The sequence below is a fragment of the Candidatus Anaplasma sp. TIGMIC genome (assembly GCF_028204095.1).
Lineage (GTDB): Bacteria > Pseudomonadota > Alphaproteobacteria > Rickettsiales > Anaplasmataceae > Anaplasma.
On the sequence record NZ_JAQLOH010000002.1, the window covers coordinates 1 to 57,671 of the forward strand.

Below are 57,671 nucleotides of genomic sequence, written 5' to 3' on the forward strand. Positions count from 1 at the left end.
AACAAGGTAGCTGTAGGTGAACCTGCGGCTGGATTACCTCCTTTAGGCTTTTTTATCATGTGTTTCATCTTATGGTGATGTATGTGGTAAATGTGCCGCCGTCTTTATTTCTATTTATGAATAACTCGGGGGCTGCGCAGTGTCGAGGTCTAGGCCTTTGTCTCCGCATCTTGGGGTCTACAGGCTACCTGTTACTGCGTTGCTTTCAATATCGCACAGGGCGGCTGGGGTTCTCCTGTATTTGGGGTTGACCTTTTTCTCATGGCTGTTGGTTTTCCTTACATTTTATCCGGGGGTGGTGCGTGCACTACTTGCGTACCGGGTCGTAGAGTATGTTGTTGAGGCAGGCCTTTTTGTGTGGTTTGGTTCTCTTTGCTATCACTATTGCAATGGAATAAGGCATCTCTTTTGGGACTGTGGGATAGGTCTTGGTAAAAAAGCTGCAACAATAAGTGGTTATGTGACGCTGGCTGTGGCGGTTTCGCTTGCGTTGGGACTGTTTTTCATTTGGTATTAGCGATCATTGATTATGTATGGCAAGAGTGTATTATCTTGGTGGCTGCAGCGTATAACTGCGCTAATCATGTTGCCATTCCCTATTCTTTTCGTGATGGCCCTTTTTGCTCCAAACCTGGAAGAGGGGCTTTTGGAGTTGACTCGGGGGTATAAGGGGTTGTTTAGCGTTCTTTTTATCTTGCCTGCACTATACCACGGATTTCTGGGGATCCAGGTTGTGCTAGAAGATTATGTAAGTTCCGATGTGCTAAGGGCATTTCTAATCACCTTTTTGAAGATTTTCACATCTATTACTGCGGGTGCAGTACTTGTAGTAGTTCTGATGCAGATGCTGGGTGTAAAGTAGAGGGTACGCACGTATTTGTGTAGTCCTTGATTTCGGCTCTACCTCTAGAGAAACTTTTCGGTACGCTTCCATTGCTAACAAGATTTTCTAAGCTTGTCTCGCGGATGTTTTAAGGCATATCATGTGCTTAATTTATTAAAAATTTAAAAACTTGCTTATAAAATAGGACATGCATAGGAGAAGATATAGTTATGGCTAAAGTCGGGATAGGTGGTGCAATGAGCAGGGGTATGGGCGCTCTGTCAGAAAGAGTGCAAGGTTCTGGTATCATGAAATGGGGAAAGAAGCTTACTACAGGCTTTGGATACCTGAGCAACCACGTAAAAAATATAGCGCTTTTTGATCCCGAGGGATTTGGTGTAGTCAAGACTGTTAGGGTACCTATGGTCATGAGCCAGGTGGTTGACCACCGCCAGCCCTGCGAGTTTTTGCCAAGCGAGTGCTTCAAGAAAGGACGACAGATGAGAGTTGAAAGGGGGCAACTCTTCTCTAATGGTATGGGTTTTCCCATAGAGCCTATTGCGGATGCTGGGCTTGAGCGTGCCGTGACTTACGATAACAAGCAGCTTTACGCTATAAACACGAGTAATACTAAAGAGGTTTTCAAGGCCTTAGGGCTTAACGAAAAAAAATTCAAAAACAAGCGCCTGGTTATTGCTTGTGATGGTGTTACGGTAGTGCCGACACCTATTGGCAAGGATCGAAGGCTCATGAGAGCCGTTTATAATGCAGAGGTTTCTCCAGAAACACGGAGAATCAAGAACGAAGTTACCGGAAGCACGATGTGGATTCCCACAATTCTCGTTGCTATGCCAATCAACCTTATTACGGGTATGAGTAATGTTGTCATGATGGTGCCTCATGCACTATTTAATGGCGCGGCTAAGCTTGTAGATAGGGGTGCGTCTGCACTTGAAGAAAAGTATAAGCATGTATCTGTGGCAAAAAGCAGAGGCACTATTGTGGGAGGTTACTCCTTTGTGGCTCATTATGCGGTCATGGGCTTTATTTTAAGAAGTGTTGAACGGATTTTATCATCTGCGTCATGCTGTATTGGTGGTTTGAGATCCGTAAGTGTAGCAGTGCTGAGATCGGTGCCCCTGTTTGTAAATGCGGGTTGTAACACGAGTCGGGCACAGTTCGCTGTAGGACAGCGTTATCTGAGTGAGACCTTCAGTGGTATTTGGGATGTGGCCAAGAGGTTTGTAAGCGACACCAAGGATTCTCTACAGGTATATAGTGGCGTTGATACAGGTGTAAATAGGGAAACAGACATTGATGTAAATGCGTACGATGCCGTTGTGGACAATACGCGTGAATCTGCTAGGGAACGACAAAAAACAACATCTCCGGGTGTGGAGAATGTAGTTGATCGAAATCTTGGAGTAAACCGAGAGCATAAAGGGTTACCGGCAACTCTATCATTGTGTGAGGCAGATATGCTTTGCGTCAAGAAGGTAGGCCATGATCTGTCGGAGTTGGGGGTTACCGTGGGTTATGGTACTGCTGACCAAGTTCGTGATAATTTTGTAGGTTCAGCAAGCGTGAAAGTAGGACAGCTTGGGTCATCAAGGTAGTAGGATAATTTGAAAAGATTCTGGCTGCCACAATTGTGGCGTATTTTGAAAGGTTACGTAATTTGCCAGATACGTTTAATTCGTAGGCCGTTTGATACCAGTAAGCTAGGTGCTGATGCGTCTATGACTGGTGGTTACTGCATTGAAATAGTTGGACTGGTGCTGTGAGGGTCCGAAGCAGCGGACTTGGACCGTTGTCACGATATCATTGATTTAGGTAGCTGTTGTTTTTCTCAGGTATACCGTACAGAAGAGTGGTTGGAAGAGAGCCAGTGGTCCGATGGAGGGTATTTCCAGAAAATTTCATTTATGCATTATGATAGTAGCGCGTCGGCCCTGTGATGGCAGAGATCGTCGCAGCATTTGTGTGTCGGATGGATATTGTATGCTTATGCGCCGACGATATATGTCCCATAGTGGTGAAATACTTTGATTGGGTCTGAGTTCTACGAAAGAGAAATATCGTGAATGGCGTTTGTGCGTTGCGTGTTTATTATTTCAAGTATCCTGAACTGCTTCCTAATAAATAAACTGAAAATTCTCTGATTAACCATTTATCCTTACATTATATTACAAGGTGATATACTCCTAGGGCTGGGAAAAAAGCTTCGTTAATCAATAAAACAGGATCCTGGAACTGTGTGCAGTACTAGATGATAAATGCTGCTCCAATAGATAAGGGGACGTATGTTTTCCGAAATTTGCTGTCGCACTCTTGGGTACCCCAAGTAGTATAGTATTTTTTAGTCCTCAGAAGTGTGATTGTGTGCAATGACGTAGATTTCTGTCCGAATGTCTGTGGACCACCAGGCTATACTGCACATGTGTTAACCACCGGCTTACAGATCTTGGCTTATAGCAGGTCACATGCATGCGACTTTTCTTTCTAGATAAGATGCCGCAAATTGTGCTTTGGTGTAAGCGCGACAAGCAACTTATATAGGTTTTCCGGCATCTTTTTCGCTATGTGGCTCGGTATTTATTTACTTTTTATCAACATTTTTCCTAACGTGAGATAATGCGTGTCACAGAAGCCATGTTTTGAATACCCGACTCTTGGGTGTGTATCATTAGCCTGGTCACTGTGCTACAGGGCTGATACTGAGAGCCGCGTCAAGTGTATGCAGTTTCGTAACAGAGATACTAATTCTTGGATGATTTGGAACTGTTGCAGCAACCGTGTAGGCGTTGTTGGCGATGCTGTAAGATATTGTTAATGAAGCAAATAGCTGCTGGTCATAGCTGTTGTACCATTTTTGTGTGAATGCACACAGGGTGGTTCCGATAGCTTCACGATGTACCGTATTGGCTGTGTTGTACAGTTTGATCATGTGAATGACAATATAGTGATATCAACTTATGACGCTATACATCGAATTTCCATGATGTCCTGCAAGACATGGCGTTTAAATTTAAAGGACGTGTTATAAATCGTGTTGCAAAAGAACTTTGGGCTTCCTGATACCGTCCGTGACCCTACACGGTTTCACAGCATGCAATGCTATGATTGTGAAATACGGGGTTGAATCCGCAGCCGACTCTTGGAACGTTTTTAATTGTGCTAGCCACATAATCAAAGGCAAGTCCCACGCTTTTTTCTATACAAACATTTTGTGCAACAAAACTCGCTATGGCAGCCGTAAGCGTACATCCAGTACCGTGTAAAACTTCGGGAAATCTTAAGTTTTGAAACCAGAATACCCCGTTTTCAGTCAACAATACGCTTTTTATGTAGTCTTCCTTTTGGAGTATTTTGCCCTTAACCAAAACGCTTTTGATGCCGAACCTGGAGGATATACTCAATGCAGCGTCTACCATATCGTTTTCGGTATGTATACAATCTAGCCCAGAGAGTACCTTGGCTTCATCGAAGTTTGGCGTGATCAGCATTACCTTTTCTGCAATGCTAGGGATACAAGATGCAAAACTCACTGAATCTGTTAACTCATAGCCAGATGTAGAAACCATAACAGGGTCTAAGATTACCGGGATCCCGTGTGGTATACAGTTTGAAACAACCCCTATTAATTGTGCAGGCAACATGCCAATTTTTATTGCATCTATTTCGATGTCCTCTAATACGCAGACGATCTGCTTTTCCAAAACCTCAGCTGCAAGATCCCATGTTCCAAATACGCCTTGGGTATTTTGTGCGGTTACCGAAGTTATACAAGCAGCTGCATAACATCCCAACATAGTGATCGTCTTGATGTCCGCTTGCACGCCTGCGCCGCCACTCGAGTCAGAACCTGCGATGCTAAGCACCTTCCCTTTGTACAAAATCAGCCCTCCGGATTATGGATTTTACGAACGGAATTGTTACTCCTCCAGATGTGAATGCCAGCTCGTCATCTATTAGATTTACTATATCACTGAGCTTCTTAAATGAACGTTCCACGTTGTTGAGAATATAGTTTATTGTTTTGGCATCAGTATGCATTTGCCTGTCCGTAAATAACTTAACGAGCATTATACGTAGAAGCTCTTCATTAGGGTTGGCAAGCTCTGCAGACATGGTTGAGAGTATACGCGATTCCAAATCTTTTAGCTTAAAATTCAATTGTCGTGGTGATACGGAAGCCGTCATCAAGAGAGGTTTACCATTTTCCTTTGCGCAATTATAGCAGTGAAGTAACCAGGCTTCATCCGCAATGTGCTCTATATTTTCGACAACTACTGCGTTACTCCCCTTTATCGCTACCATAGTGGACTCTACGGTGTCATAAGTCAGAAAATGGGCTTTCCTAAGCTTTTGCCACATGTGAGCCAAGTGTGTTTTACCAGAGCCCGTGACACCATATAGCACAAAGCATCCCCAGAAATCGCAGTTCATAAGCAGATTATAGGTATTGCGGTTGCTATCAAGAACCACATAATCTGAGCATTGGTAAGAGTGTACCTCTTGCACGTCGAATAGTTTCAATTGTTTAAACATAGAACTATCTACCCAGGTAAAAGCGGCTTGTTGTGTATTTCTCCACAACGAACTGCGTAAACACGCTCAATATTGCGGTCACCGGCACCGCTAGTAATGCTCCCGCTATCCCTGCGTGGGAACTGAAAACTACCATGCCCAGCACTATCCAGACTTGGTTCAAGGATAGTTTCTTTCCCACGATCAACGGTGTTATAACGTTTGACTCGACAGTTTGACCGACAATAAACATTAGCACGACAGTTGCAGCCTTAGCCAGCCCTAACCCCTGCGACATGGAAATGCCCACTCCAAGCACGCAACACAGAATTGGCCCCACATATGGTACGAACGTCATCAGCCCGGAGACAAAGCCAAGAATCAGCGAGTAGTCAAGACCCATAACAACAAAACACACACAATAGTAACACGACAGCAGCAAACATACCAATGTCTGCCCCCGCAAATAAGCCGCAATTACCTCATCAACTCTACGTGCGCAGTGTAAAAAGCTAACCCTGTGCCGAGGAGGCACCAGATCGTTAATCCTGCCCAGCAAGGAATTCCAGCTCCCCAGTATGTAGAAAGACAACAACAGCGTAAGTAGCATCTTTATAATAGACGCTCCAACGCCTATGCTTGAATGTGCCACCCCAACTACTGCCTTACCAAAATACCCAGAAGCGCTGTTCAGGAGCTTCAGCAATTCTGCATTATCGCCGTGGACTAGACTTTTTGTTACGAAACTCAGGGGATCTCCTGTGTCGTTTATTATATCCCTATAGGATGGTAATCCACTGGCACTAAGAAGCCCTTTTAAATCCTTTAAGTCAATGAACGGAGCCCTATCAACTAGCAACTTTACTATGCCAAGGGCCTGAGAGTAGAGTATAGGAGTCAAGAACACTACAAGTGCTCCAAGAACACACGTACAGGAGAAGACTATTGCGAACGACGATACCATGCGGGGAAGCCCAACAGCTTCCATCCTATTAACAACAGGATTTAAAAGATATGCTATGACTACCGCAAAGCAGCACGAACAAAGCACTGGCCGAACAACCACAACCAGGGCGACAACAGCGATCGCAACCAAAAAAAGGTTTACGTACTTCACCTTACTTTCCCACCTAACTTCCCACTCAAGGAAGGCGCAAACACAGCGCAATTTTACAGCAATTTATTCGCCGTATTCAATTATTTTGAAAGCCAATGCGCTTCCGTACAATGTCTTCTAAACTTTCTTCACTAAATATTGGAAATTTGTTTTTTGGAGGGCACTTACTTCACAGAGCCACAGTTTTGTGTGGACGAAATCTGAAAATCCAAATGAGCCACAGACGTACCCGGACATCTGCAGTACTCTCAATGTACGAAATAACGTATCCGCAAAACTGAAGAGAAACGCGAAGCCACATACGTCCATGATATTAGCTGATTGGGAACGGTACACTGCAAACCCGCAGCATGCGTAATCAGATGGCAAAAACCAGCATGTCCTCTTTCACGGGGCTCGCAACTCAAAACCCGTATACAATAGGTAAAACGCCCAGAGTGCCAAGAACGAGTAACAGACATGGTGCCCATGGGGAGACTTGAACTCCCACGACCGCGAGGTCAGCGGATTTTAAGTCCGCTGCGTCTACCATTCCGCCACATGGACTGCACTACCACTAGCCGGAGTAGAATTCCACGACTAAGTTGACTTCCATGTTAGCCGGATAAGGCACGTCTGAATACTTGGGCACATTGAGACACTTCGCAGACAACGCCTCAGTGTTTACTTCCAAGTGGTCAGGCACACGTCTTTCTGTTGATTGAATAGCCGCCAACACCATAGGAAGCTGTGAAGCTCTTTTTCTAACTTCGACCAAATCCCCGGGTTTTACAGAGTAACTAGGTATATTTACAACTCTCCCGTTGACGGTAACATGTTTGTGTGAAACAAGCTGTCGCGCAGAAAACATAGTAGGAACAAACCCGGCGCTGTAAACAACTGCGGCAAGCCGCAATTCCAACGCTCCAACGAGATTATCCCCAGTATCACCCTTCTTCTTGTAGGCCTTTAGAAACATATTTCTCAGCTGGCGACTGGAAACTGCATAATAACACTTGAATTTCTGGTGAGCTACAAACTGCCTACCGAAGCTGGAAAGCTTTTTATATCCCATAGCGCCATGCTGGCCAGGAGGGTAGTTTCTAGTGTTAAACGGGTCCTTAGACCTACCCCACAAGTTCACCCCCAGTCTACGACTGGCCCTGTATTTTCTATTTACAACCGATACCATACTACCTACACAAAAACAGAAAAAGAACACCACATGGTACTGCACAGCAGCTACCAAAATGGCGCGCGCAAAAACCCGCGTCTCGGTGCGGAAGTATGATCATTTTAAGTATGTGTGTCAATCAATTTTGTGAGGGTAGCGCAAGCATTCAGACATTCTGTGTATGTGTGGGATTGCTATATGTTGGTGTACGGTACATACGGTTCTCATTTAAAAACAATACGGTGATTCCTTGTACGATCTGGAATACGAGCACCACCATAGCATGATAAAACACCACTCTTACAGCAGTCTACACATCACATGTGAATTGAGAAAAATTCAGTGCATCATGTATGTTGTCTGGACAAAACTTGTATTTTGCCGTAGAGCTAACGGGGCTATTACTGATAAGAGGTGAGCGGCTGTGAAGTGGGATGATACCGAGGAAATAGTTGCTCTCTTGGAAGAGTTCTTTCCAGAGCAGGATATTTTTGCGTTACGGTTTACTGAGCTTCGTGAGATGGTGATGTCTTTACCGGGTTTTGATGCGGACGATGACGGCTGCAACGAAAGCGTGCTAGAGGCTATTCAGATGGGATGGTATTCTGAGAGGGAAGAGAAATAGTTCCGTGCGCACAGACAAATGCGGAAAGCCCCAATCTATTTTTTGTCGGGTGCTTGGTTGTTTTTAGCAGCTTTCATATTGCTGTGATTGTAAAGAAACAGCAGCTCCTGTCTGTGATTTGGCACCACTGATATGTCTAGAGCGCCGTTTTTTAGTGTAAGGGTGTCGTGGTAGGGTTCAGATAATTTACCGAAGAGCTCGTATTGTTGTTTCTTTAAAAGTTCATAGGCGCTGTCATCTATGAACTTTTTGCTGTCAAAGATCTTGCGTATAACATCGGAGTACGTGGCTCCGTTATTTTCCCACGATTTTCCCAGCTGCCAGAATTTGCTGAAATGTCCATTGAAGAATAGTAGACGCCCATCGCTACCGTACATTGCTGCGGCACAAGGCAGGCTACTGAGCAGATTTTTTTGCATGAGGGAATAGCCTTTTATCTCTTCTGCCAATTGCCAGCTCTGGGTTATATCTTGCCCATAGCCAATAAAGTGCCCCTCATCTGCCTTTATTTCTGTCAGCGAATACAGACGCCTTTCGTTGTCTACGATCATGAAGATCTTCTCTTTCAGTGGAGCTATGCTCTCATCTTGAATGGATGCTCTGCGATGCTGAGCAAGTAAATCCCCATTCTGGCCGTCTTTTATCAACTTTCCGTAGAAGGGGTTATGCACCTCCACGTCTGTACGTTGATTGCGTTTCCAAACTGGGAAGGGTAACATGTTTATAATATCGCCGTAATCACTGAGCTCTTTTTTCAGTCGGGCATTTTCCTGCTTCAAGTTTGATATCAGTGACCTGCCTCCGGTAACGTTTTGTATCCATAGCAGAACGCCTACTATCTTGTCATGATCGTCAACGATACTTTGTCCGTGGCAAAAACAGTAAAGCTCGGAGTCCCGTCCTTTGAGATCCATTGTGAAAGATTTATTTATTTTTCGTGCTTCGTCGAAGTTCTTCCTCAGAATGTCAGACTCTTCAAAAAAGTTGGCAAGTTCGTTAAATGAGCAAAATATGCTATTTAACAACATGTGCAGATTGGGTGAAAATCGCTCAACCCTCTTTTTCTCATCCCAAAGGTAAAACCCATCTCCCAGGGATAGTATCAGGCTAGTCAAAAGGTTGTTGTTGTGCTTTAGATCGTTTATACTAAGACTAGCATAGAATGAGAAAACGGCAAAAACCGCCAATACAAAAACAAGAACATAAGGGACAACATACGTAAACATGCACTCACTTCTTACACACTCTCACTTAGTACTCACTCCTCCGAGTACACCTCCTATCCGGAAAAGGAGGGATAAAGAAACAAGTCACCCGTAGCTCTAAAGCCCAATCTTTTGTACAAGCTAACGGACTGAGTCACGCACTGAGCAACAGCGCACGTGCATCCAAACTGCTCGGAGGCCATCTGCAACCTCCTCAAGACCATTTCGCTCGCGATACCCATGTTTCTGTACTCGGGCAGGATACCATCACTATATAGGCCAACAACATTACCGTGGACATACATACCACACAGTCCAACTACGGTATTGTACAACTTGGCAATGAAAAACCTAAGCCGTGACTGCTCCCTTCTTGTAATCCCCCTCAACAGTATTATTAGATCATTGGTGTTGCAATAGAAAATTTTCGCAGCAAGCTCATCCAGTTCTACAAGTGCTGAGTTTGTATCTACAACCTCCAATACAAGCCCAGGGTGATTTTTTGGTGTATCCTGTGAGACATGTATCTTTTTGTACATCTTTTTTGCTTTTGTGGGGTTAGAGAGCCCGAGGTGAAGAACAACATCCTGCCACACTTTCATGTGGGAATCTATAACCCATGTGGTTTCTAGACCCTCTGCATTCAGGTACGCAAGTGCCTCTTTTGCAGCGAGGATAGACTCTTCATGGTCTCCGTCCTGGCAAAAGACAAAGTTAAATAGTGAGTCAGGTCTCCCGTTTATGGTGAGTACCAAATTACCTATCCTCTTCGTATACCAATCAGACAGGTCTACAGCGTAGAGCATATACTCCCGCAGGTTCTCCATAGCTAGAGAGGAAAGGTGCATTGTGTTACAACCCTTAGTCTTGACAATCAGTAGAGGCACCATCTCGTGGATTCGACCGCGAGAGTGACCACAGCAGCAGGCAGAGCTGCAGCTATGTCATCTAACATTACTCCTAACGCACCCTTCACACTTTTGTCAATAACGCATATGGGCCAGGGTTTTGCTATATCGAAAACCCTGAAAGAAATGAACCCCGAAAGGAGTAACCGCAGTGAGTCATATGGGCCGCAGTTTTGACTAATTGCTACGACGCCTGTTTTGACACACGCTGCTATGATAACAAAAACAAAGAGCTGCCCGCATATCTCATCCACTACAACTTCCTTTGGGTCACTTACTCCCGGACGATGTTTTAAATATCCATCAACACTTAGGATACCCACTAGAAACAACGCACAAAGTAAGATAAAACCAAACAAAGCATTGGAAATAGCCAAAGGGAAGAATAACAGTGCAGCAGCACTGCCCACAGTTCCAGGGGCGAAAGGCGCTCTGCCACAGTAGAACCACGTAGCAATGACCTCACAAACCAGCAAGCAAAACCCCAACGAACCTACCAGGTGACTTTAATAACACGACTCTCGCGGCTAGTCACGTCTGTTTCCTATTCCCAAGTACTGCCAGGGCTAGCCCATCCACCACTTGTTTACTGGGTGCCTTTCACACTCATTTTGTCCATCAAGCCTTACACAGGGGCTCTTGATCCTGCGTTCTTCCTTCGAGAATATACCGCAACCTTGCAGCGCAAACGACATAACAAGCAGCAGCAAAACACAAGACAATCTCATAACATCTACTCTCTTTAAAAAACTGCAACCCCACGGTGTGGCGACTGTGCATCACTTGCGCACCAAACGGTGACCAAGATAAAACGGTCTGCATTATAAGCAAATACGCCTATCAGTCAAGCTTGGCATACCTGTTATCTTGCTATTGACATCTGGTTGGTATGGTAGTATCAACAACGGTTGAAGCGGCGCAGTGCTATGGGTGTTAGCGGTAGTACGTGTTCGGTGGCGGTTCCGTAGCTCAGTTGGTAGAGCAGCTGACTCTTAATCAGTTTGTCGCGTGTTCGAATCACGTCGGAACCTTTGTACTTTGGCTTAGTGTGCTTGCGGGCGATAGTGGCCCTTTGCGGAACTGTTACTCAACCAGGTTCTCCATGAGCTTCGGTCTATAATTGGCGGGCGGTAGTGGTGTTTTCTGTGGTTCTGTGTTGCGTCTAGGGAGTCTGTGCGGATATGGCGGAATTGGTAGACGTGCTAGGTTTAGGTCCTAGTGGGCGTGAGCTCGTGGGGGTTCAAGTCCCTCTATCCGCACTCCTAATTGCCCTGTGTGTAGAGGAGTGTTTTTATGCAGCAGTTCTATTGCGTTAAGGAAATCCTTAACGATGGGCTTAAACGTGGTTATGAGTTTGCCGTTAAGAATGGGTACGTGGAAGGTAAGGTAGAGGAGAAGCTGCGGGAGATTGCTGCGAGCGCCAAGATAGACGGGTTCAGGAAGGGGAAGGTGTCTCCGGAATTTCTTCGTCGCACTTACGGGGAGAGCGTTGCCAGTGATGTTGTTTCGCAGGTTGTTGATGATGTCTCGTCCGCGTTCCTTAAGGAAAACAATTTCGACAACATAGTCACGTCGAATGTGAAGATCTCCTCATATCCTAAGGCGTGCACCAATAGTGAGAAGGACGAGGATCTAGTATACGAACTTCAGTTTGAATTAATGCCAGAAGTTCCGGAGGTTGATTTAGACAGTATAACTCTCAGGGAGATAGAGGTAAAAGCTTCGTCCGAGGATATTGACGCTTTTCTTGAAGACCTGAGAGCCAATTACCCTAGCTATGCTCCGGTTGAGGGGAGTGACCACGGTATCACTAAGGGTGACCATGTTACCATGAGCTATAGTAGCTTGTTTAATGGTAAAGCTCTGAGGGGTGGTAGCACCAAAGGATTTACTTTTGTGATGGGCGAGCGTCAGCTGCTAGAGCAGTTTGAAGAGCAAATTACCGGGATGAAGGTTGGCGAGTCCAAGGAGTTTAAACTCAAATTTCCTGCAGACTACGGGGCAAAGCATTTTGCTGGCAAGGAAGTGGACATGCATGTGACGGTAGATGGTCTCAAGGTTAGAAACGAAATTAGTGGCAGGGACGAGCTCGCGAAAAAATGCGGTTTTCAGACTGTGGACGAAATGGTGGAGTCTGCCACTAATAGCCTGAATGAACGCTTCGCGAACATGAGTCGTGTTGTTATGCAGAAAGAGCTACTTGATCACATTGACAATACTTGCGATGTTTCAGTGCCGGAATTTGTGGTATCGCAGGAAATTGGAAGAATGAGCCGTGAGCTCAGTGAGGCTGAGGGTGGTTCGGGTGATGCTGATGGAATAAAGACAGAGGCGGAACGTCGTGTCAAGCTTGGTTTGGTTCTCATGAAGATTTCAGGAGACGCGGGCATTACGGTCGAGAACAGCGATATTTTTGCATTCCTCAGGGCAAATTATTACAGTTATGGCAGGAGCCTTGATGCCGTGATAAAGCTTTTTAAAGCCAGTAGAGACTTTAGAGACCATGTTAGAGGAAAAGTCCTTGAAGATAAGGTGGTCGGTTATATAATCACTAGAGCCAAGAAGGAAAAGCAGAGTATGTCTGCTGAAGAGCTCAAATCACTTTTCGAAAGCATATGATATCGTAGGTACTAGGAGCTTTGTCTCTGGTTTTGTATATGGGTTTGAGGTAGGTTATGAACTTGGTGCCGATGGTTGTTGAGCAGACTAGCCGGGGAGAGCGGGCGTACGACATATACTCTAGGCTTCTAAAGGAGAGGATAGTATTTGTTACTGGCCCTATAGAAGACAATATGGCTAGTCTTATAGTGGCGCAGCTTGTGTTTTTGGAGGCGGAGAATCCTGAGAAGGATATATCAATGTACATAAATTCGCCTGGGGGTGTTGTTACGGCTGGTTTGTCTATATATGATACCATGCAGTACATAAAGCCTAAGGTTTCTACTCTGTGTCTTGGTCAGGCTGCTTCTATGGGTTCGCTATTGCTTTGTGCAGGTGCTCCGGGTTTGCGTTATGCGCTTCCAAACTCCAGGGTAATGATACATCAGCCGTCGGGCGGGTTCCGCGGCCAAGCTACCGACGTTGAAATACATGCTCGTGAGATATTGGAGATTAAGAAGAGACTTAACGAAATTTTCGTTACGCATACGGGTAGGTCTCTGGAAGAAATAGAGAGCAGTATGGAGAGGGATAATTTTATGGTCGCGGAAAAAGCGCGTGATTTTGGCATAATAGATAAGGTGATAGAGAAGCGGGAAGAGCAGAAGTAGTAGGAATATAGATGTCTGAGACGAAAGGGGGTGCTTACAGTTGCTCATTCTGCGGTAAGCTGCATAGTGAAGTAAAGAAGCTAATAGCTGGGCCTGAGGTGTACATATGCAATGAGTGTGTGGAGCTATGCGGGGGCATATTGCAGGAGGAGGGTCTCCCTGCGAAGCAGGGTAGGTTCGACCTTAAGCCTAGGGAGATCAAAGAAGTTCTTGATGAGTATGTTATCGGACAGGAACACTCTAAAAAGGTTTTGTCGGTTGCGGTTTACAATCACTACAAGAGACTGAGGAACTCTGGGATCATTAGCGAAGTTGAGATATCGAAGTCTAATGTTTTGCTTATAGGTCCCACAGGATCTGGAAAAACTTTACTTGCTCGAACGCTTGCAAGAGTGCTGCAAGTTCCGTTTGCTATGGCTGATGCAACCACATTGACTGAGGCTGGATATGTGGGGGAGGACGTAGAAAACATACTGCTAAAATTACTCCAAGCTGCAAACTTTAACGTAGAAGCTGCGCAACGTGGTATAATATACATAGACGAGGTCGACAAGATATCTAGGAAGTCTGAGAATGCGTCAATCACGCGGGATGTTTCGGGTGAAGGTGTTCAGCAGGCTCTACTCAAGGTCATAGAGGGGACAGTGTCTTCCGTGCCGCCTCAGGGTGGGAGGAAGCATCCTCATCAGGAGTTTATACAGATAAGCACCGATAATATCTTGTTTATTTTTGGAGGCGCTTTTGATGGTCTTGATAAGATTATAGAGGCGCGTAATCGTGGGAGCTGCATGGGGTTTGAGGCAAACGTGCAAAATGTTGCGACCCACAAGAAGGACATATTGTGCCATACCGAGCCTGAGGACCTGGTAAAATTCGGACTTATACCTGAATTTATAGGCAGGATTCCTGTGATTACGTCCTTGGGTAAGTTGGATGAGAGTACGCTGTACAGAGTGTTAGTTGAGCCTAAAAATTCTTTGGTAAAGCAGTATACCAAACTGTTTGAGATGGATGGTCTTGTGCTTGAGTTTGATAGGAATGCACTGTTGGCTATAGCTAGAAAGGCTGTTGATCGTAATACTGGAGCTAGGGGCTTGAGAGCGATTATGGAGTCGTTGCTACTGGACTTTATGTTTGATCCAGAGGCTTGTGCCAATGAGGGCAAGGTTGTTATTAGTGAGGATATGGTAAATAGCTTGGTACTGGGTAAGAACTGTTTTGAAAAGTGCTAAGAAGGGGATATTTATGGAAGAAGATAGAGTAGAGTTACTTCCTGTCTTGATGTTACGGGACACTGTAGTGTTTCCTAATGTTGTTATGCCTCTTTCGGTTGGTCGCGAAAGGTCGGTTAATGCGCTTAAGTATACCACTGAGCACGAGGGCTGTAAGATTTTGCTGCTTACGCAGATTGATGGCTCCGTAGATAATCCCGGTGATGCTGACTTATATAAGGTTGGTACTGTTGCCAGTGTTGTGCAGCTATTACGTTTGCCCGACGGTGTATTAAAGGTTCTCATAAAGGGTGATGTGAGGGCTAAGGTAGTTGATTTTGTTGAGGGTGAGGACTTTCTGAGCGCTAATGTTGTTGTAGTAGAAGACAACGAGGATATTGAGATAGACAATAAGGTGGAAGCGCTACGGAGATCTGTGCTCCGTGAGTTTGACATATGGAATAAGCTTAGCAAAAAGATGCAGACTGATGTTGTTGCGTCAGCGTACGAAATCAAGAAACTCGGACATCTCTCAGATGTTGTGGCGTCGCATCTTGCTATAAGTGTCGAGGATAAGCAAAGAGTCATAGAGGAGTTTTGTGTTGTTAAGCGCCTAGACATGGTCTTCAGCATGATAAAGCTGGAGATAGGGGTGTTGAATGCTCAGAAAAAAATAGACGACAGGGTCAGGTCGCAGGTAGAAGCTACTCACAAGGTGTATTACCTAAACGAACAACTAAAAGCTATCCAGCGGGAGCTGGAAGAGAGTGACGGCACGTGTTGTGACCGTGATTCTGCTAGTGAATTTGAGAAGAGAATAAATGCTACTGCGCTTTCGGAAGAGGCAAAGGAACGTGCTTTGAGCGATCTGAAGCGCTACAGGAAGATGAATTTAATGTCTCCTGAGGCTAATATAATTTCTAGCTATTTGCAGTGGTTGTTGGATCTACCATGGGGTAAGTTCAAAAACTGCAAAATAGATATGGATAACTCCATAAAGATACTTGACAGTAATCATTACGGAATGGTCAAGGTAAAGGAGAGAATTCTTGAATTTTTGGCTGTTCTGAAAAGAGTTAAGAAGCCCCGAGGGTCTATCTTATGCTTTGTAGGGCCTCCTGGGGTTGGTAAGACTTCACTTGCGAAATCTATAGCAGAGGCTACGGGCCGTGAGTTCGTTCGGGTATCGCTAGGGGGTATCCATGATGAGTCGGAGATACGTGGGCACAGGCGTACTTACGTCGGCGCTATGCCTGGGAAAATAATAAAACAAATGAAGCGTGCTAAGACTTGTAATCCGCTATTTCTTCTTGATGAAATAGATAAGGTAGGTTCAGATTACAGGGGGGATCCGACTGCTGCTCTGTTGGAAGTCCTTGATCCGGAGCACAACAAACATTTTGTCGACAATTACCTTGAAGTAGAGTTCGATCTGTCGAATGTTATGTTTGTTGCTACGGCTAACAGCCTAAATTTGCCTAAGCCATTGCTTGATAGAATGGAAGTAATTCAGCTGTCTGGGTACACAGAGGATGAGAAGCTTAATATAGCCAAGGTGCACATGATCCCTGGGTTACGCAAGGAACACGGGTTGAAAGATAAAGAATGGGATATTTCCTCTGGGGCAATCTATGATCTAATTCGTTATTACACGCGGGAAAGTGGTGTTAGGAGCCTGAGGAGAGAATTATCTTCTTTGATGCGCAAGGCAGTCAGGGAGATAATTACAGATAAGGAAATTAAGGGCGTATCCGTTACCTCCGAGAACGTTGAAAAGTACGCCGGGATACGCAAATACGACTTTGGCGTCAAGGAGAAGACTAGTATGGTCGGCGTTGTTACTGGTCTAGCTTATACAGACACGGGAGGAGATCTTCTTACCATAGAATCTGTCATGATGCCTGGTAGAGGGGGGATAAAATACACAGGTAAGCTGGGTGAGGTGATGCAGGAATCTGTGAAGGCTGCATACAGCTATGTGAGATCTCGCTGCATCGATTTTGGTATAAAGTCTAGGGACTTCCAGGGCAGTGACATACATGTACACGTTCCCGAAGGGGCTATACCGAAAGATGGGCCATCTGCGGGCATTGCCATGTGTGTATCTATTGTATCGCTAATGACTGGGATTCCTGTAAAGAATACAGTTGCTATGACTGGGGAAGTTACTCTCAGAGGGCGGGTTTTACCTATAGGTGGCCTGAAGGAAAAGATGCTTGCCGCTCTGCGTGGAGGCATAACTACGGTAATTATCCCGAGTAAGAACAAGAAAGATGTTTCTGAGCTGCCTGAGAGTGTGCAGCAGTGTATGGAGCTTGTGCTTGTATCAAGTGTTGATGAGGTCATATCGAGGGCGCTGTCGTCTGCGGTTGTGCCTTTGAGTAAAGATGAGGCATTCGTGAACCAGGTGCCCAGCACCGGTGAGAGCGACTGTACGCTGTTTAACTAACTCTGCGCACTTTTCGAAAAAAAGCAGTGATGGTTTCTTGGGATATGGTGTTTGCGTTTTGCTTTGCGTGATATATATTTCTAGTTGCGGGACGAAATGATTTTGCTTGTTTTTTGGTGTTGTGATTTTGAGGGTTTCATAAGATCCGGGAGTCTAATTATGGATTGGGATTTTAAGGGTGATGGCGGGGCTTTCTTTTAGCGGAAGCCTTGTTGAGTGGTTTTGTGCGTATCTCTAGCTTGTTAAAGCTAGAGCCGGTGTTGTTTCCTTTCAGATGTGTTGCCGGAATTGTTAAGAGAACAGGTTGTATTTGCGGGTTTGTCTTTTTTTGGGCAGAGTGGTGGTTCGTTGCGCTCAGCACCCGATTTAGGCTCGCGTAGAGCTGTGCTTTTGACATATGTGTGCTGCTGATGATTGTTGGGAAATACGTGTTGTAAATTGTTATCCTGTGACATACAATGGGCTATTATGGGGCTGTAGCTCAGTTGGTCAGAGCAGCTCGCTCATAACGAGAAGGTCGCAGGTTCAAGTCCTGCCAGCCCCACGTAAGCGGCAAGCATTGCCTTTACTTGCGGGTGCGTGTTTTCCGGGGTGAGAGCCGGTAGGGTAATTTAGGTGGGGTTGCCTTGAGATTAGTGTTCATGGGGTCTTCCGAGTTTTCTGTCCCTGCTTTGGCAGCGCTTATTGACTCCGCGGATCACGATGTTATCGCTGTTTACACAAAAATGCCGAAGCCTGCTGGGCGCGGTTACGAACTCACGAAGACGCCCGTGCACGTTTATGCTGAATCTTGCGGCATTGAGGTTAGGACACCTGCTAAGCTTAGTGCGCCTGGTGAAGAAGAAGTAATGGCTCATTATGCGCCGGATGCCATTATAGTTGCGTCCTACGGCCTCATGTTGCCGTCGTGGACTATCGCCGCGGCGCCATATGGGTGTGTGAATATACATCCGTCTCTTTTACCTAGATGGAGGGGAGCTGCACCGATGCAGCATGCTATCTTGTCTGGGGACCAAGTCACAGGCGTGTCTATAATGCAAATTGTTGAATCAATGGATGCTGGCGATATTTACCTTCAGCGGCGTACGGAAATCAATGAGAAAGAGAATATAATAGAGCTTAGCCGAAGACTATCCTTAATGGGGAGTGATATGCTTATGGAAGTGCTTGGTAATATAAAAAGCATAGTTCCCATAAAACAGGATGAGGCCCAGGTCACGTACGCGAAGAAGCCTACAGAGTTCCGTATTGATTTTAACGATACCGCGGAAGTTATATGTCGTAAGATTCGCGCTTTGTACCCGAGAGTATTTTTCTTTCTTGGAAATACTAGGATCAGAGTTCTGGAGGCTGATAGCTATGAATTTACAGGAAAGCAAGCAGCAGAGATAGTAGATAGTGCCAGGCTGCACATAAAATGCGGAGGGAACACTGTTTTGGCACCAAAAATCGTCCAACAGGAATCAAGAAATCCATGCGATGTGAGTAGCTTCATGTGTAGATTTAAGGGGGGCGTGGTTCCTGCCGTATCTTGAGCTTTTCTGTAGTAAGTACTGTGTGTTACAAAGGGTGAAGTCGTAGCTCGCTACGAGATAGTGTCTGGTATTAAGCATCTTGTGGGGTCATGCGTTGCTGTTTGTCAGTATGTGCAATGACAGTGCAGTACGGAAAGAGGTAATATTGCTTAGATGGCCGTTAATAGAAAGCGTTTGTTGCGGATTGCACGCTGTTGTACAGAACAATTTTGAGATAGTGGCGTGAGGCGAGAAATTGACAATTCGCGTCTTCTGGAATAGCATATAGCCGTGTTCAAGAAATTCGATGTGTGGTATGGGCTTCGTGGTTGCGTCTTTTTACCGCTTTGTCCACTTGCATAATTACTACGATATGCGGCCTGTCGTGCTTGAGTTTTGCAAGGAGCGCGATATAAAGGGGACCATAATACTGGCGGAGCAGGGTATTAACGCTACTATAGCTGGTAACAGGTCTGGTATAGATGAGTTTTTTGCGTTTCTAGATCTGGATGAGCGACTCGTTGGCATGAAGTATCACGAAAGCTACTCAGATAGGCCTCCTTTTCCTAAGATGAAGGTTCGTCTTAAGAGTGAAGTAGTCAGACTTGGCGTAGAAGAGTTGGACTGCTCCTTTAGGGGAGAGTATGTGGAGCCGCAGGTATGGGATGATCTGATTTCACGCCCTGGAATGCATGTTATAGACACTAGGAACGACTACGAAATAAGGTTCGGGAGATTTAAGAGGTCGATCAATCCCTGTACTACGTCTTTCAGAGAGTTTCCCGAGTGGGCTAAGGCCTGGGCTAAGGACAAAGACAGGAGCGTTGGTGTTGCTATGTACTGCACGGGCGGCATTAGGTGTGAGAAGTCTACTGCGTTTATGAAGAGCTTGGGCTTCGAGAATGTTTATCATCTTAAAGGTGGGGTACTCAACTATTTAAGTTCCATGCAAGGTGTGGACAATATGTGGGAGGGGGAGTGTTTTGTCTTTGATGAACGTGTAGCTGTAGACCATAATGTGCATCCGAGTAAGGACATAAGGTGTATTAAATGTTCTTGTATGGTAGGGTCAGAGGATTTACGCGCGGTTTCTAAGGGTAATATAGTGTGCGGTGACTGCAGGTCTAGAAGCGTTGCCTATGATGGTTAAGTGCGCTGGGACGTTTTTGTTAAGCACTATTTTGCAAGTTGCGGTGTACTTCTGTGTTGGGCTGGACATTTGTTGTGTCTTGCAGTGTGTACTGTTTTCGTAAGAAGAGGGCTGTATGAGTCGCAAAGCCTCTCTGGATCTCCATCTTGTGTCCGATTCAACATGTGAGACTGTAGTTTCCGTCGCTAGGGCTTCGGTTGAGCACTTCAAATCTCTTGAGGTAAATGAGTTCGTATGGTCCTTGGTTGGAAGTAAGCGGCACGTTGACAGAATTATATCCAGCATAGATTGCAAAAGGAATAATCTTATCATGTACACCGTGCTGGATGATAACCTGAGGGAATACCTTAAGAAGAGAGCTGAGGCTCATAATGTGAGGTGTATACCTATACTGGCACATATAATTAGGGAAATTTCGTGCTATCTCAGCGTTGATAAGGATCCTAACGCTAATCCGCACCGGCTTAGCGACGAGTATTTCAATAGAATCGAGGCAATAAATTACACAATAGCTCATGACGATGGTCAGAGTTTGTGGGACGTAAGTAAGGCAGACATAGTGATAGTTGGGGTTTCAAGAACTTCAAAGTCTCCCACGAGCATATATTTGGCGTATCGGGGATATAAGGTGGTCAATATTCCGTTCGTGCATTCTATAGCCCTTCCTATTGACCCCAGTGTGCTTGCTGATAAGCTCGTAGTCGGGCTGACAATTGACATAGACCGACTCATACAGATACGCAAGAATAGACTAATATCCATGAAGAACCAGAGCAATTGTGACTATGTTAGTTATGAACAGGTGGAGAAGGAGATAAGCGAAGTGAAAAAAATTTGCGCCGAAAACCAATGGCCACTCATAGATGTTACGCAAAAGTCTATAGAAGAAATAGCTGCGACAATAATCCAGTTTTTTAACAGAAGAAATAATAAAATCGGTGGCGATGTATTCTGCTAGTGTGAGTTGTGTTTGTGCGTATATAAGCATTCCAGATACGGTGTCGTACTAGAGATCATGCAAGTGGCTAACACAGGTCAGCAGCGCATTTTATCCATTCAATAGATGATAGCAAGTTTGTTGCATTGCTTGCGGTGTAATGGCTAAGGTATTTTTGAGTCTACAGTGTAAACCTTGCCTATAGGCAGGACATTGAATAATCTGCTCCGTAAAGTCACCGGTAAAGCAACTTTTGGCACCGTTTTATCCGGGGCCGTTGCGCATATTGAACGAATAGTGGATAGAAACTTTCAGAAATTTGTGGAGCTGATGTAATTTTAGCAAAAAGATAGTTTGCTTGTAGGTAAAGCTGGGACTAGTACCATATAACAGGGGTATGTGTTTGGTATTTAATGAAACGTTTTTCATTTTTGGTAGGTTGCGCGAATAACCATGCATGTAGTTGATGGAAGAGAGATCAAATTATGTGAAGCAACAGCACACGAAGCTGTGTGTGATCTTCATGCTAGATTGGGTAGAGATGTCTATGTTTTAAATGTAGTGTGCAAGGATGGCGTTTGTGCAGACTACTATTTCGACGGTATTGAGGAACTGCAATTTCTATACAGATGCGCGGCGGTCACCGACAAATATACGTTTTTGCAGTCATATGATCATGTGAAAACTACTGTCAGACAGGCGACACGATGTATGGAGGAAAGGGATATTAATTTGGACTCTATAGTGCTTGCTCGGGAGCGTGCAACTAGCATTTTGAACGGCGTATGTGGACGCGATTTTGCCTGTTATGCTGCTAATAACATGCCACGTATCACATCCAAGGGGGATAACTGCGTTGTCAAGCCGGGGTTCAAGGGTATGGACAATATAGGGTTTTACGTAATTGTGCCTGATGAAGACTGGTTCGAACTTGTTGCGGGCTGTGGAGTACGTACTGTACAGCTAAGGGCTAAAGGCAGACCTTTAGCTGAAGTTGAGCGTATGGTGGAAGCTTGCTCTCTTATTGCGGAGAAGCATGGTACTAGACTCATAGTTAATGATTACTGGGACTTGGCAATAAAATACGGTGCTTATGGTGTTCATCTTGGGCAAGAGGACATGGGGCATGCCGATTTCGATCTTTTATTAAGGTCTGGCATACGCCTTGGTATCAGCACCCATTGCTATCACGAGCTTGCACGTGCAAACTTTTACGGACCGTCGTACATTGGCTTCGGGCCCATATACCAAACCACGTCAAAGGACATGCGCTTTTTCGCTCAAGGCGTAGAATTACTCCGAAAATGGGTCAAAATAAGTGAGTGTCCGGTGGTTGCAATAGGTGGTATCACGCTCTCAAATGTATATGAGGTTACTGCTTGCAGAGCGGAAGGTACCGCGGTAATATCTGCGGTCACAGGGTCTAATGATCCAGAAGATACAATAAAAAGATTTATTGATATCTGTTGTAGAGAGCCAGGTTCCTTATCATAGAACCTGCTGTACGGCACCGACGTGTGGAACTACCCAAGAGTTGGGTAAAGCTTGCGTGTCTGGTGGTTGCAATGGGTTATATAACGCTTAAAACGTATGTTAGGTAGTTGATCCCTGTGCTAGATGAATCGAGTTTCATCTAGGGGTTAAGAGATTACTGAATCATGTGGCGTCATAGGGGCTTACGATATAGCACCCGTACGGCAATTTCAGCCCTCCTGTCCTTTGCACAGTATTATGAATCTAACGTGTGCGAATGTGTATTTCAGCATAATGGAAAAAAGTTATGTGAGAGAATACAGAGGTCTGTTTGCATGTAGTGGGTTCTGGGAGGGGTATACCCGCTTTGGGATAGGAATGTGCACCGCAAGAAGTAACATAGCGGGCGTATGCGGCGGTACGTAGATGTTATTCTTACAGTTCATAGCGCCGCAGTCAGTATAGGCAGGGTACGTGGTATGAAGTTCAGTGATACAGAATTGCGTATCAATTGTGTGGTGCATCGAGCAATGTTGCGCATATGAGTTGTTATTTGCGTACATGTGTCAGGTATTAGGACAAGTATCTTTACTAACCAAATTAGATTATAGGGAGACGATCATCCTCACTTTGTGTGCTGTGCGTGAATAAATACGCTGACCACCACTGATACCAGAAAGTTACTGCTGAGGCGCACCTTCATCGGTATCAGCTGGGCGTACACTAAGAAGAGATATTGTGTTTCCGCTCTTTTCCAAAATCTTAAATGTGAACCCATGAAGACTAAATACTTCGCCCTCCTCGGGTATTCGCTCTATGTTGTGAAGGATAAGGCCAGCCACAGTTGAAGCGTCTTCTGGTAACCCCCAGCGCAGTTCTCTGTTTACGTCTCTAATAGGCGCCTCGCCGGCGATGTGGTACTCATTTTCATTGACTGCTGTTATTAGACTTTCTGGAACTATATCGTGCTCGTCGGAAATGTCTCCCACAATTTCCTCAAGTATGTCTTCAAGTGTTACTGCGCCCTGTAAAGTGCCGTATTCGTCAACGACTAGAGCGAGATGTCTACGTTTTTTGCGGAAGTTGTGCAGCTGTACACTTAGAGGCGTTGTATCGGGAATAAACCAAGGCTTGTTCATTATGCTGTAGATGTCGTTCTTTGTGACGTTGCCACTCTTTTCACGTACGAGGTCAGTCACATCGCGCACATGAAGTACGCCTATTATAGACTCTTCGCGCTTCTGCCAGATTGGGATTCTGCTATGAGTACTTTGGAATATTTGTTTTAGCAATACGTCCACTTCCTCGTCTATGTCTAGCGCAAACAAATTTTTCCTGTGCGTCATGACCTGAGATATCTCAGTCTGTGCGAGATCCAGAACGCTGCTAAGCATGTCTAGATCCTGTTGCGACATCGTGCCCTTTCCGTTATGCATGGATATAAGGTTTCGCATTGCGTCAGCAGCTGAAACCAGCTCCTGCTCACCCTGTATTCCGAGAATGCGTAGGATACAGTCTACCGCGAATCTGAACGTTATGGACAGCGGAGAAAGGACGAAGGAACAGTAACTTACCATCCGTGCTGTGCAGAGAGAGATCTTTTCAGGATTTTGTAAGGCGTATGTTTTTGGAAGAACTTCTGAGAATAAGAGGACTACACAGGTAATAGATGCAGTGGAGACAACCAACCCACCAGGACCCAAAAGGTCCAGCATCGTGGCCGTGGCCACAGAAGAGGCAGCAACATTCGCTACGGTATTACCAATAAGAAGCGTGCTTATCACTAGCTCTTTCCGACAGCGAAGTGCGTCGAGAATCCTAGCGCGTCTATCCCCTCCTACCACCAACCTATGTATCGAAGAAGGACTAACAGACGTGAATGCGGTTTCGGCAGCAGAGAAAAACGCCGAAGCTACCAATAACAGGACAAAAATAAACAACACTAGAGAACGGAACCCATCCCGGGCACACTATATACAACAATAAAAAGTTCTTCAAGTCGAAAATTTCTATGTATAAACTCCTGTGTACGTTTTACAAAAGACTACAGGACGATTTTACCGTTTTTAATTGACTTTTATTTCTGTATAATTGCGCATACAGCCGTATGCCGGTGTTAGGTCATAATTATGCATCCAATAGCCTATCTTATCGAAATGTTACTCAGTGCGTATAATTTTGCGCTTATAGCGTGGGTTGTTCTTGGGTGGCTGATCTCTATGAGGATAGTAAATAGGGATAATGAGCTTGTGTATAGGGTGTTTTCGGCATTATCAAGAATCACCGGTCCAGCTGTAACTTTTATAAGAAGGTACGTTCCTGGTATTGCGGGGCTGGACTTGTCGCCACTCATACTACTGATCATTATAAGCTTCTTCAGGTATGCATTGCGTTACTATTTTGGATAATGAATTAATGGTGCACGCGGATGAAGTGCATTGGTAGAATGTTCCGTTCGATTGTCTTAAAGTGCTTTGTTGTTTTTCTCGTAGCTTCGGTGCTCACGTATGATGTCCATGACCATTCACTGAACTCTTCGGGATCGCATGGGGAAGGAGTTTACACGACTAACTTAATGGGCACGGTAGGGGCATATGTTGCTGATATACTTGTGCAGGTGTTTGGGTTTGCGGGATTTATTCCTGGAGTATATTTACTGTTCGGGTACAGGAATTTACCCAATGCGTGCCGTAAGGCATATGTTCCTTGTATGATCGTGCTTACTGCTTGTGTTAGTGGGATGTTATCAAAGGCTTCGTGGAAAATAGCTAGTAGATTTCACTATGGTGGCATAGTAGGTCATAAGCTGGCTGGTTTATCATACGCCGCATTGCTCAGCGTGGCTATAGTGTGTTTCCTAGTTACCATCGGATGGAGTGCGATTATTTTCTTGTCTAAGTCTTTGACAAAACTGCTGTCAGAGCTAAGGATGCGTACTAGCGCCTCCCGCATCCGTAAAAATAGCATTCCCGTAGTTCCACCTTGCAGCGAGGAAGCCGAGCGCTCCAACTCTCATCCATTAAGGTATAACCTCATGGAAGGCCATAATCCTTCTATAGGGGTTCCTGGTGCCTCAGCCTGTGATGATGCATTGCACAGCAGCAGAAAATGCTCAAGCGTAGTTTCTGAGAGTAAAGACCCATTGGGTGCTGTCCGAGTCATATTTCCTAACACTCTATACAAAAGATACGAGGAAAGGCGGCAAAACGATGCGGAGTGTGGTCAAGTGCAGGTTAAGGAGACACAGAACCGCCAAATCCACAGCGATGAGCGCTCATGGAGTTGTAGGGACAGCGAAGCTGAATGTGGCATGGGTGACGACGAGGACGATGCTTACGGAGTACCACGCACGGATGATGCTGTGGGGGCGGGCATGCACGACGAAGATGATGACGATGTGGAAGGCGAGTACCATGCATCAGATTCTGAAGAATGGATTGAGGAGCGCTATGATATCGACGAGGTTGGCGGCCTCACTACTGGTTGCTCTGGGAGCTTCGCGCCGCACAGCGATGTACATTCTCCCCCCGATCTAACATCTGTAACTCACCAATCGGATATATGTGAGGACTCCGAGGACGACTTTGTTGCAGAAAACTTCGATCTACCAACGGTGGATCTTTTGGAGAAGCGCAAAAACATACCACCTAAGTTTTTGGATTCATCATTATACAAGGATGAATCAGAGGAGCTTTACGCTGTGCTAAAGGATTTCGGGGTGTATGGCAAGATAATAGATGTACGATATGGGCCCGTTGTAACACTGTACGAATTTGAGCCATCGGCGGGAACTAAATCCTCCAGAATTATAGGATTGGCTGAGGATATAGCAAGGTCAATGAGTGCTATATCGACAAGAATATCTGTGATACCGGGAAGGAATGTGTTGGGTATAGAGCTTCCCAACCGTAGCCGGGAAATTGTCGTACTGCGTGATCTAGTGGAAAGCAAAGAGTATGCAGACCCAGAACTAAAGTTACCTATTATATTGGGGAAGGGAATAGACGGGGAGCCTGTTGTAGGAGATCTTACCAGGATGCCACATTTATTAATTGCGGGCACTACAGGTTCTGGGAAATCTGTTGGCATAAACACGATGATTCTATCGCTGCTGTACAGGTTAACCCCTGAGCAGTGCAGGATGATAATGATTGATCCCAAAGTGCTCGAGCTTTCAGTATACGATAACATACCGCATTTACTAACTCCGGTAGTTACTGAAGCTAAAAAGGCTGTTGCTGTGTTGAAGTGGGTTGTAGCCGAGATGGAGGAGCGCTATAGGCTTATGTCTGCAGTTGGCGTAAGAAATATCACTGGCTATAACGAGAAGATTGCTGATGCATGTAGCAGGGGAGAGTCTTTTGAAAGAATTGTACCTACCGGATATAACCGGGAAACAGGCGAAGCGCTATTTGAGAATCAACGCATAAGCAATGTTCCTCTTCCGTACATAGTAGTGGTGGTTGACGAAATGGCTGATTTGATGATTGTGTCGGGCAAGGAGATCGAGTCGTCAATTCAGAGATTATCCCAGATGGCTCGTGCTGCGGGTATACACATAATCATGGCAACTCAGCGGCCATCAGTTGACGTTATTACGGGAGTCATAAAGGCAAATTTCCCCACCAGAATCAGCTTTTCGGTAACATCCAAAGTGGACAGCAGGACTATTTTGGGAGAGCAGGGCGCTGAACAGCTACTTGGTATGGGTGATATGCTCTATATGGTTGCGGGCGGTAAAATTAGGCGTATACACGGTGCATATGTCAGCGATAGTGAAGTTCAGGATGTTGTGAATCACCTTAGAGTACAGGGTAGGCCAAGGTATGTGGAAGATATAGTTAGAATCCTCGACAGTGGCGACGAATTGGTGGATTCTGAGGATTTTGACTGTAAGGATGATGCACTATACGAAAAGGCGGTGGCAATAGTGTTGAGGGACAAGAAAGCTTCTGTGAGCTATGTGCAGAGACAGCTTAGAATTGGCTATAACAGAGCTGCCAATCTTGTAGAGAGAATGGAGAGAGAAGGGGTTATAACTTCAGCAGGGCACCTTGGGAAAAGGGAAGTAGTAAACTAGCCTTAGTCAGTAGGGGATTCCTGCAGAAACGAGTGGTACACGCTCGGCTCTGCAGGACCAAAAAGAGAGCCCCTTACCTCCTGTGTGGTACTGTCTAGGTCGCGGGAAAAGCAGCGCGAAGCACCGGCACACTTGGCCAATGGGGCATGCACCACGCCGTAAAACGGCTAGGGTGATCTCTCGCGGGGTAGGGCATCACAGGCGCGGCGACCGCGCCAAAATGCCCACCACCGCTTGAACTTTGTCATACGACACACGAAGACTTTCCCGTTGGGAAAAATTAGGTTTTTGCCTTTCTACAGGACCAGCGTCTTTATGTACTTCGATACCTGAAGACGGACAAAAGCGGGGCTGCAACAAAACGAACCCTCATTTATGGTCTCGACTACAAAGCACACACGCTACCTACGCCTAACCGTTCTTTTACACACAAAAACGTCACAGCACTTCTTACTGTCGCACGAAAACCTGCTCTTAGTTACAACTTCATTTAGGCAACGCGTTGAGCTTCAGTACAAACCCCTGCAGAGGCCAAAACGTGAGTCACGGCACTGCGAACTACAGGCGCTTGGTCAACAACAGACTCTGCCGGGCACGCTTCGCGCTCGACCTGTGCACTTACTGCCCGAATAGCAGCACCGCCACCGCAATGTGCTGTAGATCCTGCCGGTCCGAGATTACTATCGGATTCTGCGCACGCACTCTTGCATGAAATAGCGTCGAGCGAGTCTTCTTTCTGTGCATCTTGCCCCTCTTTTATCACATGCTCAGCAATAAATGCTATAAGGAACACAACGGCCAAAGCGGCTTGAGTATACAATAGTGCCTCTTGTGTGATGAAGAACAGTTGGTGAGTATTGCCCACGAGCAAATATGCCTCATACACGTGACACAGACAGTGCGCTGCTTCAAATACGGCGATAAAGATGAACATAGAAGATCTTAGGAACAGCGCTACCTTCTTGCGTAGGCTCGAAGATTTCTCACTTCCAGCCACAACAGGCTTGCTTGAAGCATGCTCCTTGTCTTCTTCCACAGCTTCGTCCCGAGACCCTGTAGTTCCAGATAACCTAGCAGCATCAGTACAGCGATTTGAGCCTTCAGCGTCGGATGACTCAGCAGTTGCCGTATTTGCAAGCGCCTGCCTTTTCTCCTGCTCACGACTCGATACCACTGCCTCGTACGCCCTTACGAAAGCAGAGAACATCCCGGTCAGGGGAGCTATTACAGACACACACAGCGAGAACATCACGAGTGCATCCCAGCTGTAGCCACTTTCCATTATAACAGAAGCAACACACAGGGATATCCACATGACGCTCGCAGCAATTGTGGCAATGTACTCAGTCTTCTTAAGCAAGAGCTCTTTCCGGCTTATTCTGCCCTGTTTCCAATCATCATTCGCTTCCCCGAGCGACACCATGGAGTCCACCATGAGTATGGAGACCAAACACGCCAAGGCCGCATAGTACCCAAGGGTTACCTTATGCACGGTGCCCTTAGACAACTGGAAGTGAATCACTGACAAGGTAAACAGCGCAGCGGAAAGCTCCAAAATGATGTCCGCGAAGGAAGCTATCAAGAAGACGTCCTTACCGCTGACCTGTGGCGCCTTGCGCTTTATCCTTTCTAGGAACGCAGGGTCGACAACGGGAGACTTCCGTCCCTCATCTTTCTCTTCAACCTTATCTTTGAGAGGGCTAATCAACCTCTGCGCCAACGATGATGGCTGTGTCATTATTTTTTACCAAGTGATCAAAGCTTTGCTTCCATGATATTATGTAACGCATGTAAAGTCAAATGGGGAAGGCATGATATTGGCTTCAATGGCTGAAATCAACACAACACCCTTGTGGGGTACTCACAAGTGTACACCTGGGAGTCATTGCACGCATGTGCCCGTTATCTTAAGGCACGGTGTTATAATATGCCATATGAAGCATGCAATGTACAATGTTCGAAATCACGTTGGTTACACATATCATGGCTACATTCGGAATCACAAAGTACTACAGAGTGTGAAAGCATTCTTAAACTTGGATAGGCCGCACGCTTGACACCGTAACAACATGATGCAGAAGGCGTAAGAACGTGAGTGAGCTGGATGAAGCTTATTACGTTATCAGAAGCAAGACTATAATCTGTCAATGCCGGCACAATGGCAATTCAAAAACATCTGGAGCCAAGTGCGGCAAAAAATGCCTTATGTGCGGTCCTCCACATGTGGGGTGTAGACTTCCAAGAACCGCTCAAACGTTTGCAGAAATTCATCAATTTCTGAACGGGTAACAATCAGTGGCGGTACCATTCTTAACACATTTCCAGAAGCGGGAGCGGATAACAATCCGTGTGATATCATACTTGCTGCCATATCACAAACTGGAACTGTGCTGTCTATTTCTAGACCTATAAGAAGGCCCATTCCCCGAACTTCCTTGATCAATTTATATTTTTCTGATAGCTCATAAAACCTTTTCATTAGGTAGCTTCCATTTATAGCAACATCTTCCATGAATTGGGGTTTTAGAACTTCACGAACAATGGCGTGAGCTACAGATACCGCCAAAGGATTACCTCCGCAAGTGGAGCCATGCATCCTCGGAGTAACAAATCTGCCAGCCCTCTCAGTAATAATACAGCCGCCTATGGGAAACCCTCCCCCCAGCCCCTTGGCCAGAGCGCATACATCAGGCGTTACGCCGGAGTGCTCATAGGCAAAGAATTTGCCAGTTCTTCCAGAGCCGCACTGCACACAATCAAAGAACAGTAATATGTCATGCTGGTCGCAGAGTGCTCTCAACTCCCTAAGTAGATTACTTTCCAATACGTGAATTCCGCCTTCACCCTGTATAGGTTCTAACAGTATGCCGCCAATGTTGCCTTTTTCCACTTCAAGGCGTATTGAGTCTATATCAGGACTAACACTTACGAACCAGTCTACATACGGGTACAGCATTGGCAAGAATCCCTTGGGTTCATTGGCCGAGCACGTTGCGTAGGTTCTGCCATGAAACGCTCGTCGCAATGTAATGACCTTGTACCTCTCTGGGTGTCCTATGCCATTTTGGTATGATCGTATAACCTTTAGGCCACACTCTACCGCTTCAGCGCCTGAGTTTACAAAGAACGCCATGTCGGCGAAACTTATACGCACAAGCTCCTCTGCCAGAAGCTCTGCTTCACTTATCTTGTATGTATTTGACACATGCCACAGCTTTGAAGCTTGGTTGCCCAATGCTTCTACCATGACTGGATGGCAATGCCCTAAGGCATTAGCTCCCCTTCCGGAGCTGAAATCCAGATAGCGTTTGCCGCTACCATCATACAAGTACACGCCCTCACCCCGAACGAAACTAATGTCAAACGGTGTGTAAAAGGGAATCATGAAGCTGCGATCCACATCTATCCCACAATCCAAACGCCAGGGTCAGGATAACTACAGTGTTTCAGCAAGGTCAACATAAATGTACCGTATGCAAACAAAAGATCATTTAGGATTGATGCATGGAGAGTATGATATTATTTTACTAGCACAACTAGAGCGTGGTGTCGCTATGCTTCGTAGGTCGCTTTTAAGCCTATTGCGTGTTGCATTAGCAGGTCTTTTCGCGTGTTCTGTTTGGTTCACCCATGCGTATGTTACGAACCGCGCTATTGAGAAAGTGGCCAGAGAAATGAATTCTGGGCTCAATGATATTTTTTCACATTCCATACTTCAGAAATATCTTGCAGTTTTACAGAAAGTTCCTACGCACGTAGGTTCTAACCCATACCACATTAACTTGGCAATAAAACTTCGTGCTGAATTTATGCAGGCGCTACACAAGCTTCACGGCGTCGAGTTGACGCTGTACAACTCGGATGGAGCAGTTATGTTTACTGCGGCGAGTCATAACGACGATGACGTTCGAGGCGTTGTACCGCTGACGTCAGAAAAACTTGAAGTTTTGCGTGGTGGTGATGTTACTTTCAAAAGGGTATCTTACGGTTCATACACTTCTGTTTTCCCAATAGTGCTTGCTCAAACCGGAGAACCCGTTGTTTTTCTACAGATAACAAAGGATTTTAGCGACGTGGCTAGATTCTTCTCTAACACCAACATGATGTTCATAATTCCTACGAGCTTAGCATTTGTTATGTGCGTAGCGCTCACGGTGGTTGTGTACCGAAAAAATGCCAAACTTCTAAGCAGCCAGTACAGCGCTAATCTTGAGCTTCAAGAGAAAAAGGAAACTGCAGAAAAAGAGAGTATAAGTAAATCGCAGTTTTTGGCAAACGTTAGCCATGAGCTGAGGACTCCGCTAAACTCTATAATAGGGTTCTCCGAGATTATTCAGAGTGAATCGCTGGGGCCACTCGGTCACCCACAGTACAAAGAGTATGTTCAAGACATATATGGAGCCGGAGTGCACCTTTTGAGCCTGATAAACGACATTCTGGACTTTACCAAGGCTGAGGACAATAAGCTATCAATAGAGCTGGTTAGGTGTGACCTCGGTAAAATTATAGAATCTTGCTGCAGCATGATGCTACCTAAGGCGCTGGAAGCAAAAGTAGAACTTAAACAAAACATGCCAGATTCTAGGATAGTGCTTCTAGCCGATGCAAGAAGGATGAAGCAAGTTATTCTGAACCTGATGTCAAATTCTGTAAAGTTTACTCCTGAGAACGGCTTTGTGAAACTATCAGTGGAAGTAAAAGATGGGCAGGTTGTAATAGAGATAAGCGATAACGGAATAGGTATAGCGCGCCAGGACCTATATAAGGTAATGTCTGTATTTGGCCAAGCAGATAGTGCTCATTCTCGCAGGTATGAGGGGACGGGGCTCGGATTGCCCCTAAGCAAAAGACTGGTCGAGCTCATGAACGGAACCTTCAGTCTCAGTAGCGAACTTAATCAAGGAACTGTAGTTACCTTGACCTTCCCATGCGTAGAGGAGCTAGACGATAGTGAAAAGGCTTTTTAGCACATGGTTCTCAACTCATCCCACACACCTAAGCTGGGCTGCAAGCTCGCTACATTGGCGACTAAGTAGACGACTGTGTGGCACATTGCTTTGGGTCGCTTTACTATAGGAGTCATACTATGGAAGTATGGTGCAAAAGTTACACCGATATTTTGCTGAGTAATCTTGTCCGTAAACACGCATGTCCCAGAAAGGCCACACGGTTATGGCGCACTTAATTAAGGTTATTTTGCCAGTTGAGTAGTTCTATCGGTTCGTTGTGTGTTTAGTTATAACCACTTGGGTTAGTATTTCATCCCAAACGCAGCACACATTGGGCACTTAGGGGTCTAACAGCGAGGTCGCGTTTTCCACCGCAGGAAGTGCTACACATTGACATAAGCTAGAGTTCGAGGGGATATCGGCACTGCCGAACAGTTCTAGTAAGGTTCAAATGTTACTACCATTTCATTCCACAGGCTGAAGTCTGTATTCACTAGATCTGAAACAGGGCTGCATCTGTGAACGGCGCGTAGGGCACTATCGGCAACGGCGCGAAAAAACGGATTCTGGCCGTACAAAAGCTCATCTGCAACGTTAGCCTTTATTACTGTACCATCAGGGCCAAGTGCTACGTTTATCTTTACTACAGAGTCTTCAGCGTGAGACATTACAGACGGTAGTGTCCAACAGCTGGCGAAATGGCTTACTACTGCATTCATCACCTTTCCAGAAATTCCTGTGTCTTTTTCTCGTGTACCCACCACACGAGCGGAATGTCTCGCCTTCCTTCTATTCGGACGGGGACCACCAATCTCCGTACCTTCAGTACGCTCTGCATGAGCAACAACATCGGCCTGCTCCAGGCCATCATGTAATGAGTCGCTATGTGATCTGGCCAGCGACATCCTGGCAGGGTTATAGCTCGAGATGCCGGGAGGCATGAGCCCAGACGCTTGACCAAGCCGCACATTGGTATCTTCCGAAAGGGCGTCGCCGGACTCCTTCGTTAAGTCGGCATTGCGGCAATCTGCAGGTCCCCCACGGCCACTTGGACAACCATCGGGACAATTAAGCCCAGTCCCTGAAGAACGTACTGGCGATGTATGCACAACCAAGAATACACACATAACCGCATGCACAAGCAAAGACGAAACAACATGGACATTGTTTCTCAGCGTGCTACGTATGCTCCAACCCGCTCCAAACATCGGCAACCACATTAGCTGAGTTTTCAACTGCTTTTCCGGCACGCAATGCAAAGCAACCGACCGCACACGACAACCCACATAGGCGCACACCCCACGGACCCCGAGGTAACAAGCCCCTCACACAGGCTACGCAGCATACGACCGGAAGGCTTATGACTTACCACTCGAAAACCAACCGCCTAAATACATAGTACTGTTTTTCAAAGCGGTCAAGACAACAGGATTAGCTTTGCATGTTCCATAAGCATCACAGTTTGCTATATTTTTACGATATTAAGAGAATACAAGCACAACGCAAGACCTGATACGGGACCCCACATGTGAACGATCCCTACGCCATAGGTGGGACTAACGAGACGCCGCACAACTAGGACCTGCACTCATTGTCCGCAATGAATGTGCTCAGCTCGCACACAAGATTACCAAGACGGTTAGATATTTTTGTCACATCGGCGGAAAACTTACTGTAAAACGCATTTGCGGGTATTGCGACCACCAGAGCCAACGCGGTCACATACAGAGCTTCGGCTATATCGGGCCCAAGTGACGCCATCTCCACAGATGCGCCAGTTGCCTGCAAAGACCTAAGACCTTCAACTGTTTTCCAAATTGCACCGAGTAACCCAACTAGCGGCGAAGATGACCCTACAGTTGCCAGCAGCTCCAAGTGCTCTTCGAGTTTACCAACAGCCCTGCTCAATGCAGCTCCCACAAATCTGTGAAAACCCTCTTTCTTATTTTGCACGAGCCTGGTATTCCGTATGCCGTGTTGCAGTATGGAAGATACAACGCCATCGCTACACTCCACTACTTCGTGGAGGTTCGTGGACATGCCCTGAGTGCTAAACAGAATTTCTAGGTCCCTTAACTCTTGTTTATGCTTTGCAAAGGATAAGTGTTTCTTGAAGATAACAGCCCAAGAAGCAATAGATAACGAAACAAGAACCAGCATCACAAGCTTTACCACGATGCCGGACTCCGCAAATACTCCAAGCACCGAGATTCCTTCATGCACGTAGTCAACAGACACACCTACACCTGAAAAGCCACCGCACAGTCGGTAATCTCTATACCTTTAATTGCTCGAGGTCAACACAAAAACTCTGTGCATAATAGCCTCCATTACCAGTGTAGCCTTCCTGGATCACAAACACTTTTTGTCGATGATATGCATGATTTTGAGTCGTACGAGTATACGCGGTGGTAGTTCTGCTGGGCAAAGGCTCTGGTAACGGTTATGATACACTCACAAGGCCCTCTAGGAGGGGATTGGAAGTGTGATAATTGACGAAGACTGTAAAACTAAAACTTAATCGTTGACCCATGTACTGTATGGTATAAAAGAAAAACTATTTTAAACACCATACACCGTAACCTATTATGACTGCATGGTTGGGCGTACCTATGAGAACAGTACACTTCTGCACTCTATCATCGAAGCTATTGTGATGTGTGATATTGCCACTTTTCAAAACAAATAAGCATGGTGTTGCGTGATTCCGTCATAGTTATACTATGGTATCGGGTTAGAGACGGTATTGTTGTGGTAGTGATGTGCCTATAGTGATTTTGAATGCTCATACAATAAATAAAATTGCTGCCGGTGAGGTTATAGATTGTCCTGCAAGTGTTGTTAAAGAACTGGTGGAAAACGCCATAGATGCCGGTGCAAAGAACATTAGTGTAAGCGTAGATAAAGGCGGTCGAAACCTCATTTCAGTGAGTGACGACGGTTGTGGTATTGCATGTGATGAAATGGAAAAAGCGTTCATAAGTCATGCAACTTCGAAACTCGCTGACGGCAATCTTGAAAATGTGACAACCATGGGCTTTAGGGGAGAAGGTCTGACATCGATCGCTGCTGTTGCAAGGGTTAAGATGGTATCTAAACATGTTGACGCGGAAAAGGCATGGTCAGTTACATTTGAGGGAGGGGAAAAAACGAAAGACCTTGCACCAAGTGTTTTGTCGTGCGGCACGCACGTAGAAGTCAGGGATTTGTTTTTTGCAACACCTACTAGGCTTAAGTTTTTACGCACAGAAAAAGCGGAAGTGCAGAGTATCGTAGATTTGCTAAATAAACTTGCGATAATAAACTACTCAATAGCGTTTTCGCTGACCATAGTGGAGCGCCAGGTTTTCAAGTATATGGCCCGTGGATGTCTTTCTGAGAGGCTGAGCGAGATGAGGTCCTTTGGCGACGTATTCTTGGAGCAATCACTCGAAGTTAGCAACTGCGTAGACTACTTGAAGGTTCACGGGCATGTCAGTCTTCCAACTTTTAACAAGTCGAAGCCGGGTATGGTGCACATTTTTGTCAATAACAGGCCTGTTCATAGTCAATTACTTCAGAGTGCGGTAAGATCTGCATATAGCGGATTTATTCCCAAGGACAGGTATCCTGTTGTTGTGCTAAGTTTGGATATCAATCCGTCATACGTTGATGTGAATGTGCATCCCAGCAAGCTGGAAGTAAGGTTCCGGGACAAGCGCTTGGTATACAAGGTAGTAGTAGACGCAATAAGCGAGGCTCTTTCTAGCAATGTGTACGCAAGATTTTCGCAAGACGCTGCGCATGCTGCAGGGTGTGACCACTTTGCCAAGGATAATTTCGAGAAAACCTACGAGAGATTTTCTGCAGTGGAAGAAGAGGGTGTGGAGCCTCTAGCGCGCTTCAAGCTAAAAGAGGACGTTCACAATATGCGTATGTCGTATGGAAATGAAACGGCCTTTGAGCACGGGGAAAAATTCAATACGAGTATGCACCCAAGTACGGAGACGTTCGATGATATGTCCTCAAAACACACTGTTTTACGTCCTCTGTGTGACAATAGCAAGGATGTCGGGGTGCTGATTGAGGAACATCCTTTGGGCTACGCCGTTTGTCAGCTGTTCGAAAGATACATAGTATCACGTGCGAAAGACTACGTTATCATAGTAGATCAACATGCCGCGCATGAGCGCCTAGTATGCGAATACATAAAGAAAGTCACAGAACAGGACGGGATAAAGAGGCAAGTGCTACTGATTCCTGAATTTGTGGAACTTGCGAACGAATATGAGTTTGATTTACTAAATGAACACCGAGAAGGGCTTTTAAAGCTTGGTCTTGTTATTGAGCCAATGGGCAATCTAACCATGGTAGTTAGGGAGGTTCCCACCGTTTTTGGCGTTGTAGATGCCAAAGCGCTCATTGCAAAGATCGTGGAGGAAATTATAGCTCGAGGTGAAGAGCTGTTTATGAAGGAAAAGCTGAGTCATATTTGTGGTACTGTGGCTTGCTACGGTTCTATAAGAAGTGGCAGAGTAATGAAGTTGGAAGAGATGAACGCTATGCTTAGAAATATGGAAAGTACTCCACATTCCGGACAGTGCAATCACGGAAGACCTACATACGTCAAACTCAGCCTATCCGAGATAGACAAACTGTTTGAGAGAACTTAGCGCACCAAGTAAAATCAGTTTTGCAAAGAATAGCAGCTGCAACGTGGTATTATGTTATCTACTGTCCAGTGGTATATCTGAGAGGCCAGGCTGCGTTGTAGACACAATACTCTGTAATGTACGCTGTCGTTGTATTCCGACTTGTGACGCAGTGGGTGATTGGGACAGAATTTTTATTCTCAGGAATAATCGGAGATATAATTCTCAACTACGCGATTTGCATAAGGTTTTGTGTTGTGTGTGCTGTAAAATACCATATCACGGCTGAGTAGAGACGTTACCGAGATTGTGCACATCACCAGTGCGAACCCTGTAACTGTTGATACGCGCACGGGATTTAAGTACATAACGTAATTCTGCACATGCGATAGTGTCAGTTTTCCGGAACCTTGGTAAGGAAGAGTTTTTAGTTTCCCTTGTTACAGTTACTGCATGGTTACCCAAAAGGGGTTCATAATATGCGATGTTAACGCAACGTGACGGTTGCCGCTATTGCTGCACGATACTAATAATCTGTCCAGGTCTTATGGCTACTACCCAAAGTATGTAGAGAATGTACTTTTTATTCATAGGTAGCCACCAGAGCGTGTTATGCACAGCGTATCCCAGAGCGGATAGGGGGGGGGGGACCAGTTCTAATGCGAACAAAGAATGCGGTGTGAGTTTTGTGTTAGCTATCAAGCGCCTTATGGATGACTCTTCAAGGTAGTGTTGCGACGTCAAATTGTTCTGCGGCCATAGCTAGTCGAATATGTTATGGTCCAACAGTAGAACGTGACTAAAATTGACAATTTACTGTGTAAAAAATGGCAATGTATGCTTACAGTTAAGAAAATCCGTCTCAAGTGAGGTATAGTACGTCAAGGAATCTTATGATAACTACCTTTTTAGATTGCGACTTCAGGGGGATATTTAGTCATGAGTGCAAACCTGTTACCAGGAAGTCTTTCGATTTTTCCTGAAAGCTCAAGGGCTAACAGCGCAGCCAGTAGTGAGCTAATGCTAATTTTGGTACAAGAAAGTAAATCATCGACACTGGTAGGTGATGCGCTAAGTTTGTTTAGTATCAATTGCTGAATCCGTTCCATGCCATTCCCGTAACGTGCAGTATCTCGGTGCTCAACTTCATATGAGTGCTGTCTTATGGAGAAAGTGCTAGCGGATGCTCCTAGTCCATTAAGGATATCCAAAGCAGATTCTACAAGAAATGCACCTTGCTTTATGAGATCATTGCTGCCAGAACATCTTGCATCCAAGGGTGAACCAGGTACTGCAAATAGATCTCTACCCTGGGAAATGGCAGCGTTAGCTGTTATAAGAGACCCAGATTTGCGCGAGGCTTCCACCACCACGACTCCCAGCGACAGTCCCGAAATTATGCGATTACGCTGTGGAAATAGCGCAGCTTTCGGAATAGTAGAAAACGGTAACTCGGAAATCAGCAAACCACCTTCGTTAGCAATCATCTTGTACAGCTTTGCATTTTCTCGTGGGTATATAACATTTATGCCATTTGCGATAATCGCAATAGTTGGCTTCTTTTTATAAATTACACTATGCACTGCGCTATCTATTCCTCGGGCTAAGCCAGACACCGTTACATAACCTTCTGCCGCCAGTGCAGTTGATAGCTCATACGCAATGCGCATTCCATTTGTAGAAGGAGTTCTGCTACCAACTAATGCAACAATATCTGTGCTACTGAGCAATGAATCGTCACCGAGTATGGTTATTACTGGTGGAGGATCAAATATATGTGATAACGTCTTCGGATAGTTTGCATCAAAAATACTTATTATTTTTGCTCCCATACGCTGACACATATCTAGTTCTTTTTCAGCCTCATACAGAGAACACACTGACTTTATTTTCGGACATTCCCCTGAACGCAGAGCATCTAAAGCATTTCCAGCACTGCGATAGAGTTCAATAAGTTTTTTAAACATCAGGGGACCGACTTTAGGTGTCCTCGCTAGCCTAAGACAATCCACTAGATTTTCAGAGCTGTCATGCGATAATATTTTCATATCCGTATAAAAATTAATTTCTTAAATTTATATAGCGAGAATTGAGAATCGTCGGGCAGTCTACCACGTAAAAAATACACCTTCAAGCAACAGATGTACTATGTATACTAAAAAACGCGATAAGAGCTGTACTGGATTACTGCAAGAAAGTGCATAACGTACTACTCCGCATTCAGGCATATCTGTCCTGCATATATGCACTTTTTATTGTGCCCAATTTATGTGTACGCGCAACTTATCAAGAGAAAAGCCTGGCGCCTCTAGCTAACCATGCACGCTGCGTGCAAGTTCAGTGGAGAGCTGCCCGATTCGCGCCACGTCTTCCAAGCCTTTACTTAACTTAAATGCGACTGAAGATAAGAGATGCGTTAACGCCACCGAATCCAAAAGAGTTGGAAAGAACATGCGATACTGAACGTTCTTGTGCTACAAGAGGTACAAGGTTTAAATCACTATCTTCTGTCGAATCGTGTAAATTCAGCGTAGGAGGTATTGCACCACTGCGCAATGCTAGAACCGAGAATATGGCCTCCACACCACCGGCGGCACCTAAAAGGTGACCTATTGAGGACTTCGTCGATGAAATGGCTAGCTTCTTAGCGTGATCCTGAAATACACTTTTCACTGCCGCAATCTCCACACTGTCCCCTACTGGTGTAGAAGTTCCGTGTGCGTTAATGTAGCCAATGTCGCTACAAGTGATACCAGCCGCCTTGAGGGCTAATTCCATAGCATGCGCACCGCCAACACCTTGAGGGTGGGGTGCGGTAATGTGGTGGGCATCCGATGTGAGACCATAACCAGAGAGCTCTGCCAAAATCCTAGCACCGCGCCTCTTCGCGTATTCATAGTCCTCAAGAACCATGACACCAGCACCCTCACCCATGACGAATCCATCTCGGCCACTATCCCATGGTCTCGATGCGACACTCGGTGTATCGTTGTATTTTGTAGATAATGCTTTGATTACGCCGAACCCAACCAACCCGGCGCGGCTTATTGCCGCTTCTGCACCGCCAGCAACAACAACATCGCAGTCGCCAATTTTGATAGCACGAGCAGCTTCCGCTATCGCTATAGCTCCCGTAGCGCAGGCACTCACGACAGAATTACAGTAACCAGTAAATCCATACTTGATCGAAATGTGCCCAGGTAGTAAGTTCACCAAACTTCCAGGTATGAAGAAAGGGCTCACACGTCTAGGCCCCCGTTCTACAAGTGTGGTAATGTTTTTCTCAATGAAAGGCAAACCTCCAATTCCAGACCCCACTAGCACGCCTATGCGACTCGGGTCGTAGTTACTGTCAAGTATGCCGGCATCTTTGAGCGCCATGTCGGCAGCGGCAACTCCAAACAAGATAAAGTTGTCTACTTTTTTTACGTCTTTACCGTCTACCCAAACCTCTGGGTCAAACATGTAATCATCTGCTTCGCCTTTGGAAACTACTTGGCCACCTATCTTGCAATCTAGGTCACTAACATCGAACCTGCTAATAGCGCTGATACCGGACTCACCCTTCACCAAACGATCCCAAACCGACGCAGTGTCAACGCCCAAAGGCGTCACCAGCCCGACACCGGTTATCACAACTCTCCTGCATTCAGCCATTTTTGCACACCACAAATATATCCACAAACCTTATGCCGAACCTATGCGCCTGCAACTTACACCAATACAGTGAAAGTGCGTAAGGGCGTTTAACGTCATAAACCATATACGCACTGCAGTCAACACCGTGCACTTTGCCGTAAAACAGAAACAGTTAGCTCAGTTTTCTTCCTGAGCATCAGAATCACTCTTGCTTGCAATGTAATGACAGATATCGTCAACAGTCTCCAACTTTTGTGCATCCTCGTCAGAGATGTGAATTGAGAACCTTTCCTCCAATGACATTATAAGATCAACGAAATCCAAACTGTCGAGATTAAAGTCTTTTGCCAAATTAGTAGTGCCGCAGAGCATGTCCTTCTGTTCGTCCTTTAGCTTTAGACACTCAATTATCGACGCCATAACGTGTGGTCTGACTTCTTCAACTAATCCTACGTTGACCGCGCGCTCCTTAGCAGAATTTACGCCGACAGCCTCTCCACGTGTCTCACCACCTTCCATACATACCCATAACTAAAACCAAAGAAAACCACCGCCCGCGCCAGAACAGCGTGGCACTAGAATATACCTATAAAAATTAGGAAATCAAACATAGAATTGACTACTCGGTGCAGCGCCCATGAAACTTTGCTGTTAGTAGCCATGGGAGCGGTGTAAATACTGTTATGTGGTTCACGGACACTTCATGTTACTTCCAGAGTAGATGGGGCGCAATGATAGGGGCTATTATCCAATCTTAGTTATGTTCGTCAGCGCGCTTAACCAACGTTATATACAGAGTTACAAAGTAGCACATGTGTGGGATATGGCTTGACAAATCGCAGAGAAAAATGTGGTGAAGTGTTAAGAAATATAATGCAAACTACACATCTTCAGATACCACAGAGCTGACATGACACATAGTGCGTTCTTAATACGTGTGACAAGCAATAACCTCTATAGTCGCGCAGCATAAGCGTAATTCGATGCGTGTTAACGTGCAATTAATGTAAAGAAATTAGTTATTACCCCTGTATTAACTCCAAACGTGCAATAAATCTCTTACATACGTCCGCAACTTGCATAAAATCTGGATTTCCGAAAAATTGAGACATCACAAAGACATTGGTAAGTGCATGGGGATGCCTTTAACTATGCCCAGTGACGACGGGGGTACTGTCTCCCAAGAAGTAGTACGTAGAATGAACTGTGTAACAAGAAGTGTCGATGTTCTAAGCGAGATCGTACGGGCGTGTAAAGAGGATGAGCAGTTTGCGAAAAAAAGGCTCTGCGTTCTACACAACAAGACTAAGAATAGCTTTGTATATGCTGTCTCTGCAGATACGCTTCCAATCGTCCACTGGTCCCGAAATGATACGGTAGTATTGCATGAATGTTATGTAATACATATCCCATTTATAGTGGGTAGTTCTGTGTATGTGGACGATGTCTGCGATGTATGTGAGTTCATTGTCCGCAGAGGTGGAGACATTGATTCCATTGCGCAGCAGAAGGCTGTAGCGAGTCCTGTTGTTGCGGAAAATATATTGAAAGCTGTGTGTGAGCAGGACGAGAAGACGCCGATATTTTATGCAGTCGAGAAAAAGTGTGCACAAATGGTTAAGAAATTAATAAATCTCGGTGCACGAAGTGATATAGGCATGCGTGAGACCTACAATAGAAGCGATAATGTGTTAGCCGTTGTGTACGCCATGCATGAGGCCCTTAAAGGTTACGAGAGGGAAGATGGATCATATGAGGTAATTGATTTATTGCTAGACAGCATTGGAGTAAACAATCTCATAGAAGCTATGGGTAAAGACAATGCCACAATGGATGTGGGACTGGGTTTTGTGGCAATGATAGGTCTGGATCTCGAGGTTACAGCAGGAGTCCTTATAGAAGCTGTGAGTGGTGAGCACTTGAACATTATAGAATTCTTTTTAAAGTGCACCAGGGTGCTAAGAAACGAATTGAACAGCTTCAAGGCTACGCAGAAGTACAAAAACATGTACTTCGGCAGGATTTCTGTGAGACGAGCAGAGTCAGAAAATGCCGCTCGTGTAGATAGCCTCCAGTTGACTACTAGGTTTCGCAAGTGTAGTGTGTTCGCATACCCTTCGCTAGAAGTTTCCTACTCTCCTTGTGAAAGTAGGAACACAATGTATTCTGCAGATATTGGTAATGCGGATACACAGATTTTAGCCTTGGCAGCGTATTTTGGCCATGTAGAGGTTGTCAAATGGCTACTGGCGAATGAGACTATTTGCATCAACAGGACGAATGCGTATGGGTATACTGCGCTTCATTTTGCAGCATCTATGAACTACGTTGATGTGGTGGAGCAGCTTCTAAATGCAGGTGCGTCGGTCGTACCTAAAAAAATGCCATTTACTTCGGCTGCGCATGTAGCAGCGCTAAACGGAGCGCTTGAAGTCATTTCGTACCTTCATAATAAACAGCCAGAGTCGTTGCTGTATCTTGATGCCGATGGGCAGAACATTCTACATTATGCAGCAGGATGTGCTAGCGACAGTGTGAGAGTTGTTAAGTACATCGTTGAGAATGTGAAGGCTATAGACCCTCATGTGCGGTCTGATGCCAATAAAGGACACGATGTTATAATGTCCCATGCGTGTGAGGAACTGTCTCGTACACAGAGTGAAGGAGTCACTAAAGCAGATAGAGACAGGATTGATGAACTAGTTTGTGAAAGAGGGCATTCATCCAGTGGTAGCACGCCGTTGTACATTGCTGTAGAATCAAAGAATCTAAACATAGCAAAGTTTCTAATAGAGCATGCTGGGTGTGATCCCACGGTGATGGGCCCAGGAGGTAGCACTGCGCTAAATCTGAAGACTGATAGTGGGACATTGTTGCACATGGCAGTGCGGGCGAGAGATCTGGGTTTTGTGAGGAAGTTACTGAGTTTCAGTGAGTTAGACTTGAATGTCAGGTCTCACGGTCGTACGCCTATGGATTTGGCAATTATAAACAGGGATAAGGCGGTAATAAACATATTACTTGAAGATCCGCGACAAAGCCTCACAACGGAAGTCAGCTGCAGGATGGTGCCATACTCAAAAGTTTTGTCTGCTAAAGGCTTACTGGACTACAACGGAAGAAAAGTGATGATGCGTAGAGCACGTAACGCTAGTAGATCCAGGCGTAGTGCTGTTGCTTGTGCTGGAGTAATAACATTCGTTGTTGCGGCGTTTGTAGTCGCCACTGTTCTCAACGCAAACTCTCTAATTCCAGCTTTAGGCCTGAGCTTTAGTTCTACACTATCATGGAAGGTGCAAGCCATATGTATTTTGGCGCTCACTGCGCCTATAAGCGCTGTATATATCATCTACTGCAGATCGCAAGTTGTTAAGGAAGGACAAAGTTGTAGAGAGCATTTACACTTTCCTATGGGGCACGAAAGACAAGTGAGATCCAGAAAGAAGGATAATTCTGATAGTTCGAGCAGATATTCTGATAGTATGGGGACATCAGGCTCTGGTGGCACCTACAAGGACCTAGAAAGCTTGGATGAGTATCTGGCGGATGTTAGCGAACCTGCAAATCACGGTTCCCGGTATAGACGCCGCAGGGTTGCGCTTTATGGTGCAATAAAAAGCCACTTTTCTCCTCAAGAGGGGGATGTTCACGATGTAAAGCGTGGAATTTTGTGTTCGTCACAGAGTTGTAGTAGTGAGTCTTCTTCTCCTGGGAGTCGCATAAGTGGCTTTCACAACCGTAATCGTGAAATATCACCTGTCATGGTGAGCACTTGCCACGGAAGTAGGATGCCCTTTGTAAGGTAGCCGTATACTTAATCATATGTGTTTCAGATCATGATGAATGCGGTGTGTAGCGCGTACTGCAAACAGGCGCACGTTGGATGTTTTTACGTCCGGTCTCAAAAGCCATTGTTTTGCGAGTATTTTGCGGCGAATGGTAGGTGTGGATCCATTCCAGTTTGTCCAGTGTTATGGCGAGTTTGTTTTGCAATGTTTTCACAAGAAAGCAGATGTTATTGCTCACAGTAGAAGGATGAGTGTTTAGCGTTAGTCTCCCTTTTACCGTTAATTAGTGGAGCGGTAGCGGGTAGCACTTTGGCAGTAAGTATGGATTTAAAATAATTTTACGTTTGGTGCGAAAAGCGTTTGAGTTATGCGTATGTTGATTTGTTAGGTCAACGCGCGCTCTTCCTTATGTTAGGATAGCTGCTTCACATGTGTTGTACTGTCAAAATGCCGGCTCTAATACCGTAAATGTGGTGATGTTTTTAGTTGCCCTTCAAAGATAAAGCATTCTTCGTATCCGCTACCGGTTTCGTAAGCGGTAAATCTACAGTTGATTTTGATTAGTACTTCTTAACTGGAATTTTTCGTTTTCGCCTTTTTTCCATCTGTTTCCACTAACAGCGACAGCAACCAGTTTTTTTCCAAGGAGCATAGCTACGGAACGATGATACCTGGGCAGATATAAGAGCTACCTGAAGGCTAGAATTCCGTTTTGCCTAAAACATGAGAACAGGCTCGCGCACGGACTCAACACTATGTACAAACCCGACACGAGGACCTTCAGCTACCATATCTACGAATATGATGAGCGAAATGGTGATAAACGCAGGCGCACAGCAGAAAACCCACCCCGGCCCTCAACAGGCTCGAGAACGGCAAAACCTGCGTAAACGACTAAGCTATTACCTGAGTTTTTCTTCCTTAAATAACACATGCTTCCTTGCCACAGGATCATACTTGCGAAAAGAAAGCTTCTGAACTAGCTTTTTTGGGTCACGCTTCTTCACGTAAAAATACCCAGTACCTTCACTGCTTACAAGCTTTACCAGCAGAGTAGCGCCCTTTTTAGCCACGGAAAAACACCAAACACGAAACGGCTGAATTCTACTAGTTCTCCTTGCACAGGTCAAGCTATTTGGAAAAACAATTGACATACTTGCGGGAAAAGGTATTTAGTACTGGGTCGCGGGAGTTTTGGCTCTGTTTTGTAGAGTTTGATATGTTAAAGTCCTTTTGCAGGCTTTTGATGAAGCTTGTCCGTGCGGTTGTCCCAGCTAAGATGATAAGCACTTTCATGGGCATGGGGCACCTTCCCGCTTGGCAGGAGCACTGGACTGCGCTTGCGGTTTTGTTTTTTGCCCATGTATTGTGCTACATAGTGTGTGGCTCTCCGCCGGTTCTGGCTAATGCAGCGTTTAGTACAGGGTTAGTTCTGGCACCGTTCTTCTTGCAGATCTCGGTTTTATTACTGTTCCTTGGTGCGATTTCCATATTCGTCATGAGTGGTGACCGCGATGTAGGGGTGTATGGTGGTGACACAATAGTCATACAGGTGGCGTTCGGGCAGTTATTGACAGCTGCTCTTTCTATGCCTGCAACAGTAGCGCTCTACGACAGTTTGATGCACCTGTACAACAAGGTCTGTTCTGGAATATTTTTGTGTCCTTTGTGGTTTAACTACTTTATGCACCTGTTGGTGTTTTTCCTGTTGCCTTTTGTCTTCTTCAACGTGGTGATTTTGATAAAGCCGTGGCCCATGTCTATATTGCAGCTCCGGTATAGCAACTGCGTCTCCATTATGTCGGAGGGAGTTGTGTTGGCTTTTTATTCCCTTGTTGTCATGTATATGACTGCGTTCATATGCGTCAGTTTGCAAGTATCCAGCGCTGTGAAGTACATGGGAGCTGTTTTTGACTTTGCGCTTGCCGGCCCCAGAGCATTTATAGGTTGACAGAGTGTATCGTGTAATCAGTGCGGAGGCTGTTATCCCGTGCATATGTGTATGTTGCCGTGCGAATGGGGTTTTGCCTTTAAACGGGGAAGTATCCAGAGGAGGGAAGTGAACGCGTATGAAGAAGTGTGGAGTTCTTTTTTTTACAAGTAGTGCTGTGGCGCTTGTAATTGCCTACGTGTCTCAGTTAGGTTTCGGTCTCGTTCCATGTAAACTGTGTTTGTACGAGCGCATACCATACTTTGTGTCAATTGTTCCAGCACTGATCATGGTGCTAAAGGGTTATAGAAGCATGTTCTACGTAGTTACTGCAAGCTATCTCGTTGGTGCTTTGATATCCGGTTACCACGCTGGTCTCGAGTATGGTTGGTTCTCAGACTTTTTGCACTGTGCCGGAGATGTAAAGCTTGGTGCCAGCTTAGAAGATGTAAGGTCTAGCTTGCTAAGTAAGGAAGAAGTTGTTTCGTGCAAAGTTCCAAGTTTGGTATTCTTGGGCCTATCACTTTCGGGGTGGAACGCCGTATACATAATTTTGTGTCTATTTATTGCCTTCTGTTTTGCAAGGGGACGCAAGTAAGTCATAGAGTGGTTTGGGCTGCGCAAAGGGGCTGCAGAATTCCTGCTGTGTACATTACAGAGGTTCCACACGTCCGTAGGGTTTCTTAACAAAAACAAACCTCGATTGCGTCCTTGTTACGTTACGAATCGGGCGCTTAGGTTATGGTCAACGCAGCGAGAATAAAGACTCAACTGATGGTATGGATTCAACAGCAGAGCCCAGGAGCGTGGAGATAGGACGAGGCTGCTTAGTGGCGACTATCTCGCCGAAACTGTGCTCAAACTTGTCAAGGTTTAGCGAATAGCATACGTTCCTTACGCATGACTCTGTACTTTCGTTCAGAAGTAAATCAGCAAGCGTCCGTTTCGTGTAAGCCTTGTACGCCAGAACAGGCGCAACAAACGCAGCAGCCACGGGTATAAACGCGACAAAAGCAACAGGTGGTAGCATAAGTAGTGCTAATGCTGTACCCGAGACAATGCCAGCAGCAACTTTTGTGATAAAATCAATAGGTGTAGCGAAGCACTTGCTTAACGCGGAGCCAGACACTTCGTTTGTACGCAAAGGTCGTAGATGTTGGTACAGGCCTGCAGCACAGGATAATGCAAACAGTGCGGTTGTGAACATGAAGCCCGTTACAGTCAGGGTGGTTATCACTATCGCAGAAAATACTGTTGCTACGATGCCAAGGGTTATGATCAGGAGAGTACCAAGAGAGGCTGACAGGAAAACTAGCAGTCCACGAAAGCCAGACGTATTTTCGTGCTTATCTTTCGCGCGGTAAGAGCTGCTAGAGCCGTATAAGCGCCTGCGAAACCTTCTTTCCAGCTGTTTTATCAGAAAGTGTAGGAGAGACTTTGTACTCCTAGCGATAATTTTCCCGGCGGAGCCTACGTACCCAAGAGATATGCCTAGCACAGAGGCGGCCCGAACCCAAATATGTGCCACAAGCCTTAACATGCGCAACGACGAAGCAAGCGACATTGCCAAAGCGAACGCAGCAATCACCGGAAGCGCATTCAATGCCCTGTTTTGCGACAGTGCGGACAGGCCCACATGTGCATTATAAAGTGACATACCACATCTCATACCGTTAGGCACACAGATCCACACTACAGGGAAACGTCGTGTGTATTCTACCTACACGTGCACTGCAGTCAACCGATTTGGTTTGCAAGGTAAGTGATGCTAAACCACCATAACGCTTGTTTGCCAACTTTGATCAGCAATTCAAGCACTTTGTAGATGTTGGCAACGTTACGGTATGGCAGAAATTGCTCGTGTTCAATTTTGATAATTTCTAACGTGCCAGTGGGTTTTGTCATATGCTGACTGCGAGTAATCAGGAGAATTGTTTTTGGATACTTTGCTGTCACAAGGGCACTGTAGTTTATGCAGAGTGTGTAGCAAATCCGTTTTAAAATTGTCTGCCCAACTCTAGGCTAGTCGGACTACTTCAAATTTTGAACGTGACACGTAATCAGGTTTAAAGCTGTGTTTTATGATGAACATGTTGCGCTATGCCTATTTTTGTTGCATTCAGAATGTAGTGTGGTGCATGGCTGAGGCCAGTATAGGCGCTAATCGGTATGGCAGAGCTGAATATGATGAATTACCGTTTGCCGCGGGATCCGGTGGTCATACAGGTAAATTTGCACTGATTACAACGCACTGCACGAGCTTTAGTGATGTACCAGATGCTGCATGTGCTGCTACTTCTCGCGCTTTGAGAACTGTGTGTATAGGCAGGTACGAAGGGCTTTATTTTTTTGGCCGAGACTCCAGCGCCACAAGGTGTAAAAGGCGATATCATGGCTAGTTTTTGATCTATTCTTAATGTTTGGTACTACATTGAGGATGCTCGTGTAAATCTTGTTTGTTGTTTTACACAGGAATCTGCAGAATGCGCATAACATTGACAGTTCCTTGCTAGAGCACTTTAAGGATGATTTTTCTATCGGAATACAGATCAGCGGAGAGGCGCCGGGGGATGGTGGTATAATAGGTTGACTCTAAGCGAGCCTTTTCTGCTGCGGTTATGTGGAGTCGTAATACCACAGTGTGCCTGGTGCATTAGTGATACTGCTCTAGTAGACATGTTAGTATGCGTAATGGGAAGCACGAAATGTTACGTTGAGTAGCTATAAAAGCATAGCGTCATAATGTAATTAGTAGCAATTTAATGCGAATAGAATGCCACGAGCAGGCGCATTGGGACAATAGCAGAAACACCTGATGCACCCGTAAATCTTGGTTTGTGGTAACTAGCTGTGCACCTTAAAGTTTTTACGGCCGAGGCAGTTTTAGGGCTATGGCACATTGTATGGATATCTTCTACACAGCTGTTATGCTGTAAAATGGCTGACCACGAAATACGAAAACAGCCTATCATTATGGTTTTTCTCAACGCACTAAATTGATGTCTCCTGCCACAAGTAACAACGAGTCTCATGCTTTCTAGAAGGTAACATTCAGTTTAAAGAATGTATGGTTTTAAACTGCACACATGCTAAAACACTCCGTTATCTCTTAGTATCTCCTACCCTGCATAGGAGAAACCTGGTGGTTTGCCAGACGTGTGACCTTGCTCAAATGTGCTACTATAGCTGTCAGTACTACATTTTATCATCTTTGTATGGGGCATGTCGTTGTATATATGGGGTTCCTCCTTAATCACGGAACAACACGGTGATAGATCCAGAGCTGCCACTAATAGTATCGCTGCAGGTATAAACGTGCAGCATACAAGCGTTGCGGCGACGGAGAAAACGCCTAAAATGCAGGAAAACACCAGTCCTAAAGGCTTAGCAGCGCAGTACAGCACTTCGCAGCCCAAATGCGATGGGCAAATTTCTGCCAGGGAAGCTACCCACATATTTACGGACGCAGATGCGTCATGCAGTATGTCACTAAAAGCTCGTACAAGAAAACCACTCACCATGGATAGAGTTAAAACCGTGCCTGATAAAACGAAGTACACAGAAGACAGAACTAGCGAGGAAACTGAAACCACTGCGGAGAGTATAGCAGAAAAGCACGCAGCAACAAATGGTACAGTAGCTGCGAGACATCCAAGTATGCGATCTAACAGAATATAACACAAACCAAACAAATAGTAGCCATATGTGTCAAAATAGACGGACCCTGCAAAGATAATGCCAAGTCTCAGTAGAGCAGGAATCACTGCTACAGCGATAATGCCAGCCATAGGGGTAAAGCGTACGCCGGCCACGTGCAGTAGCCTTAGCAACCTCCAGGTCATTGTGCCCCAAGTCCACCCAGTGGCTTCTGTGACAACACTCTGGTACAGAGTGCGAGTCGCCACTACCCAGGGGTACACGGTATAACATACAGCTCTTAATTGTTTTACTGCAGTTGTGCGCAAAAGCTTCGACATACCCACGCCGCTAATAACAGTGGCGGAATATAATAATTTATAGGGAGTGAGCAGCGTTGCCGCAAGTCCCACACTGTTGGTCATCATCACACGAAAAAAAAGGAAACCCTACGTGGCAGCAACCCGCTCTGCGCACAGCGACGGCGCCTTGTACATTGTACCATGATGTCTAAAGTGGCTCAACTTGTATATAGTCTAGCGTGTACGAACTATGAACCGAGGAACCTACCTATTTTCTTCTGCACTACAGTGACCTGGATGTACTAATGTCCCCTCGAGACAGCAACGCTGGCTCAGTTTTTTCTATACAAACACGCCTCGGCACGGGATGGAAATCTTTGTAACATTTAACATCAATGTCTACATACTCTCCCGGGGGCCTTACCCAGTTCTGTATATCGTCTTGCAATTTCAGAAAAAAGTCTTTGTCTCCCACTAAGAGCTTGTAAGTTGCAACGGGTAGGAAAATGCATAAAGAGATTGGTGATATGAGTACAGAAGGTATAACAGTAGATGCAAAAAGAACGACTGAGGAGATCAACGCTACTAATGCCATTGCGATGGCATATAGTGCTGACTGTGCGATGGATTTTAACGTCTTAACAACGGTAGGCGCAGGTGCTTTGTGGGATGCGTGCGTAGTAAACAACCCGCGTAATCCTGCTCTTGCTCTCAATACATAGTGAGAAGATTGCGATGCATACCCTTCCACGCAGGACCTAATGTGCTTTATGGGCAAGTTTCCACATACTGCGTGATGCACATTTCTTACAACGCTGCAGAGCGTAAAAAATACACCAAAAATCACAACCGCTGCCGATACCGACAGTATCATAATGAGGGCTGCAGCCAAATCCGCCAAAGCCACAATTATTCCGGATAAGCCTATAGCAAGCGGAGCAAATAAATATGCGGCGATAGGCCTCGACTTTGCACTGTCTCCACTTGACTGAGTCTGATGTCGACTGCAGCTACAAAATTGGTCACGGCGACTACTTACACCTTCTTGACGCAGTAACGACCACGAGTAATCATGAACTCTGCCTGTTTGATTACGGACAGCATACGCCATCGCTGACATCTTTAACGCGACGCACTTACCTGCGTAGTAAGTTGCAAGTAAAACAGAGTACGCGGAGCACAACAGCAATGTGCGCAACTCATGTAAGAAACTTGGAATATTTCGCTTCACACTCTGCACGAAAGCCAGCCTTTTGCTGGCGGTAGTACTTCGACAAGGCATAACCTGAGCGAGACCTTCCACGTGCGAGATAAACTAAGCGTCACACAGAAAAACGCCGCGTCAACCCACGTGCTATCCTGCAAACGCCTAGGAGGCCAATTATACACTTGGTGCGGGTGTCTGTCAATATGAGCGTGCTCTTTTAGCAACACGACCTCTTTTCTAAGACGCGAGGATGCAATGGTATTCATTCCTACAATACTTTAGAATGTATTGCACCGTTTAGCAAAACGCCGTTTTACACATATCGAACATGGCGCTAAGCATACACGATGCACCCTGACGGCATTTGAAGGTTTTTCAACCGTCAGGGTGTGGTATGAATCCTAGCTAAGTAGCGCGAGTGGCTGTTGTACAGGATCTTGTAAATCCGGTTCCAACAACTGTGTACTTATTATATTTATTGGCGCATCAACTCTAGATCTAGGCAAATCAGACCCTGCAGCACGGCAAGTTGGAAGACTTTCTACTACGTCCTCCGCATACACTCGCGTGTGCGTCTGGCGCCTTGTGGGCGTTGCATCGAAGTCACTTCTCACTTCGGAGGTTGAGTGCCATGCTGCGAAGATTCCACTAAAAGTTTGATTCTGATTTTCCCTACGAGCCTGTTGTTCCGCCAGGAATTTATCCAAAGTTCCACCTTCTCCCAGCATATCGTCTCTGAAGGATATCAGTGCTTGTTTGGCACGGCGTATATATTTTCCCGTAGTCTGAAATACGTGAGGTATTATTGCAATAATAGCCCACGCCAATACTACTTTAAATCCTTGCCCTATCACAAGTAACCCTAGTGTTATGTATGCCAAATTGAGCAATAGATCCTGTAGCGCTTTATTTCGCCTTGAGCGCGCAGCTGCTTCGTCCGCGTGAGCATCTAACAGCATTTCAATTCTGGCAGTGCTTTTACGATAAGTCGACGTTGATTCCGATAAAACTTTGTCAGTTGCCTTAGCACTTCTCACAGCATCCTTCGATTTTTGATGGTCTACAAATGCTTGGTATGTAGCCGTTGTCGCTGAGAACAGCTCAACCGCAAGAGTAAATATGAGTACCCAAACAGCGAGTCGAACAAGTATAACGTTGAAAATGATATAGCATAGAAGGAGGACGATGGGGACTGTATCGTTCGCATTATACATGCGCCTTCCCAACGTGTCTTCCGTGATTTGATTCATAAGATTGCTCCATAATTTATTTAATACGCACAGCTAATATTTAAGAGGAGATAGCATTGCTTAAGGGAGGAGTAGCGCCAAGTAGCATTGAGCACAGTAACAATACTGTAAGGCACGCTGGCCCACACGCCTTCTTTCAGCAATGTGCACCTATCACTTTTTGCGGTGTGTGCCGCTTAACAACACCTCAGCTGCTTTATGGCGTATCCGATGAGTGTTATGCAATAAATGCACAATTTTTATGATATCTCAAGAAAAATATTAATTCTTTCACGAATAAGACAGGATACCATACACCCCAAGGGCATACAAGTGAAACTTTGCCATGCGGGTAGCGCAAGACGGGGTGTTTATACTTAGTGTTATGTCGACTTTAGAATATAGACAGAGTAGAGTGGTGTGTTGTAGCGGACAAATGTAATGTGGTTATGGCACGGAGGGCATTCGTGTAATTAGCGCTGATAGGTATCTTAGCGGTGATGCGCTACTGATTTATAGTTTAGTTTGCGGGTACGTTTTTGGAAGTTTACATGTACGCCGCTGTGTAATACATGTAACTCGGTTGCTAATGTGGCAACAGTAAAACAGTTATGGTGTAAAGATTATATATCGTAAACAGAGAGGCGTTCCAGAAGGCCACTACCGCGGCACCTGCATATTGCACTATGCATTTTTGGTATAGCGTAGATAACTTTGTGTTAGAAAATGGGTCACTGAGTGCGCAGAAAATGTGGTGTACCACTTTGTTAATAAAGCAGGCCTCATGTGTACTTGTGTGACAAAACGGCAGTATTTACGTTTATATTATGCGGATTCCAATAGCTGTCACTAGACAAAAATAGAGCTTTTTGCCGACTCGAACAGCAATTCTCTCCCGGTTACTCGGGTGAGTGATAGGCGCTCCGGCAAGAGCATTTGCGACAAGGATAGAAAAGCATTAAACAGCAAGAAGTGTTCATTTGGTTGGAAAGGGGCAGTGCAGAAATCGGAGAACTCCACTACTAACTATGGCAGAATGAACCGTACCGCTATACCTGCCACTTGGGGCAGTATCGCCCGTCATCTTTCCCGGGTTGTTGACGTGCAACACAAGGAGCCACTCTCCCCCAATGTGTGTCTCTTCCGGGGGAGAGTATTTATATAGGCGCTGCTCCTGCTCGAGCTGCCACAATATGGGTGCCGCCGCTTTGTTATGCCACGCGACCTTGCTGCGTAACACTAGACATCACTTCATTATTGTCAGTAACAGTACTGCTCAGAGAAGATGATGAGGCATCACCAACTATGTCAGAGGACATGTAGTTTGATGCAGCAGAGCTGTTTTTGTGTGCGTCACATGAAGCAATCCAGTCTTCTGATGAATGGCGTCCATGCTTATTCTCCGAGAGAAGGCTATTGGTGTCGCTATTGCCCGTATCGGAATAGGTCATAACACCGGTATCCGTTGGAGTTTTGAGTCTTACAGCACAGGTTGCAAACGACGGAACCCCGCCACCACGACGGCATGAGCCAAAAGTCTCTTCGTATCCCATTGTAGCATTGGGATACAGTACACGATTGCGCAAGGTACGCACAACACGCACCAAGGCGCAAGAAACCGCCAGCATTGGCATAGCTAGCGATATCAATGCGGCAGTCACAGACACTAGTGCTGATAGAGCTAGCGAGTACACTGCTGCCGAGAAATACGCTAAACACCGAAGTACAGTAGTCCCGGATTCTGTTGTACGCACGTCTTCTTGCACGCTGTTGCAGCCGCTGTTTTGCGATTCTCCTGTACCCTGACGCATCTTGGTGTATGCAGGCACCTGCGGAAGGAGGAACTCTTTTGCTTCTGAAAACGCTTCCTTGGCAACTATACGTGCGATCATAGGTATTCTAAGCAACGCAACGAATGCTTGCGCACACACTGCTGCAGTTGTGAAAGCAGTAACGTATCCCAAAGTTACCGCTGCAGCGGCTAGCGCTACCAGGGGAAACACCAAGGCTACAGCTACAGTGCACAGCACCAAAGCGCCACAGGTTGCGTGGTGCGCAATAAGCCTTCGAATGCCCAATCGAGGAACACGCATGGTCTGCACGTCCTGGCCTGTTGGCCCATAGTGTGAGGAGGTATCATATGCAGAAATCTTCTCAAGGGCAAATATGCCAATCTTAGAGACCACTCGTGCTGCGGTTACAGCAGCGCATATCCAAACATCTGCAAGCACCGACGCCATACCCTGAATACTAGGAGCTGCCCCGGTTAAAATCTTCTTGGATACTTGTACACTTTTTGGGATGCGGGGGTGTACAGAACCGCCATAATGTTGTTTCTTAGACACATCAACACCACAAATGTTACTTTTAAGACGAAGTTTTGAGGAAAACGCGCGCATGACTCAACGCACACTCAATTCTACACCATTGTGCTTAAAAGTAGCAAGAGAGAGAGCAATCATACTGCTTCAAATGTCGCTCCATGGATTGAAATAGACAATTAGTATTTCGAACTGTGGAGAGCTCAGCTCCAGCATGGGAGATATATCTAGCTGCGTAGAATGAGCTCCACATGGTGCCAGAGCCGTAAAAAGTTATCCGCTAAACAAAGCGTGTATACATGGTAGTCTATTATTGTACAGTAGGGTAAGTGCCGCACGTTATGTTAAAGCGTGCTAGTTGTGTGGATAAAAATAGGTGTGTCGCGAGTAAAAGCTGTACCATGTGCACTTGACTATAAGATTTACACTGCATGGCTTGAGCTTTACTATGTACCACACTTATCCGCTGCTCTGTACAACTTGCCTTGGACGCACGATGCGGAACAATCAAGGTCGCGATGTTACGGGGTGTTCTGGATGACGCTCACATTAGAAGTATAAAGTGCGTTATGAGCCTGGTGAGCTTTTATAGATTTGCATACCGAGACATGAGAGGGTGGTTGCAGTCATACGTAATTAAGATTTGCAGTGCTCATGGATATACATGGTATCAGATTCCCGGGACGTATGTTGCCTCCCGGGTTCTGATGTCAACGTAGCTGTTACTTACGTTGAGAATTCGCTGTTGATGCCGTGATATCCACGCCGTCGGTTATACTTCCCGGTGTGGCGCTATTTGCAACATCGGCAGTAGTACGTGTATCACTACTTATAACTTCAGGTGCTTGAGCGTTTAGGTGAATACTAGAAGAGCCAGCTTGTGAAATACTGCTATCGGTAGGAGATCTTTGTGCGGTATCCGGAACCATTTTTTCCGAGTCGGAGCTATAGCGGTCAGAAGTGAAAAACATCTTTTTCAATGCCTCGAACATCCTTGTTACCCCAGATGCAATAACAGAAAAGGCCTTTTGAAAAGGAGATGAGATAAACTTGAACATGCTAACCATACCGTTGGACATACGCTTAAAGAAGCGCTTTATTCCAGATGACCTTCCTATATAGTCTTCTACGTCTTCTATATCACCTACATCACTTGATATACTAGCGTCTGCAGGAGTAGTATGCTGCAGCGGCGCACTGTACATACTTCTGGCACTGATAGACTCATCAGGAGTGTTAATTGACAGAAAGAACGTATCTACAGGGTACGTGCCCGGTGCCTCTTCAAAAGCATCTGCAAACCTACGGCGAGACGATAGAGTACTGCCAACAGGAGGAAATCCAAATTCACCAAGCTCATCATGGACACATGCGTCTATGTCTTCAGATTTGCCACCGGGAAATGCCAACAGGGTGCGAACGTTTTCATATCTTATACTTTTTTCGTCGTCAGCTACTGTAATATCGTACCTTAGGTGTGCTGCCACCTTGCCATCTACCCAGTTAAGAGGGTATAAATGGGAGTACACAGAAATCTTTCTCTCATCGATGCACCTTATGTAAATGCCCTGTTTAGGAGGTACAGCCTTGTCTTCTCCCGCATCATATGACGGACTTCTGGGTTCACCACTAGCCAGCACAGTAGAAAATGGGAAAGATACCATAGAATAAGTATTCAGTGTAGTGACTAGTTCCTCTATCAACAATGGATGCGCCACAACACCAAGGTTCCTGTGCCGTGCTATCTCCATAAGCAGCTTAATTTGGCAAAAAGCATCCCTTCGGGCATAGTATGGATCCAGATTTTGCTGATAATCACTGACTGCGATTCCCACTAGACCACATATATCCTTGATGGGGAAGTATTGGTTCTTATTGCGTGACGACATCGCCCCGAATTGTGTGGATACGCCCGATGTCTCGATAGGTAACCCGTTTATGTATATTGCTGAACAGTAGAGGTCCGCAATCGTTGCCCTTCCATCACGTACGCGATCCTCTTCGGTCCGTCGCATGTCATTTGTTACAGTGGATTTCCGTAGCATTTCTGATATAACAGTCAAAGATCTCAGTCTGTTTCTTATTAATACTGAGTTGCCTTCGTTAGGGTGTTGTTCTGGCATAGTAACCTCATTAATACCGTTCATAACAGAAGGCTTAGCTGTGGCGAGGCGAATTGCACGCAGCCAACTTCTGTAGAATATTAGGTTTCACTAAAAGCCCTCATCTGTGCGCCATAATGCAGTCCTATCAGATGAAGATATCACTGTAGACGGAGCTAACCCTCTGAGGAGAATGAATAGAAAATTCTTTTTGCAGGAATACGATTACAACTAAGTGTGTCTACCAAGATCCAGACCATACTCCTAAGATTTAAAGAGTGAGCTGGGTACCTACACGTAATGTAGAGTACAGCGTCTACCTTAGAAAGAAACATCGGAAAAATTTTTTCGTTTACACGAATTTGCCTTGAATAACCAGCATTCATTTCGGATATCTTCAAAAACCTAAGATTCTTAGCCATCATACTAAAACAAATTAATGTAATTTAAAATTAAAATATTAACAAACAAACTATTTACTCCGACTAGTCGG

General features: G+C 45.5%; 45 protein-coding genes and 4 tRNA genes. 26 read left to right on the forward strand and 23 right to left on the reverse strand.

Features of this window, described 5'->3' with window-relative positions:
- Positions 1-139 precede the first annotated feature (139 nt).
- From sdhC to PGW94_RS00300, 3 genes are all read left to right on the forward strand, one after another.
- Entirely contained in the window at positions 140-517 is a 378-nt protein-coding gene (sdhC, locus tag PGW94_RS00290; RefSeq protein ID WP_271757223.1) for a succinate dehydrogenase, cytochrome b556 subunit, read from the forward strand.
- Between the two features lie 12 nt (positions 518-529).
- Complete coding sequence (gene sdhD / locus PGW94_RS00295) at positions 530-862, forward strand: succinate dehydrogenase, hydrophobic membrane anchor protein (RefSeq protein ID WP_271757226.1); 333 nt, start codon at positions 530-532, stop codon at positions 860-862.
- Positions 863-1,053: 191 nt separating this feature from the next.
- Positions 1,054-2,439 (forward strand): hypothetical protein, encoded by a 1,386-nt coding sequence (locus PGW94_RS00300; RefSeq protein ID WP_271757229.1) that lies wholly within the window; start codon positions 1,054-1,056, stop codon positions 2,437-2,439.
- Between the two features lie 1,476 nt (positions 2,440-3,915).
- Here the strand turns inward: PGW94_RS00300 and thiD are convergent.
- The 5 genes from thiD to rpsD form a co-directional block, all read right to left on the reverse strand.
- A complete protein-coding gene (gene thiD, locus PGW94_RS00305) occupies positions 3,916-4,719 on the reverse strand; it encodes a bifunctional hydroxymethylpyrimidine kinase/phosphomethylpyrimidine kinase (RefSeq protein WP_333939394.1) in 804 nt (267 codons plus the stop codon).
- A complete protein-coding gene (locus tag PGW94_RS00310; protein WP_271757232.1) occupies positions 4,697-5,374 on the reverse strand; it encodes a DnaA ATPase domain-containing protein in 678 nt (225 codons plus the stop codon). Before PGW94_RS00310 ends, thiD begins: the two co-directional genes overlap by 23 nt.
- A gap of 4 nt (positions 5,375-5,378) precedes the next feature.
- A complete protein-coding gene (locus PGW94_RS00315; protein WP_271757236.1) occupies positions 5,379-6,470 on the reverse strand; it encodes an AI-2E family transporter in 1,092 nt (363 codons plus the stop codon).
- 460 nt (positions 6,471-6,930) lie between these two features.
- Positions 6,931-7,016 (reverse strand) — tRNA-Leu (locus PGW94_RS00320).
- 10 nt (positions 7,017-7,026) lie between these two features.
- The gene (gene rpsD / locus PGW94_RS00325; protein WP_271757385.1) at positions 7,027-7,641 is read right to left on the reverse strand and encodes a 30S ribosomal protein S4; all 615 of its coding nucleotides are present in this window, start codon (positions 7,639-7,641) and stop codon (positions 7,027-7,029) included.
- Between the two features lie 406 nt (positions 7,642-8,047).
- On the opposite strand from rpsD, the gene iscX reads away from it, so the two are divergent.
- A complete protein-coding gene (iscX, locus tag PGW94_RS00330; RefSeq protein WP_271757239.1) occupies positions 8,048-8,248 on the forward strand; it encodes a Fe-S cluster assembly protein IscX in 201 nt (66 codons plus the stop codon).
- 35 nt (positions 8,249-8,283) lie between these two features.
- On the opposite strand, the gene PGW94_RS00335 is transcribed toward iscX, so the two are convergent.
- The 4 genes from PGW94_RS00335 to PGW94_RS00350 form a co-directional block, all read right to left on the reverse strand.
- Positions 8,284-9,474, reverse strand: coding sequence for a hypothetical protein (locus tag PGW94_RS00335; protein ID WP_271757242.1), 1,191 nt, complete (start codon positions 9,472-9,474; stop codon positions 8,284-8,286).
- Between the two features lie 53 nt (positions 9,475-9,527).
- A complete protein-coding gene (locus tag PGW94_RS00340) occupies positions 9,528-10,340 on the reverse strand; it encodes a GNAT family N-acetyltransferase (RefSeq protein WP_271757245.1) in 813 nt (270 codons plus the stop codon).
- Positions 10,328-10,837, reverse strand: coding sequence for a phosphatidylglycerophosphatase A (locus tag PGW94_RS00345; RefSeq protein ID WP_271757248.1), 510 nt, complete (start codon positions 10,835-10,837; stop codon positions 10,328-10,330). The genes PGW94_RS00340 and PGW94_RS00345 overlap by 13 nt, the downstream gene beginning before the upstream one ends.
- Before the next feature lie 90 nt (positions 10,838-10,927).
- Positions 10,928-11,089 carry a hypothetical protein gene (locus tag PGW94_RS00350; protein ID WP_271757251.1) on the reverse strand — a complete coding sequence of 54 codons (162 nt, stop codon included), beginning with the start codon at positions 11,087-11,089 and terminating at the stop codon, positions 10,928-10,930.
- Between the two features lie 230 nt (positions 11,090-11,319).
- Between PGW94_RS00350 and PGW94_RS00355 the strand changes: the two genes are divergently transcribed.
- The 11 genes from PGW94_RS00355 (at position 11,320) to thiE (ending at position 22,385) form a co-directional block, all read left to right on the forward strand.
- Positions 11,320-11,392: transfer RNA gene (locus PGW94_RS00355), tRNA-Lys, on the forward strand.
- A gap of 144 nt (positions 11,393-11,536) precedes the next feature.
- A tRNA-Leu gene (locus PGW94_RS00360) sits at positions 11,537-11,620 on the forward strand.
- 34 nt (positions 11,621-11,654) lie between these two features.
- Positions 11,655-12,980: a trigger factor gene (gene tig / locus PGW94_RS00365; RefSeq protein ID WP_271757256.1), complete on the forward strand. Its 1,326-nt coding sequence runs from the start codon at positions 11,655-11,657 to the stop codon at positions 12,978-12,980.
- Between the two features lie 56 nt (positions 12,981-13,036).
- Positions 13,037-13,630, forward strand: coding sequence for an ATP-dependent Clp endopeptidase proteolytic subunit ClpP (gene clpP / locus PGW94_RS00370; RefSeq protein WP_271757259.1), 594 nt, complete (start codon positions 13,037-13,039; stop codon positions 13,628-13,630).
- 11 nt (positions 13,631-13,641) lie between these two features.
- Complete coding sequence (gene clpX, locus PGW94_RS00375) at positions 13,642-14,862, forward strand: ATP-dependent Clp protease ATP-binding subunit ClpX (protein WP_271757261.1); 1,221 nt, start codon at positions 13,642-13,644, stop codon at positions 14,860-14,862.
- Positions 14,863-14,875: 13 nt separating this feature from the next.
- Positions 14,876-17,290, forward strand: a complete 2,415-nt coding sequence (lon, locus tag PGW94_RS00380) for an endopeptidase La (RefSeq protein ID WP_271757265.1) — start codon at positions 14,876-14,878, stop codon at positions 17,288-17,290.
- Between the two features lie 470 nt (positions 17,291-17,760).
- Positions 17,761-17,834 (forward strand) — tRNA-Ile (locus tag PGW94_RS00385).
- 82 nt (positions 17,835-17,916) lie between these two features.
- Entirely contained in the window at positions 17,917-18,825 is a 909-nt protein-coding gene (fmt, locus tag PGW94_RS00390; RefSeq protein ID WP_271757268.1) for a methionyl-tRNA formyltransferase, read from the forward strand.
- A gap of 295 nt (positions 18,826-19,120) precedes the next feature.
- Complete coding sequence (locus tag PGW94_RS00395; protein ID WP_271757271.1) at positions 19,121-19,954, forward strand: rhodanese-related sulfurtransferase; 834 nt, start codon at positions 19,121-19,123, stop codon at positions 19,952-19,954.
- Positions 19,955-20,069: 115 nt separating this feature from the next.
- Positions 20,070-20,912: a pyruvate, water dikinase regulatory protein gene (locus tag PGW94_RS00400; protein ID WP_271757274.1), complete on the forward strand. Its 843-nt coding sequence runs from the start codon at positions 20,070-20,072 to the stop codon at positions 20,910-20,912.
- 432 nt (positions 20,913-21,344) lie between these two features.
- Positions 21,345-22,385: a thiamine phosphate synthase gene (gene thiE, locus PGW94_RS00405; protein ID WP_271757277.1), complete on the forward strand. Its 1,041-nt coding sequence runs from the start codon at positions 21,345-21,347 to the stop codon at positions 22,383-22,385.
- A gap of 659 nt (positions 22,386-23,044) precedes the next feature.
- Here thiE and PGW94_RS00410 read toward each other — a convergent pair.
- Entirely contained in the window at positions 23,045-24,307 is a 1,263-nt protein-coding gene (locus PGW94_RS00410; RefSeq protein WP_271757281.1) for an HlyC/CorC family transporter, read from the reverse strand.
- A 186-nt stretch (positions 24,308-24,493) separates the two neighbouring features.
- Between PGW94_RS00410 and PGW94_RS00415 the strand changes: the two genes are divergently transcribed.
- Both PGW94_RS00415 and PGW94_RS00420 read left to right on the forward strand, forming a co-directional pair.
- Positions 24,494-24,772: a YggT family protein gene (locus PGW94_RS00415; RefSeq protein ID WP_271757284.1), complete on the forward strand. Its 279-nt coding sequence runs from the start codon at positions 24,494-24,496 to the stop codon at positions 24,770-24,772.
- Positions 24,773-24,810: 38 nt separating this feature from the next.
- Complete coding sequence (locus PGW94_RS00420) at positions 24,811-27,444, forward strand: DNA translocase FtsK (RefSeq protein ID WP_410519509.1); 2,634 nt, start codon at positions 24,811-24,813, stop codon at positions 27,442-27,444.
- A gap of 195 nt (positions 27,445-27,639) precedes the next feature.
- On the opposite strand, the gene PGW94_RS00425 is transcribed toward PGW94_RS00420, so the two are convergent.
- The 3 genes from PGW94_RS00425 to PGW94_RS00435 form a co-directional block, all read right to left on the reverse strand.
- The gene (locus tag PGW94_RS00425; protein ID WP_271757290.1) at positions 27,640-27,804 is read right to left on the reverse strand and encodes a hypothetical protein; all 165 of its coding nucleotides are present in this window, start codon (positions 27,802-27,804) and stop codon (positions 27,640-27,642) included.
- A gap of 130 nt (positions 27,805-27,934) precedes the next feature.
- Positions 27,935-29,182, reverse strand: a complete 1,248-nt coding sequence (locus PGW94_RS00430; protein ID WP_271757293.1) for a hypothetical protein — start codon at positions 29,180-29,182, stop codon at positions 27,935-27,937.
- 465 nt (positions 29,183-29,647) lie between these two features.
- Positions 29,648-30,844, reverse strand: a complete 1,197-nt coding sequence (locus PGW94_RS00435; protein ID WP_271757295.1) for an aspartate aminotransferase family protein — start codon at positions 30,842-30,844, stop codon at positions 29,648-29,650.
- A 154-nt stretch (positions 30,845-30,998) separates the two neighbouring features.
- Here PGW94_RS00435 and PGW94_RS00440 point away from each other — a divergent pair, with 154 nt between their 5' ends.
- On the forward strand, positions 30,999-32,411 hold the full coding sequence (locus tag PGW94_RS00440) for a sensor histidine kinase (RefSeq protein WP_271757298.1): 1,413 nt from the start codon (positions 30,999-31,001) through the stop codon (positions 32,409-32,411).
- Positions 32,412-32,830: 419 nt separating this feature from the next.
- Here the strand turns inward: PGW94_RS00440 and PGW94_RS00445 are convergent, their stop codons facing one another.
- Positions 32,831-33,667 (reverse strand): cell envelope integrity protein TolA, encoded by an 837-nt coding sequence (locus PGW94_RS00445; protein WP_271757300.1) that lies wholly within the window; start codon positions 33,665-33,667, stop codon positions 32,831-32,833.
- A 301-nt stretch (positions 33,668-33,968) separates the two neighbouring features.
- Positions 33,969-34,631, reverse strand: coding sequence for a MotA/TolQ/ExbB proton channel family protein (locus PGW94_RS00450; RefSeq protein WP_271757303.1), 663 nt, complete (start codon positions 34,629-34,631; stop codon positions 33,969-33,971).
- 524 nt (positions 34,632-35,155) lie between these two features.
- Between PGW94_RS00450 and mutL the strand changes: the two genes are divergently transcribed.
- The gene (mutL, locus tag PGW94_RS00455; RefSeq protein ID WP_271757306.1) at positions 35,156-37,045 is read left to right on the forward strand and encodes a DNA mismatch repair endonuclease MutL; all 1,890 of its coding nucleotides are present in this window, start codon (positions 35,156-35,158) and stop codon (positions 37,043-37,045) included.
- Positions 37,046-37,932: 887 nt separating this feature from the next.
- Here the strand turns inward: mutL and dprA are convergent.
- The 3 genes from dprA to PGW94_RS00470 all read right to left on the reverse strand — a co-directional run bounded on the left by dprA (position 37,933) and on the right by PGW94_RS00470 (position 41,182).
- Positions 37,933-38,991 carry a DNA-processing protein DprA gene (gene dprA / locus PGW94_RS00460; RefSeq protein WP_271757314.1) on the reverse strand — a complete coding sequence of 353 codons (1,059 nt, stop codon included), beginning with the start codon at positions 38,989-38,991 and terminating at the stop codon, positions 37,933-37,935.
- A gap of 421 nt (positions 38,992-39,412) precedes the next feature.
- Positions 39,413-40,681: a beta-ketoacyl-ACP synthase II gene (fabF, locus tag PGW94_RS00465; protein ID WP_271757317.1), complete on the reverse strand. Its 1,269-nt coding sequence runs from the start codon at positions 40,679-40,681 to the stop codon at positions 39,413-39,415.
- Between the two features lie 159 nt (positions 40,682-40,840).
- Positions 40,841-41,182, reverse strand: a complete 342-nt coding sequence (locus PGW94_RS00470; RefSeq protein ID WP_271757321.1) for an acyl carrier protein — start codon at positions 41,180-41,182, stop codon at positions 40,841-40,843.
- Between the two features lie 614 nt (positions 41,183-41,796).
- Between PGW94_RS00470 and PGW94_RS00475 the strand changes: the two genes are divergently transcribed.
- The gene (locus PGW94_RS00475) at positions 41,797-44,469 is read left to right on the forward strand and encodes an ankyrin repeat domain-containing protein (RefSeq protein ID WP_271757324.1); all 2,673 of its coding nucleotides are present in this window, start codon (positions 41,797-41,799) and stop codon (positions 44,467-44,469) included.
- Positions 44,470-45,353: 884 nt separating this feature from the next.
- Here the strand turns inward: PGW94_RS00475 and rpmG are convergent.
- A complete protein-coding gene (gene rpmG / locus PGW94_RS00480) occupies positions 45,354-45,524 on the reverse strand; it encodes a 50S ribosomal protein L33 (protein WP_011451011.1) in 171 nt (56 codons plus the stop codon).
- A gap of 62 nt (positions 45,525-45,586) precedes the next feature.
- Between rpmG and PGW94_RS00485 the strand changes: the two genes are divergently transcribed.
- Both PGW94_RS00485 and PGW94_RS00490 read left to right on the forward strand, forming a co-directional pair.
- A complete protein-coding gene (locus tag PGW94_RS00485; protein WP_333939406.1) occupies positions 45,587-46,402 on the forward strand; it encodes a phosphatidylglycerophosphatase in 816 nt (271 codons plus the stop codon).
- A gap of 118 nt (positions 46,403-46,520) precedes the next feature.
- On the forward strand, positions 46,521-46,979 hold the full coding sequence (locus PGW94_RS00490; protein ID WP_271757343.1) for a disulfide bond formation protein B: 459 nt from the start codon (positions 46,521-46,523) through the stop codon (positions 46,977-46,979).
- Between the two features lie 147 nt (positions 46,980-47,126).
- Here PGW94_RS00490 and PGW94_RS00495 read toward each other — a convergent pair whose 3' ends face one another.
- On the reverse strand, positions 47,127-48,038 hold the full coding sequence (locus PGW94_RS00495) for a hypothetical protein (RefSeq protein WP_271757346.1): 912 nt from the start codon (positions 48,036-48,038) through the stop codon (positions 47,127-47,129).
- A 481-nt stretch (positions 48,039-48,519) separates the two neighbouring features.
- Here PGW94_RS00495 and PGW94_RS00500 point away from each other — a divergent pair, with 481 nt between their 5' ends.
- The 4 genes from PGW94_RS00500 to PGW94_RS00515 all read left to right on the forward strand — a co-directional run bounded on the left by PGW94_RS00500 (position 48,520) and on the right by PGW94_RS00515 (position 51,041).
- A complete protein-coding gene (locus tag PGW94_RS00500; RefSeq protein WP_271757349.1) occupies positions 48,520-48,780 on the forward strand; it encodes a hypothetical protein in 261 nt (86 codons plus the stop codon).
- Between the two features lie 53 nt (positions 48,781-48,833).
- The gene (locus PGW94_RS00505) at positions 48,834-48,971 is read left to right on the forward strand and encodes a hypothetical protein (protein WP_271757352.1); all 138 of its coding nucleotides are present in this window, start codon (positions 48,834-48,836) and stop codon (positions 48,969-48,971) included.
- A gap of 638 nt (positions 48,972-49,609) precedes the next feature.
- Positions 49,610-50,059, forward strand: a complete 450-nt coding sequence (locus PGW94_RS00510) for a hypothetical protein (RefSeq protein ID WP_271757354.1) — start codon at positions 49,610-49,612, stop codon at positions 50,057-50,059.
- A 766-nt stretch (positions 50,060-50,825) separates the two neighbouring features.
- Positions 50,826-51,041 carry a hypothetical protein gene (locus tag PGW94_RS00515; RefSeq protein WP_271757362.1) on the forward strand — a complete coding sequence of 72 codons (216 nt, stop codon included), beginning with the start codon at positions 50,826-50,828 and terminating at the stop codon, positions 51,039-51,041.
- A gap of 886 nt (positions 51,042-51,927) precedes the next feature.
- Here PGW94_RS00515 and PGW94_RS00520 read toward each other — a convergent pair.
- The 3 genes from PGW94_RS00520 to PGW94_RS00530 all read right to left on the reverse strand — a co-directional run bounded on the left by PGW94_RS00520 (position 51,928) and on the right by PGW94_RS00530 (position 57,223).
- Complete coding sequence (locus tag PGW94_RS00520) at positions 51,928-52,776, reverse strand: hypothetical protein (RefSeq protein WP_271757365.1); 849 nt, start codon at positions 52,774-52,776, stop codon at positions 51,928-51,930.
- Positions 52,777-53,966: 1,190 nt separating this feature from the next.
- Positions 53,967-55,154, reverse strand: coding sequence for a hypothetical protein (locus PGW94_RS00525; RefSeq protein ID WP_271757368.1), 1,188 nt, complete (start codon positions 55,152-55,154; stop codon positions 53,967-53,969).
- Positions 55,155-55,798: 644 nt separating this feature from the next.
- On the reverse strand, positions 55,799-57,223 hold the full coding sequence (locus tag PGW94_RS00530; protein ID WP_271757371.1) for a hypothetical protein: 1,425 nt from the start codon (positions 57,221-57,223) through the stop codon (positions 55,799-55,801).
- Between the last annotated feature and the right edge of the window lie 448 nt (positions 57,224-57,671).

Coding starts and splice junctions, on each gene's coding strand:
- sdhD (WP_271757226.1), top strand. CDS start 530: ATGTATGGCAAGAGTGTATTATCTTGGTGGCTGCAGCGTATAACTGCG.
- PGW94_RS00300 (WP_271757229.1), top strand. CDS start 1,054: ATGGCTAAAGTCGGGATAGGTGGTGCAATGAGCAGGGGTATGGGCGCT.
- PGW94_RS00310 (WP_271757232.1), bottom strand. CDS start 5,374: ATGTTTAAACAATTGAAACTATTCGACGTGCAAGAGGTACACTCTTAC.
- rpsD (WP_271757385.1), bottom strand. CDS start 7,641: ATGGTATCGGTTGTAAATAGAAAATACAGGGCCAGTCGTAGACTGGGG.
- PGW94_RS00335 (WP_271757242.1), bottom strand. CDS start 9,474: ATGTTTACGTATGTTGTCCCTTATGTTCTTGTTTTTGTATTGGCGGTT.
- PGW94_RS00350 (WP_271757251.1), bottom strand. CDS start 11,089: ATGAGATTGTCTTGTGTTTTGCTGCTGCTTGTTATGTCGTTTGCGCTG.
- tig (WP_271757256.1), top strand. CDS start 11,655: ATGCAGCAGTTCTATTGCGTTAAGGAAATCCTTAACGATGGGCTTAAA.
- clpP (WP_271757259.1), top strand. CDS start 13,037: ATGAACTTGGTGCCGATGGTTGTTGAGCAGACTAGCCGGGGAGAGCGG.
- clpX (WP_271757261.1), top strand. CDS start 13,642: ATGTCTGAGACGAAAGGGGGTGCTTACAGTTGCTCATTCTGCGGTAAG.
- lon (WP_271757265.1), top strand. CDS start 14,876: ATGGAAGAAGATAGAGTAGAGTTACTTCCTGTCTTGATGTTACGGGAC.
- PGW94_RS00395 (WP_271757271.1), top strand. CDS start 19,121: ATGGGCTTCGTGGTTGCGTCTTTTTACCGCTTTGTCCACTTGCATAAT.
- PGW94_RS00400 (WP_271757274.1), top strand. CDS start 20,070: ATGAGTCGCAAAGCCTCTCTGGATCTCCATCTTGTGTCCGATTCAACA.
- thiE (WP_271757277.1), top strand. CDS start 21,345: ATGCATGTAGTTGATGGAAGAGAGATCAAATTATGTGAAGCAACAGCA.
- PGW94_RS00415 (WP_271757284.1), top strand. CDS start 24,494: ATGCATCCAATAGCCTATCTTATCGAAATGTTACTCAGTGCGTATAAT.
- PGW94_RS00420 (WP_410519509.1), top strand. CDS start 24,811: ATGTTCCGTTCGATTGTCTTAAAGTGCTTTGTTGTTTTTCTCGTAGCT.
- PGW94_RS00430 (WP_271757293.1), bottom strand. CDS start 29,182: ATGACACAGCCATCATCGTTGGCGCAGAGGTTGATTAGCCCTCTCAAA.
- PGW94_RS00440 (WP_271757298.1), top strand. CDS start 30,999: ATGCTTCGTAGGTCGCTTTTAAGCCTATTGCGTGTTGCATTAGCAGGT.
- dprA (WP_271757314.1), bottom strand. CDS start 38,991: ATGTTTAAAAAACTTATTGAACTCTATCGCAGTGCTGGAAATGCTTTA.
- fabF (WP_271757317.1), bottom strand. CDS start 40,681: ATGGCTGAATGCAGGAGAGTTGTGATAACCGGTGTCGGGCTGGTGACG.
- PGW94_RS00470 (WP_271757321.1), bottom strand. CDS start 41,182: ATGGAAGGTGGTGAGACACGTGGAGAGGCTGTCGGCGTAAATTCTGCT.
- PGW94_RS00475 (WP_271757324.1), top strand. CDS start 41,797: ATGGGGATGCCTTTAACTATGCCCAGTGACGACGGGGGTACTGTCTCC.
- PGW94_RS00490 (WP_271757343.1), top strand. CDS start 46,521: ATGAAGAAGTGTGGAGTTCTTTTTTTTACAAGTAGTGCTGTGGCGCTT.
- PGW94_RS00495 (WP_271757346.1), bottom strand. CDS start 48,038: ATGTCACTTTATAATGCACATGTGGGCCTGTCCGCACTGTCGCAAAAC.
- PGW94_RS00500 (WP_271757349.1), top strand. CDS start 48,520: ATGGCTGAGGCCAGTATAGGCGCTAATCGGTATGGCAGAGCTGAATAT.
- PGW94_RS00515 (WP_271757362.1), top strand. CDS start 50,826: ATGCATAAAGAGATTGGTGATATGAGTACAGAAGGTATAACAGTAGAT.
- PGW94_RS00520 (WP_271757365.1), bottom strand. CDS start 52,776: ATGAATCAAATCACGGAAGACACGTTGGGAAGGCGCATGTATAATGCG.
- PGW94_RS00525 (WP_271757368.1), bottom strand. CDS start 55,154: ATGCGCGCGTTTTCCTCAAAACTTCGTCTTAAAAGTAACATTTGTGGT.
- PGW94_RS00530 (WP_271757371.1), bottom strand. CDS start 57,223: ATGAACGGTATTAATGAGGTTACTATGCCAGAACAACACCCTAACGAA.